The organism is Nocardiopsis quinghaiensis, assembly GCF_008638365.1.
Lineage (GTDB): Bacteria > Actinomycetota > Actinomycetes > Streptosporangiales > Streptosporangiaceae > Nocardiopsis > Nocardiopsis quinghaiensis.
Genome location: NZ_VWVU01000022.1, coordinates 1 through 57,671, shown reverse-complemented (window position 1 = coordinate 57,671; position 57,671 = coordinate 1). Strand labels below are relative to the sequence as shown.

Sequence of the window (57,671 nt, the reverse complement as noted above, 5' to 3'; positions counted from 1 at the left end):
CGCCCGAGGAATCGTGCCCCGGGTAGCCATGTGCAGGTGCGGGGCCAGGCGTCGTTGGGGTTCCACGGCCGCGAAGTACTGGACATCGAACCCAGCCACGCGGCGCAGGTTCTGCACGAACCGGTCCACCAGCTTGGAGAAGTGCAACGTGTCCCGAGCGGCCCGCCGGTAGTCGTACGTGGAGGGGTCGACCGGTGTGCCGTCCGAGCGCACCCGCCCGTAGGAGTCCAACGTCAGGGTGATGAACAGCGAGGGCCGGAACACCTTGCCCGAGTTCGGATCGGTGAAGGCCCGCCCGACCGTCTTCCTCGTCATGGGCCGCTTGGGCAGGTCGGGCACGTCCTGACGCCGCTTGGTCGAGCGGACCCGCCGCGAACCCGACGAGCCCGAGGTGTCACCGGAGCGGGTGATGGAGCCGCGTAGGCCGGAGGCGGTGATCTCCTCGTCCAGGTCAGTGATCGCCGCATCCAGCGCCGAGAGCTGTTCCGGGTCAGCGGCCCCCGTGGTGGCGAGACGGTCCCGTTCGGCGGTGACCATCGCACGCTGTTCCACCCAGGAGCGCTGTTCCTCGGACGGCGGATCGGGTTCCACCACCGGTTCCTCTGTCAGGTGCCAGCCCTCTTCGCACTGGGTTCGCCGTAGCGACCTCTTGCGCTTCGCGCAGGCCGGGCACCGTGATTCCAGGGTGGACCCGCACGGGACATCGATCACCTCACTGGCACCGGTCGCGATGTCCGTACGTCGAAGGGACACCGGGCGAATGCACACCCCGTGGTCGGCAGCGACCTGTTCGGCCATCTCACGGGCGAGTGGTTGCGCAAGTCGTTCGGCCCGGGTTGTCTTACCAGTAGGAGTGGGCATCACCCCACCTCCACAAGCACAGGCCAGGAGTCCCCCACCACATGCTCACCAAGAGGCTTCCCCCATGGATTCTGCTTTTCGTCTTCGGCCCGATAGTGCTGAAGACAAGCCAGTTGCTCTTGGGTTATGAGGACCCCTACCCCGGCAGATTTTGGATCATCTTTGCCTGCGCCGTGGTCCTCGCAATAGTCGGGACGAGCTTCTATGTGTGGGATTGGCTCTACCATCGCCGCCGTCAAGCTTCCTCCTCGTCAAAGGAGAAGCCGAGGCCGTAGCCGTTCACCATGGCCGTGATGTCCTCATCCGACACGTACGTCGCCCGCACCCGCACCGGGGAGGGGGAACCCTCCACCCTGACGTAGGCCACACCAGGAAGCGTGGGGTCGATCAGGTGCGCCTCAGCACCGCGTTCGCGTGCTCCTTCACCGAGGACCATGTCCACCTGTGATGCCTCGTCCAGGCGCAGCGCCACCTTGTCGGGGAAGAGGTTGCGCAGGTTCATGACTTCCTTGCGAGGGTCCTGCAACGCGGCCAGCACGGCGAAGCCGACCGAGCGTCCCTGTGAGGTCAGGGTGGCGATGGCGTTCTCCGCGCGGCGCCGCACGTCCCGGTCGGGGTGGTAGGCGGTCAGAAAGGCGACCTCATCGAGGAGCACGACCACGAAAGGGTCAGCCGTCGTCGGGACGTGGGAGCGCTGTTTGCCCGCGTAGCGTTCGGCCCGCTCCTGCATGTCGGTCACCGCCTTTTCGAGCAGGGCCACCGCGGATTCGCCCGTGTCGGCGTAGTGGGCGAACAGGTCCCGTCCGTAGGCCAGTTCCATGCGCTTGGGGTCGATCGCCCACACCTGTGCCGTGCCCTCGGAGATGGCGGGGAGCATGGCGCGCACGGTGGACCAGATCACCGAGCCTTTGCCAGCCCCGGTCACCCCGACCACGAGCACGTGGGTTCCGTGCAGCCGCAACAGCCACGGCGAGCCGTCCTCGCGCTGCCCGACCGGGAGCGCATCCAGATCCGGGGAGTCAGGAACCGGAAGGGCATGCAGGGGTTCGGCCAACGTGTCGCGTCGGGGAAACTCCAGAGTGATGTCACGGGGACCGTTGACGACCACCCGGCAGGAGGGGGCGGCGAAGCCGTGCGCCAGTTCGGCCACGCGGTGCTCGAAGTCCACCGGAGCAGTCCCAGCCACCAACGAGACGCGCACATAGTCGGCCCAAGCGTTGCAGGAGACCCGGCGGATACGCGGGAGGTAGCGGCGTTCCTGGTAGGACTCGGCCAGCCCGGAGATCACCAGCACCGGTTGCCAGTGACGCCGGTACACGAACACGTGCCGCCACCAGGCCAGCAAGCGGAGCGTGATGCAGATGCGGTAGGAGTCCGGCCAGATCCGCCACCACACCAGGGACACCACGGCCACAGTCCCCCACAGCCCAGCGAGGCCGGGCCAGTCCAGCCACCACCAGGCCCCGACCGAGGCGGCCAAGCAGGTGACCATGACAGGGAACCGGAACGGCAGCGTGACCAGGAACCGCACCAGACGCCAGATCCACGACGCCAGCACGACGATCCCGGGGGTTTCCACGATCGGGGTCGTCCACCGCACCCCCTGAGCCGGGGTCGGCAGGGTCGGAGAGGACTGGGCCGCTCCCACCTTGGATTGACGCATCATCACCGGCCACCCCGGTTCGCGTTCTCGATCTGGGCCAGGAGCCGGTCACGGTCGGCACGGGCACGGGCGGCGAACCGCGCAGCCGCCGGGTTCTCGTCCCGGTGGGCGAGAGTGGCGAACACCCGGGCTTTGAAGTCGAAGAACTCCGCCCGCTCGGCGTCGGTGGTGAGTGGGGGGTTGGTCGCGTCCAGCAGCAGGCGGACCAGTTCCGGGCCGCTGCGCCCGGACAGGTCACGGGGGTCATCGGACATACTTGGAGACACCTCTTCTGAGATTTCGCAGTCGCAGGAGGGATTCAGGGGCGGCCGAGGTGTTGCAGCACCAGGCCGCCCCGCTTACATGTCGGGGGTCAAGCGGCGTCCTTGGCCGCCGGAGTCCGACGACTGCCAGCGGCACCGCCGGGAGCCTTCACGCCACGGGCGCGCAGCGAGTACGCCACCCGGGGACGACGCCCGTTGTCATCCACGTAGGGCATGACCGCCATCGCCTCGAACTCGATCGGACGGAACGGCAGGCCCGGGACCTCATCCGGGAGGGTCGGGCAGACCTCGGCGGCGACCTTGACCTTGACCGACTTGGCCTTGCCCCGGGCCTCGGGGTCGGCGTCGATCACGTCCACCGCCCACAGCGGCAACCCCGTGTCCTTGTCGAGCTGGGGCCGCTTGGTCTCGAAGTCGGTGATCGCCTCCACCCCCAGCGCGAACGCACCGTGCGGGAACACCGCGGCGAACGCCACCGGCAACGCACCCTGAATAGCCATCTCTCAGCCTCCTCCTCATGACCACTCAACCACTCGATCGGTCAAGTAGAGGCTCAGAATAACCGGCCACACTTGATCAGACAAGTAGATAAGTGGCCGGTGTTCTGCCCGCGCTTACACGGCCGGGTAGGAGTCCTCCAGTTCGTGCAGGTCACCGGGGAGGACGACCTCGGCGACCGCGATCACATCTCCGGAGGCATCGAGTATCCGCGCGGTGATGCCCAGCACTGGGGTGCCCTCGTCCAGGCCCAGGGGTTCGCGTTCGGCGCTTGTGGCCAGGCGTGCGCAGAGCCGTTCGACGACCTTGGAGGGCCGGAGTTGCTTGACCATCTGCACATGTTCGCGTGCGCCGATGCTGATCGGCTGCGTCTCGCCCAGGTCGGTGCCCTCGGCTACGTCCAAGGGGAACCACAGGGTGACCAGCTCACTGGGTTCGCCCTCGCCCAGGACCAGGCGTTGACGCATGATGGCCGGGGAACCCTCAGGCACACCGATTGCCTCAGCAACGGCAGCGGACACCGGGGAGCGTCCAGCGGTCAGGATGTGACTCTTCTTGGCCTCTTCGGAGGCGTCGAAGGCACTGGCCCCGGCATGGGAGCGCTCGGAGGTCTGTTGCGGGACGCCGCGTACGAAGGAGCCTCGTCCGTGTTCGCGTTCGATCCAGCCCTGCATGCTCAGGATCTGCAAAGCGCGTACGACCGTGGAGCGTCCGGCCCCGAACTCGCGCACCATCCGTGACTCCGAGGGAAGCATCTCCCCCACCGGATAGGTACCGTCCTCAATGCGCTCTTGGATCGCCCGCACGATCTGTACGTACTTGGGCGGAGCGAACTCCAGACTCGACATGATGTCCACCTGGTGACTCTAGTACTCGTGTGGTCGAGTAGCTTACTTGGGTTGATTGTCCCTGTCAGCAGGTGGGGGCACATATGAACCCCACCGCTGGCCAGGGAGCACGGCGGAAAGACACCCGTGGGGTGTGCACGTCGCCGTGAAAGAGGGGAAGGCCCGCGTGCCCTGGGCCCCGTGGTCTCGAAGAGACGTCAGGGCACGCGGGGGTCTGAGAAGCGCCGCTAGAAGGGCCGCCAGTACTGGGCGCGCTGCACGGTGTAGACGGTGAGGTTGTCCACCGTGGCCCCGCATACCGCCCGGCGTTCGGCTTCCACCAGCGCGGCGGCGACCAGCGTCACGTCATGGCGGGCTGCCTCGTCCGCTGAGGAGAGCACCGGGGGCACGACCCGGCGGACGTGGTTGCACACCGCCCCACCCACGTCGTGCCAAAGCCCGACGATGTAGGTCAGCCGCAGGCGACGCAGCGCCATAGCCGGAGGCAGCATGCACCGGTACCGCTGCACCACCGCGGTTCCGTCCGGGCCGGGTGAGACGGCTTCGTAGGTGATGGACTCCCAGTCCTCACAGGCCACCCGCACCCGCACACCCTGTTCCCGTGCCCACTCGGTCAGCGTGTCGCGGCCAGCTATGGGCCCACATGCATCAGCGTTCATCGCCGCACCGCCCCGACCGCGATGGCCGTGCGCACCAGGTCACGCAACTCGGCCATGTCATCGAGAGCAGGAGTCGAACGCGCAATCTGCATCAGCAGGTCGATCCCCCGCCGGTCCCGTTCGGCCCGCTGGGCGCGGCGCCGGTGCTCCAGGTGGGTGTAGGGACCGCGTTGGAGGGAGTAGGCACGGGGGTCGCCTGCATCCATCACGATGGGGTCCGGTGCGGGCCACAGCTCCACCCGCGCGGGTGTGGGCAGGTAGTAGGGCCGGGGGCCGGTGCGGTGGTGCCTGCCGTGTCGTTTCGGTCGAATCAGAGTCACCCAAGCCCGGATCAGGGCGATAAGGTCGCTCACGTCAGCCTGCTTTCCTCAGGTTGGCCGCGCCCCCGGACGCCTTCCACCGCGTCGCGGGGGTCTGTCGTGTCATGGATCAGCAGGCGAGACCGCTGTCAGTGGAGGACTCCACCGTGACGGAGCGCTCTCCCGTCCCCTTGCAGAAGGGACAGACCGCCGCACGCGTTGCCTGCTTCTCGCCAGGCACAGATCGAACGACGACCAGTCGTCGCGGTCGGACGGATTTCCAGCCCCGCCCACGGCATGACCTGCACTGCATTCCGTTCCTGGCATCCATGAGGCCAACCATCCCGGGTTGGGAATCCGAAACCCATTCCTCCTCGGGATGACAGAGAGGGATACTGGCTGTACCCGTACTCGCAGCGCCGAGGAGTCAGGATGCAGGGACACCCGACGAGCCGGATCACCATCCCTTCGTGGGCATGGGAGCGAGAACACACGGCCGAGTTCCTACGCAGGCGCGATGTCCAGGCGCTCTTCCAGTTCGTGCGCCAGTACGGCGGCGCGAGCCAGATGGCAATCTCGGCGGCGACCGGTCTGTCCCAGGGCCGGGTGAGCGAGATCCTGAACGGCCGCAAGACCGTCACGGCCTTCGAGGTGTACGAGCGGGTCGCCGAGGGCATCAGCATGCCCGACCCCCCGTCCCGGATGCTGTTCGGCCTTGCCCCGAGGAATCCGGGCGCGTTCACTGGACACAATGGTGCGGCGCTCTCGGCACCCCCGAGGCTGCCCGCGCAGAAGAGCCCAGACCGAGGGGAGGTCTCGAACGTGCGCCGTCGCGAATTCGTCGGACTGGCCGGAACCGCCCTGTTCCAAGCCACGAGTGGTTCGATGCTAGACATGGACGAGATCGCCGCAGCACTCACCAGGTACGCGGGCACCAGCCGTGGCACCGTACGATCGGCGACCAGTCTGCGAGAGCTATCCCAGCGGACACACTCCGCCAAGGTCGGGTACCAAGCGTGCCACTACACGGCCTTGGCCAAGCACCTGCCCGAGCTGTTGCGAAACCTGGATGACGCCGCCACCGGAGTAGAGGGGGACGACGCCGCCCAGGTTCACGCACTCCGCGCGGAGGCCTATCACGTTGCGGCGAGCCTGCTACTGAAGTGCGAGGAGCGGGGATTGTCCTACCTCGCGGCTGATCGGAGCATGCGAGCCGCTGAGGACAGCGAGAACCCCGCGGTTGTGGGTGCCAGCGCCCGAGCGTTCACCCGAGCACTGATGCGTGAACGGCACTACAAGGCGGCGACGGAACTGGCGACGAGCACGGCCGAACGTGTGGACAGCGCCATGGACGAGCCCACGCCGGAATCCCTGTCGGTGTACGGGTCACTTCTGCTGAGCGGCGCGGTATCAGCGGCCAAGCGCGAGGACCGGGGCCAGGCGCTCAGCCTGCTTGACGAGGCTGGCGACGCAGGCGAGCGACTCGGCGGAGATTTCAACTATCAGTGGACGGCATTCGGCCCCACCAACGTACTCCTTCACCGAGTCAGCACCGCCGTCGAGCTGGGCGACGCGGGCAGCGCCATCGACTACGCCCGACAGGTGCAGTTGGACAACATCGAGGTCATGGAACGCAAGGTAACGCTGTTCATCGACGCGGCCCGCGCTTACCAGCAGTGGGGGAAAACCGAGCACGCCTACCACGCGTTGCGCAACGCCGAGGAGATGGCGAGCGAAGAACTGACCGCACGTCCGGTGGTGCATCAGTTGATCAACGACATCCGAACGCGGGCGAGCGGGCATCTGTACGGCAGCGTCAGCGAACTCGCGAAAAGGGTCGGTGCCTGACTCAGTGAGCGAACAGAAAACGCTCTACGTAGTGGTGTGCGCAGCCGGACCGGCCTCGGATGTCGGCACAATGGTGGGTTTGGCCCAGGAGCAGGGCTGGACCGTTCAAGTCATGGCCACCCCAGCAGCGGTGGACTTCATTGACGTCGAGGCGTTGGAGAAGCAGACCGGTCGACCAGTGCGGAGCCAGCACCGCACACCAGGAGAACCCCGTTCCCCCAAGGCAGACGCCATCATCATCGCCCCAGCCACGTTCAACACGATCAATAAATTGGCGAACGGCATCGCCGACAATTACGCCTTGGACGTGTTGAACGAGGCCATCGGCCTCGGAGTGCCGACCGCCATCCTCCCGTTCGTGAACTCTGCCTACGCCAGTCGTGCCCCGTTCAAGATGAGTATCGAGAAGCTACGCAGCGAACAGGTCCCCGTGCTAATTGGCCCAGATTCTTTCATGCCACATGACACTGGAGATGGATTGAATAACGCGAAATATTTTCCCTGGAAAAAAGCTCTAAAAATGGTTTAAGTCATCGATCTACACCTAAGGGATATTGCAGCCGCCTTGAGAAAACAAGCAATTTTCTCTCACGCGGCCACGTCGGGCTCCGCTGAAGTGTCTCACCTGAAGGCTATGATCGTGGCATGCCAACATTCAAGGTGGCCCGATGACAAAACTAGCAAAGTTCATCCTATTCTTTTCCTCTTACTCTCCGCTCTTTTTAATGTTGGCAATCAAATTCAAGGGAAACGATGTAGATCTAAGACTATTTTCTCTTGGCCACGTTCAGATATTCATGTTCTGCCTTTTCTTCGCTGGCGTGGCAGGACTATCCGTAATTATCATTACGGATAAAAGAAGCTCTGCCGGTCCGCATGAGATCACACAGGTACAGCCCGCAGGAACAGAGGCTGCCTCATACTTGGCAGCGTACCTCCTCCCCTTCATGACCACTTCGGAGCCAAGCGGTCCCGATCTAGTTTCCTATGCGATATTTTTCATGATGGCAGCATTAATCCATCTCCACACTTCCGTTGCCCAAATCAATCCCTTGCTGTATATTATGGGATATAGAGTTTTAAAGGTGAGGACCAAACTCGGACTAAACGCCTATCTCGTAACAAGAAGGCACATACAAGAGAATGAGGTCATTAAGGCATCAAAATTCGGAGATGACATGCTCATCGAAAGAAGAGAAGCGAAATACAGCACAGAAGAGGAAGAGTAGGTTGGAAAATACAAATATCCCCACTAGCGGTTCCGCAACCCTCATTGGAGCCTGGCGCACCGGGAAGAAAGTTCACGGTCGGTACATTAGATTCGGAGGCGACCTTCAGAGCGAGCTGCAGCGGTATGCTAAAGAGGCAGCGGAGCGGATTACCACTGGCACGGGCAAGGACTATGACCCGGACGACGAGAAAGGCGAAGCAGATTTTCTGAAGATACAGCACGAAGAGCTTCAGGATACAGCAGTCGTTGAAGTTCTAAAAAAGGCAACGACCCTTCAAAATGCCGACAGCCGCGAGCTAAAGAAAAAGAAGTTGGCATTCTATTCCCTCATTCTCGGGGACAATCCAGAAAGGAGATCGATATTCATTAAGGTCGGAAATCCGATAAAACTTGCAGAAAAATCTCTGGTTGGCATATTCGACAATTCATTGACTCAAATCAAAGATCCAGTCTTCCAATTTGAGGACAACTGGGACATCGTAATAACCGAATGGGGAGTGTGGTCCTTTAATCAAAAGGCTTTTGAGCGCCTCTTCAAAGAAACCGAGGTAGTTCTCGCGAGGACCAGGGAGTGGGTAGAGAAACTCGCCACACTTATACCAATAGCTGAAGAAGACATCGAAGGCTTCGCTGAAAGGGTGCGGTCAAACAGCCATCTTCGAGCTAAGGTGACAAGCCTCCTGAGGAAGCCTCACATTGAGAGCCTGGATACAAAAGTGCTCCGAGAAAAAATGATAAGTCGCGGCCTAGACCCTGAAGTCTACATGCCAAATGGAACAATATCACTTAAAAAGGAGAATCAAGATCACGTGATTCGACTTCTAAACGAAGACCTCTTCAGCGGCGATTTCTCTGGCGAACAGTACGCGGCAAGCAAAAAATCAGTGCGCAAGTACTGATGTGTTTGCCGAGTTGGGCTGTATGGGATCAAGGCGACGGCGCAAGCGCCGTCGCAACGACTCGCCGCCTGGCTCGGGCTGCGGGCTGGCGCCCGGTCCCGAGCCAGCAGCGGCCGGACCGGAGAGGTAGCGCCACGATCGATTTCACAGGTCCCACACCAGCTTCGGAACCAAAAATAGTGCTCTACAACCAAGGCATATGCAAAGATGCCATTTCAAGTATATATTGATGCACTAGTCTAGGCCCCTCCGCTTCAGATCAGCGATCATCCTCCAGTTCTTGTTCACATACATTTTGGATTCTCGCATCTTCTGAGTCTCGCGAAAATTTTCCGGGAAATTTATTTTTCCACGCCCCTGGAAATCCTCCACTTCCGCTCCAAGATAATTCTTCGAGAAATTAGCTAGCAGCCTATCTCGGGTTAACAGTGGAGCCCTCCAATTACTCGCCACCGATAGAATGAAGATATCGTTCAAGGAGTTCCGATAGTCCAGCTTCATCGCATAAGTTCCCACAAAAGCGTGGAACATAGGAAGTGCAGAATTCACCGCCTTCCCATTTAGGGGCTTGCAGCGAATTCCGTACTCATCAAGGTAATCCGCTCGCGATCTCATCTCGCGCAAAAATTTTAAGCCGCCGACGTCAGCACACATTGGAAAAAGCCACCCTTTTCGCTCATTGATAATCCGAGCGATTGATGTATGCCCCGTCTCAACGATGGGGGGATAGTCACGGCCAAAGTCGGCTACCAGCCTATCTAGATGACGATCACGGTATGCAGATCCCCGCGAAGCATACTCCTTTACAAGGAGTCTCCACTCTTTTCGATCCATGAGCTCGGCATGTCTCACTTTATGGAGTGTAGGAATCCAATAGGCAGGCTTTCCGGAACCTTTAACCCTCAAGAAAAAAAGCTCTTGCGCCGTGGTTGAAGTGATAAACACATCACCACCAGGCGGTGGCTTACCTTTTCTACTAAGAGACACAATCTCCTGTGTATCAAGGACCATCTCACTCATGCGACCTCCTAATTTATAAGGTAAAATCAACTTTACCACTATTAACAACAAAAAAGGATCGACTTTCCGAACTCGCATTATCTGGCCTGATCATTGTGACTGACAGTGCGCTGGTTCGCCAAGGAAATTCTTCCCTAGCGCTCCGGACGTCCTCGGGTTGAGAGACACCCGGTAGTGCAAGGAGGACTGGCGGTACCAGGGGGCTCAGCGCCCCCTGGACCCCTCCAAGCCCGCATGGAACCTGGCGCTGCATAGGACGCGTGGGGGTACAGACCGATCGCGCCAGAACCCATACGGGACCGAAACCGTGATTGCCGAATACTTGGGCTGAGGCAGCTATGGTGAGCCCACCAGGAACGTGCGGCCCACCTGGGTCGAAGGCACGTGGCAGACACACAGGGCATCGCACATTCATCGCACACGGTTCCGGGAAGGGGCCGGAAGCACTGGGAAGCCCTCGGAACGTCCGCGCAGGTCACAAGGCGGTTCGTCGGTTTGTCGACAGGTCGTTAGGGTCCCCCGGTACAACGGGACTTCGTGGGTTCAAATCCCACACCCTCCGCAGAGACCGGGGCCGGTGGGCCCGGGCCACGGCGCATCAGGCGCCAACGGGCCGGGGACACCGGCCCCCGGTACGTCCGGGCCGGCTCGGCCCCCGGGGCCGTGGCTCCTCGCGGGCGCGCACAGACGCGCGGGGGGGAGACGTGGGGAAAGGCCCGCGTGCCCTGGCCGCCGTGGTCTCGAAGAGACGTCAGGGCACACGGGGGTCTCTGAAGGGTCCGCCCGCGCTCGTCACCAGGACCTCATCGCCGAGGACAGCGCCGGGGCGCGACCCGGCGAATATGGTCGCACATGGCTCCGTCGGTCCCGTGACACAGGTCCGGAACACGGCGCGCTACGCGCGCTCTGGGCTGGACGCCCCCAGCCGCTGCTCTCCGCGGTCGTGACCGGTGAACCGCCAGGGTTCGGGAAGCAGCCCGCCCGCAGGTGGGTGTCCAGCAGCGACAGCAGCCGGTCGGCCTCGCGCAATGCCGCATAAACCTCACCGGCATGGCGTGGACATGACCGGAGCGCCTCGGACAGGGAGTCGTACGGCCCTGTCGGGATGTCCGGTTCGAGGGCACCCCAAGGGAACGACGTGCTCATGCGACCGCCCCCAAGCTCAGCAGTACGGCCTGGCCCGCTCCACGGTGCGACGTGCCATCGCCGTGCTCGTGGAGGAGGGACTGGTGTTCACCGTGCCCCAGCGCGGCACGTTCCGGAAGTAGCTTCACGAACCGCACAGGCGGAGTGAGTCCCCTCCCGGTCCGGGGTTGCACGAGGGGGTCGGCGCGGGAGATACCCGTCGCTCCGGCGACGTGTCGACATGGCACGCATCGTTTCGGCGCGGCGGGGAAGGGTGCGGGACATGATCGGACGACTTCACACCATGGTCATCGACTGCCCCGACCCCCGTGCGCTCGCGGACTTCTACTCCGAGCTGCTCGGGCTGCCCGTGGCCCAGGAGGAGGGTGAGTGGCCGGTGGTCGGGCAGGAGTGGCCGCGACTGGCGTTCCAGTACGCGCCGGACCACCAGCCGCCCGAGTGGCCGGCTCCCGAGCGCCCGCAGCAGATGCACCTCGACGTCTGGGTGGAGGACATCGACACCGCCGAGGAGATGGTGCTGGAGCTCGGGGCCAGGCAACTGGCGGTCGCCGAGGACGATCCCGGCAACCTGTTCCGGGTCTACGCCGATCCCGCGGGGCACCCGTTCTGCCTGGAGTACCCCGCACGAACGCCTGAGCCGCCCGGCTAGCTAGTCCTCGGCACGGTGGGGAAGGACCACCACGGGGATCTCGGAGTGGTGCAGGACGCCCTGGCCGACCGAGCCCATGATCAGGCCGCGCACGGTCCCCCGGCCGCGGGAGCCCACGACGATGGCGTCGGCTCCCTCCGCGGCACGGAGCAGCGCGTTGACCGGGGTGTCCTGGGTGCGCACCACGCTGACCTCCACGTCGAGGCCCTCGCGGCGCTCGTCGGCGGCGTCGGCCAGCATCCCGGCCACGAGCTCCTCGGACTTGCGGTCGAACAGCTTCTCCTGGGGCTCGTAGCCCATGGCGGTCATCGCGACCGGATCGTACGGATAGGGCACCTCCCAGCTGTTGACCACGACGAGCTCGCCTCCGCTCTCGCTCGCCAGGTCCACGGCCAGGTCCAGCGCCCGGCGCGCGTTCGTGGAGCCGTCCACGCCGACCACGACCCGGTTCAGGGAGGTCGTCGCGGGCCTGCCCTCGCGCGAGGGCACCACCGCGACGGGGCAGGGCGCCTGGGCCGCGACCCGGACACTGACCGATCCCACGAACATCGACGCGAACGCGCCCAGGCCCCGCGTGCCGACCACGAGCAGGTCGTGGGGGCGGCAGTGCCGCAGCAGCGACACCGGTGCCTCGTCCAGGGCCGTCTCGGTCTCCACGGTCACCGAGGGCTGGAGTTCGCGGACGCGCTCGGTCACCCGGTTCATCACCTCGATGGCCTGGTCCGAGATCTCCTCGGTGGGGTCGAAGCGGGTGGGCCCGGCGTTGGCCGACACGACCATCGGCATCCCCAGCGCGTACACGGCCAGGATCGGCGCACCCCTGCGGGCGGCCTCGGCGGCGGCCCAGTCCAGAGCCGCCCAGGAATGCTCGGAACCGTCGATCCCCACGATGACCCTGGGCGAACGCTCCTCATTGCTTGCCATAGTTCCCCCTCAAGGCGTGTTCGACGAACACGCCCTAGCACTGCGGTCCATCATTGCCGAGGAGACCGACCCGCCGTGGGAGCGGCACGGGTCACTCGTCCCCGGAGTGCGGCGGCAGGACGGCGACGGGTACCGAGGAGTGCCGCAGCACCCCCTGACTGACCGATCCCATCACCAGCCCACGGACTCCCCCGCGGCCACGCGAGCCCACGACGAGCAGGTCCGCCTCCTGGGCGGCCTCCACCAGGGCCTCCACCGGGTTGGCCTGCGTCCGTACGGCGCTGATCTCCAGGTGCTCGGTCCGGTCGTCGACCACGTCGGCGAGCAGCCCCGCGACCACCTCCTCGGACTGGCGGTCGAACGTCTCCTCGTGCAGAGCGCGGTCGTCGGCGGCCAGCGACTCGGCGTTCGCGGGCAGCGGCACCTGCCAGCTGTTGACCACCACGACCTCCGCCCCGCTCACCAGGGCCTCCCGCAGGGCGAAGCCCAGGGCGCGGCGGGAGGACTCGGACCCGTCCACGCCCACCACGACGCGGCCCCGGCGCGGCGGCGGCCTCTCCAGGTTGGGGACGACCACCACGGGACAGGGCGCGTGCGAGGAGGCCCGCACGCTGGCCGAGTCCAGCATGATCGCCCGGATCCCGCCCAGGCCGCGCGAGCCCATCACGATGACGTCCCCGGGCCGGGCCTCGTTGAGCAGGACGGCTGGTGCGTCCTCCGGTGCCAGGACGGTCGCCACGTTCACCTCGGGCCGGGCCCGGTGCACGTACGCGGCGCCCGCGGTGAGCAGGTCGTGCCCCGCCTGCCGCAGGTCCTCGACGGCGAAGTCGCCCGGATCACCGTAGGCGCCGATCACCACCGGTATGCCCAGGCCGTGCACGATCCGCAGCGGTGCCCCACGCCTGGCCGCGTCCTCGGTCGCCCAGACCAGGGCGGCGTGGGAGGCGGGCGTGCCGTCCACACCGACCACGACCGCTGGCGAGCGTTCCTGTGCGTTCATCCCCATTCCCCCTTGTTCCTCCCCTGTCCGAAACCGGATCCCGGAAACCAGGAAGGGGCCCACGCACACCGCGTCCGTGCCCTCACCTCTGCCAGGCGAACGCCTCCCCCACGGACGCCGCCAGCTGGAGGTAGGAGTCCCGCGTGGCGGGCGCGAGCTGTTCGAGGTCCACCTCGGCCCCCTCCTCCAGGTGCCCGTCCCACGGCACCCGCACCACGTCGCGGCACCGCCCGGAGAAGTGCTCCTGCAACCGGTTCAGGTCCACGCTGCTCTTGCTGTCGGACCGCACCATCGACAGCACCACCACCGCGCTGCGGACGAGGGCGCCGTGGCCGTGCGCCTCCAGCCAGTCCAGGGTGGCGCTGGCGCTGCGCGCCCCGTCCACGGAAGCCGAACTGACCAGGACCACCTGGTCGGCCAGTCCCAGCACCCCCCGCATCGCCGAGTGCAGCAGGCCGGTACCGCAGTCGGTGATGCAGATGGAGTAGAAGTGCTCGACGATGCGGGCCACCTCCCGGTAGTCGGAGTCGCTGAACGCCTCGGAGACCGCCGGGTCGCGGTCGGAGGCCAGGATCTCCAGACGGCTGGGTGCCTGGGAGGTGAACCCGCGGATGTCGGCGTAGCGCGACACCAGGTGGCGCTCGTTGAGCAGGTCGCGGATGGTCGCGGCGGTCTCCAGCCGCACCTTGTCCGAGAGCGTGCCCCGGTCGGGGTTGGCGTCCACGGCCAGTACCCGGTCGCCGCGCAGGGACGCCAGGGTCGCGCCGAGGGCGACCGTGGTGGTGGTCTTGCCGACACCGCCCTTGAGGCTGAGCACGGCCACCCGGTGGTGTCCGGTCGCCACGGGCGCGCAGGCACGGGCCACCAGCTCGCGCTGGCGCAGCACCTTGGCGGACTCCCCCGGGTTGACCAGGCCCAGGGTCGCGGTGTGCACGGCCCTGCGCCAGCCGCCGCTGGGGCCCTGGCGCCGGTTGCGCACGAGGGTGGCGGCGTTGAGGGACTCGGAGGTCTCCCGGTCCCGACCGTCGCGCCGACGGTCCGGCGCCGGCGGGCCCGCCGGTGAATCCGTGCCCGGCTGCGTCGTCGGCTTCGCCGGTGGTGCGAGGTCGGCACGCGGGCCCGTGAGCGTGGGCGGCGGTTCGGGACGGCCCCGCGGGGCGCCCGTCGTCGCGGGCAGGAAGGGACCGTCGGGCTCGGGAGGACCGCCACCCGGCCGTGTCCCGGGGAACGTCCCGGGCCCCGCCCCCGTTCCGGGTCCCCGCCCCGGAGCATCCGTGTCGGTCGCGGAGCCGGGGGATGATCCGGACCCCGGCCCGGTCTCCAGCGGCGGCAACTGCTCGGGCTCGGGAACGTCGGAATCGTGGCGCGGCCTGCGGGGCGCCAGCGGGTCCGGCTCCCCGCCCGGCCTCGTGGGGCGCTGGAGCCGCTGCCGCTGCGGACGTTCGGGGCGCTGCGGACGCCTGCGCGGGGAACCCGGCAGCAGCCGGACCGTGCTGCTCCGCGTCTCGTTCTCGGCGTCGTCGGCGCTGTCGGACCCCTCATCGGTCCCGGAGGCCCCCGCGGTCTTGGGTACCTCCAGCGCGTCCAACGCCTCAGGCATCTCAGGTATCTCGGAAGCCTCAGGTATCTCGGAAGCCTCAGGTATCTCGGGCGCCTCAGAGGTCTCCCGTACCTCAGATGTCCCGGCAGACGTCCCGACCGGCCCGGGCGGCTCCGAGGGCTCGGGCACCGCGGTCGGCCGGAACGGTCCCGGCTCCGGCTCCGGTGCCCACTCGCCGACGGCGTCCCCACCGGCGTCCGCGTTCCCGTCGTCGTCCACGGGCGCCGATCCCTGGTACCCCGTTCCCGGCGCCGGGAACGGGGTGTCCTCGGGCATCCGGGCATAGGGCGGCGGGGGAGGAGCAGCCCCCTCGAACCCGCCGAACCACTGCTCCCGGGGGGAGGGCGCGGGCGCGGCCGGACCGGGCGCGGCCTCGGTGCCCGCCTCCTCGGCCCCGTCCGGGTCGTCGGCCCGGCCGTCCGGCCCGATCCGCTCCTCGGCCTCCGGTACGGGGCCCGCCTCGGCGTCTCGATCCGGCCCGTTCTGTTCCTGGTGTGCCACCGGGGCTCTCCTGCTTGAAGGGGGTGTGCTGTGGAGGGAGGGATACCGCAGCGGGGAAGGGACAGGTCCGCTCCCTGGAATCACTCCTACCCTCCCGACCCCACCGGAGTACCTCCGGGGAGGGTGAACAGAGTGATCCTCTGGCTGCCGGTGAACCTCCCCAGGTACTGTCTGGCTCATGCACGCGATCCGTATCACCGAACCGGGCGGCCCCGAGGTCCTGACCTGGTCCGAGGTTTCCGACCCCGTCCCCGGCGAAGGGGAGGTCCTTGTGGACGTGGCCGCCAGCGCGGCCAACCGGGCCGACGTGGCCCAGCGCCAGGGCAACTACTCGCCTCCCCCCGGCGCCTCCGAGTACCCGGGCCTGGAGTGCTCGGGCACCGTCGCGGCGCTCGGACCCGGCACCGAGGACGCGGGCTGGTCCGTCGGCGACCCCGTGTGCGCCCTGCTGACCGGGGGCGGCTACGCGGAGAAGGTCGCCGTGCCGGTGGGCCAGCTGCTGCCGGTGCCCCGGGGCGTGGACCTGGTGGAGGCCGCCTCGCTGCCCGAGGTGGCCTGCACCGTGTGGTCCAACCTGGTGATGGTCGGAGGCCTGCGCGCCGGAGAGACCGTCCTGCTCCACGGCGGCGGCAGCGGTATCGGCACCTTCGCCATCCAGTTCGCCCGCGCCCTGGGCGCCCGGGTGGCCGTCACGGCGGGCAGCCGGGAGAAGCTGGAGCGCTGCCGCGAGCTGGGCGCCGAGATCCTGATCAACTACAAGGACGAGGACTTCACCGAGCGCATGCGCGAGGCGGGCGGCGCCGACATCATCCTCGACATCATGGGCGGCTCCTACCTGGACGCCAACCTGCGTTCCCTGGCCACGAACGGCCGTCTGGTGATCATCGCGCTGATGGGCGGCCGCCGTGCCGAGGCCGACCTGGGGCGTATGCTCGTGAAAAGGCTTTCCGTGCAGGCGACGACCCTCCGTTCCCGTCCCCGGGACGAGAAGGCGGCCATCGTCTCGGGAGTACGCGAGCAGGTGTGGCCGTTGGTAGAACAAGGAGTCGTCCGCCCCGTCGTCGACCGCTCGGTACCGATGCGGAACGCGGCGGAGGCGCACCGTGTCATGGAAACGAGCGCGCACACCGGAAAGATCCTTCTCACCCGTTGACGGCGTGCCGGTGATATCCACGTAAGGGGACTGATGAGCAGCGCAGACAACCCGAACGAGCGGCCCCAGGTACTGGTCATGGGGGCCGACCAGCAGGGCGACGGCCCGGAGGAGGACGGTGCGGAGGAGCCCCGCACCCTCGCCGACATGGTGGAGCAGCCCGCCAAGGTGATGCGGATCGGCAGCATGATCCGCCAGCTCCTGGACGAGGTGAAGGCCGCCCCGCTGGACGAGGCGAGCCGGGCCCGGCTCAAGGAGATCCACACCTCCTCCATCAAGGAGCTGGAGGACGGCCTGGCCCCCGAGCTCATCGAGGAGCTGGAGCGGCTGACCCTGCCGTTCGCTGAGGGCTCCGCGCCCAGCGACGCCGAGCTGCGTATCGCGCAGGCGCAGCTGGTGGGCTGGCTGGAGGGCCTGTTCCACGGCATCCAGACGACCCTGTTCGCCCAGCAGATGGCGGCCCGCGCCCAGCTGGAGAACATGCGCAAGGCCCTGCCGCCCGGCGTCGCAGGCCTCCAGGGCCAGGGCCCCGGCGGCCCCGGCGGTGCGGGCGGTGAGGAGCCGCCCGGCTCCGGCCCGTACCTGTAGCGGCCACGGCCCTGTAGCGGCCACGGCGAACGGAGCCCGCCCCACCGGTCGGGGGCGGGCTCCGTCGCGTGCGGGCCTACCTCTTTCCGCCGACCGGCTCCAGGACGTCGCGGCCCAGGTAGGGGCGCAGCGCCTCGGGGACCACCACGGAGCCGTCCTCGCGCTGGTGGTTCTCCAGGATGGCGACGATCCACCGGGTGGTGGCCAGCGTGCCGTTGAGGGTGGCGGCGAAGCGGGGCTTGCCGTCCTCGCCCCGGAACCTCGTGTTGAGGCGGCGGGCCTGGAACTCGGTGCAGTTGGAGGTGGAGGTCAGCTCCCGGTAGGTCTCCTGGGTGGGGACCCACGCCTCGCAGTCGTACTTGCGGGCGGCGCTGGTGCCCAGGTCGCCGGCGGCGATGTCCACCACGCGGTAGGGCAGCTCCAGCTTGTCCAGCATCTCCCGCTCCCAGGCGAGCAGCCGCTCGTGCTCCTCGTGCGCCTGGTCCGGATGGGTGTAGACGAACATCTCCACCTTGTGGAACTGGTGCACCCGGATGATGCCGCGGGTGTCCTTGCCGTAGGAGCCCGCCTCTCGGCGGAAGCACGGCGACCAGCCGATGTAGCGGTGGGGCAGTGCGTCGGCGGGCAGGATCTCCCCGGCGTGGTACCCGGCCAGCGGCACCTCGGAGGTGCCCACCAGGTAGAGGTCGTCGGCGGGCAGGTGGTAGATCTCGTCGGAGTGCTCGCCGAGGAACCCGGTGCCCTCCATGGTCTCGGGCTTGACCAGCACCGGCGGGATCATCGGCGTGAAGCCCGACTGGACGGCCTGGTTCATCGCCATGTTGAGCAGCGCAAGCTCCAGCTGGGCGCCCACACCGGTGAGGAAGTAGAACCGGGCGCCGGAGACCTTGGCGCCGCGCTCCATGTCGATGGCGCCGAGCATCTCGCCCAGTTCCAGGTGGTCGCGCGGGGTGAAGTCGAACGCGCGCGGGGTGCCGACGGTCTCCAGGACCTCGAAGTCGTCCACGCCGCCCTCGGGCGCGCCCTCCTCCACGAGGTTGGGCACGCTCGCCAGGGCGGCTCTCAGCCCGTCGGCGAGGCGGCCGGCCTCGGCGTCGGCCTCCTTGACCTCCGCGGCCAGCGCCTTGGCGCGGACCAGGAGCTCCTCGCGCTCCTCGGGAGAGGCCTTGGAGACGGACTTGCCCACGCTCTTCTGCTCGGCGCGCAGGGTCTCGAACCGGGACAGCGCCGAGCGGTGGCCGGCGTCGAGTTCGAGCAGCCGGTCGGCGACGGAGGGGTCCTCCCCGCGGGCCCGCTGCGAGGCACGGAGTCGTTCGGGGTCTTCTCGAAGAGCGCGAAGGTCGATCACGCCTTGCAGGTTACCGCCCGGACCCGATCGCCCCGACATCTTTTCCACAACCGCGTCACGGACGTTCATGGACGCGGGGGAGCGGCGTCCTCCCCGTGACAGGACCTGACGAGGGGAGACCGCGTCGAAGCCGGTGAACGAGATGACCGCAGAGGGGTTCACCGCCGCGCCGGAGGTGCTGGAGGCCGCGCGTCCGGGGGACGACCCCGCTGCGGCTGGCGCTGTGCCCGGAGGGGGCTGCCGCGGCGCGCCACCACCGTGGAGGAGGCGTTCGGGGGGCGGCCGGACACGCTTCGACAGCGATGGTCCTGCTCCCGGTGGCACTGCCGGCGATCGAGGGTGCCGCTGGGGGCAAGACCATCCGGTGAGGGTTCTAGTCGACCCGGCCGGCCCGGACGCGTGCCAGCCACCGCTCGGCCTCGACGAAGTCGGCGTCCGTGGCCGGGCGGGGCCGCAGCGGCGAGTCGGTCACGGGGCCCCGGCCGTCGCGCGGGTAGCTGCCCAGGAAGCGCACGTCCCGGCACACCCGCCGGATACCCATGAGCGCCTCGCCGACCCGGGCCTCCGACACGTGCCCCTCGGCGTCGATGCAGAAGCAGTAGCTGCCGAGCCCGTCACCTGTGGGGCGCGACTCCAACCTGGTGAGGTTGACCCCGCGCACGGCGAACTGGTTGAGCACCTCGATCAGGGCACCGGGGTGGTCGTCGGCGATGAAGGCGACGAGGGACGTCAGGTCGGACCCGGTGGGGCCGGGCAGCGCACCGGGCCGGGACAGGTAGATGAACCGGGTGGCGGCGTCGGAGCGGTCGCCGATCCCGGAGGCGAGGGCGCGCAGGCCGTACCGCTCACCGGCGATCACCGCGCAGATCGCGGCGTCGTAGGGCGCGCCGGGCTCGGACACGCCGCGCGCCGCCGCGGCCGTGGAGGAGACGGTGTGCGTGTCGACGTCGGGCAGGTGCCGGGCGAGCCAGCCCCGGCACTGGGCGAGGGCGTGGGGATGGGTGGCCACCCGCTTGACGTCCTCCAGGACCGCCCCGCCTCGCGCGAACAGCGCGAACTCGACGGGCACGGCCGTCTCGCCTGTGATGAGCAGCGGATCACCGTTGACCAGTTCGGCGATGGTGGCGGTGACGCCGCCCTCGACCGAGTTCTCCAGCGGGACGACCCCTCCGTCCACCGCGCCGGAGCGGACCGCGTCGAAGACCGCCGCGATCCCCTCGCAGGGGACGCGTGCCTCGTCGGACGCGTCCGGGCGCAGGTCGCGCAGCGCGGCTTCGGTGAAGGTGCCCTCGGGGCCGAGGTAGGCGTAGCGGTTGGGCATACAACCAGGCTATACGGACCCGCGGCCCGGGCGCGGCTGTCCGTGGCCGCCCGTGGAGCGGAACGAGGTGACCAGGGACTCCGGGTCCCCCACCTCCCGGACGGCCCCGGTGGCAGGAGCGGCCCCGGAGGGCGCGGCTCCCGGGTGCGCGGCCGGTTCCCCACCGCCCTCACCGGTCCCCGCGGTCGGGGGCGCGGGACGGTTCGGGGCGCTCCCGGCCGTCATGCTCGTGCCGATCCCCTCGCCCAGGCGGGCCGAGCGGACGACCCGGTACTCCTCGGGGCTGAGCAGGATGTCGGACTCGCCGCCCACCAGCGGCTTGGCGTAGGTGCGCGTCTCGGTGCGCCCGTTGATGGAGGTGACGACCACGCCGTCGCCCTCGCTGTTGAGCAGTGCCAGGGAGAAGGAGCGGGCGCCCGACATCTCCTCCAGAGCGTCGTAGTGGAGTACCGCCACGTCGCGGACGGCGAGCGGGTCCGCGCCCGAGGCGCCGACCTCCGCCGCCCGGTGGGCGATCATGCGGGACTCGCTGTCGGCCACCCGGGTCCTGGACAACGCGTACCCGCCGAGGGCGAGCGCGCCCAGACCCGAGAGCATTCCGGTCAAAGCCAGGATCGTAGTGAACACAGGGCGAGCGTATAACTACACGCTGCGCCCATGGAGCTACTTGGGGCGATTTCGCCAACTCATGGGCCCGACTTTGCCCGCCAGTTGCCGTCCGACCGTACGCGCGCGCTCCCGGGTCCGGTCCCACTGGCGCCACGCCGTGGGCCGGAACTCGCGTACCGCCAGCGCCCGCGCCACGTCCGCGAACTGGTGGGCGCGGTGCCACTGCGCGCGCAGGTCGGTACCGGTGGCCCGGTGCTCCAGCGGCACCTCCACCTCCAGCACCCGAAAGCCCGCGCGCAGCACGTCGATGGTCAGGCCGGTCTCCACACCGAAGCCCGTGGCCAGCGGCTTGGCCGTCTCGAAGGCGGCGCGTGTGACGCAGCGCTGGCCGTTGAGGGGCTGCTCGGGCTCCCACCCGGTCGCCTTGCGGACCCCGCCGCGTGCGAGCCGCACCACGAACCCGTGCCCGCCCAGGCGTGTGCGCGTGGCGGGGAAGAGGGCGATGGTCATGTCGGCCTTGCCGCCGGTGACCGGCTCGATGAGCGGGGCGGCCGCCGCGGCGGTGGCCTCCAGGTCGGCGTCCAGGAACAGCAGGTGCCTGGGGGGACGGGGCGCTCCGTCCCCGTGCGCCTCGATGAGCCGGACGCCCTCGGCGCCCGTCTCCATCGCCGCGCCCTTGCCCCGGTTGCGGCTGTGCCTGAGCACGCGGGCCCCGGCGTCGAGGGCGACGTCGGCCGTCCGGTCGGCGGAACCGTCGTCGACCACGACGACCAGGTCCACTCCGGGCAGGGCGCGAGCGGCCCTGACGGTGCTGCCGACCCTCGGGGCCTCGTCCTTGGCCGCGATCACCACGGCGACCCCGGCCCCCTCCGGGCCGCCGGCCTCCCCCCGGAACACGCGCGCCCGCCTACGGGGCCGTGCCGGTCCCCGCGGCCACCGGCAACGCTTCGAGGTCGGGGTGGATGACGAACACCTCGTCCAGTCCGGTCACCTCCAGGACCTTCGTGACCGCGGGCCTGGGCGCCACGATCTCCAGGTCGCCGCCCTTGTCGCGGGAACGCTTCATGGCGGAGAGCAGCACGCTGATGCCCGTCGAGTCGCAGAACTCCACCCGCGACATGTCGACGAGCAGCCGTCGTGCCCCGTCGTCCAAGGCCTCGACGAGCTCGCTGCGCAACTGGGGTGCCGTGTACAGGTCGACCTCACCGCCCACGGTGACCACCGCGACGTCTTCCTGAGATCGGCTTGATATCTTCAACTCCACAGTCGCGACTGTAGCGGCCCCATCACCCGTGGGCCACCTCGGCGACGGTGTTTCGCGACATCGGCGACGTTCCCGCGCCGTGCCGCACGGGCTTCTCCGGAGCGGAACCGAGCGGCGGATCCGCTCAGATCAGGGCGTTCCAGGTCCTCACGTCGTCCCGGTCGAGCAGCCGCAACTCGACGATGTCGGCCGTGCCCGGAGCGGAGTGTCCTCCGAAGCCCTCGGGCAGGCCCTCGGCCGTGCCCCTCTCCTCGTCCGCGCTCTCCTCGGCGGGGACCTCCAGGACCGCCCACACCGTGGTGGTGGTCGCGTCCATCTCGGTGCCCCACCGGCCCGACAGGGTCTGGACGATGCCCAGGCCACGGCCGCCCAGGCCGGAGACGGAGGGACGCGCCACGCGGGGCATGGTGCTGGATCCGCCGTCGCGCACCGCGATCTCCACCCAGCCGCCCGGCTGCGACCCGCGGTCCACCTCGGCGCGCCAGGACACGCCGACGACGCCCTCAGGACCGTCGAAGGCGGGCAGGGGACTGGCGTGGCGCAGGGCGTTGCTGACGAGTTCGCTGAGGACGAGGGCCGCGTCGTCCACGCGTTCCTCGTCGATCTCCAGGGCCCGCAGGTCGCGGCACAGCCGCTGCCTGGCGCCGGTCACGCTGACGGGGGTGTAGGGGAGCGTGACGCTCCGCTCGACCTTGTGCGGGCGATCCCCGGTGTCGAGTGGGGTGTTGTCTCCTGACACGTTGAGTCCCTGCGCGTTCGTGCTGTCTGGGGCGGTCCGGAACCCGCCCGATGTGTGCCAGCGAATTCCACCAGGGGTGGAAATGCCCCGTTCACCTCGCAAGGAAACCCGCCGCGAGATGAATCACCGGGTACGGCTCGCACGTCGGCGCGGGGATCGCTGCCGTGGCAGGGGTTCTGGGCTTGGTGATGTTTTTGATGTTTTCTGGGACTCAGGTTGCCTGTGGGACAGCTCGGACCGTGTAGGGGTCCGCTCGGCGGACCGCTCGGCGGGCTCCGGTTCGCCCTCGCGGTACAGGGGCACCGTGAACCGCATGCGCGCCCCGCGCTCCAGCCGCTGGGCGGTGACGTCGCCGCCCTGGTCACGCGCCAACTGGCGCACGATGTACAGGCCGAGACCGAGTCCGCCGAAGCCGGAGTCGTCGCCGCGCACCCCGGACTGGACGAAGCGGTCGAAGATCCGCTCCTCGTCACCCGGCCGCAGCCCCACGCCCTCGTCGTCGACCACGACCGCGACGGCGTCGCCCTCCTCGTGGGCGCTGACGTGTACGCGCCCTCCCTCGGGCGAGAACTTCAGGGCGTTGTCCAGCAGCTGGTCCATGATCATGCTCGTGGCCAGCGGGTCTCCGGCCGTGGGCGGGAGCCGGGGCAGCGCCTCCAGGGTGACGTCGTGCCGGTCGGACAGGGGCCGGAAGGCGCTGACCGCCTGCCGCAGCACCTCGGGCAGGTCGAACCGGTCGCGTCCGACCCGCATCTCGCCGCGCGAGACGTCCGAGCCCAGCTGGAGCCGGTCCACCAGCGTGGCCAGGGCGGAGGAGCGCTCGGCGATGGTGCCGACCGCCTGGTACTGCGAGTCCGGGCTGAGCCGGGACCACTTGCGCAGCAGTGTGGTGGCGTAGCCGTGGATGACGGTGATGGGGGTGCGCAGCTCGTGCCCGCTCGTGGCCAGGAAGGCCTCGCGCTCGTCCTCCATGGCCTTCTGCGCGGTGATGTCGCGAAAGTCCACCACCCACTCGCGGGTGCGCGGGATCTGCGCCATGAGGATCTCCAGCCAGCGCCCGTCCTTGAGCTGGTGCTTGACCGGCTGACCGTGGCAGGCGGGCAGCGGGAAGGGCGGGTGGCGCCCCTCCATCACCTCGGTCCCGTAGCCGGTGAGCTCCACCGCCGAGCGGTTCCACTTGAGCACCCGTCCGCCGAAGTCGAGTACGGCGATCCCGTCGGCGCTGGAGTCGGCCACCGCCTGCTCGTGGACGCGCTGGCGGTTGAGTTCCTCGTAGGCCAGCGCGTTGCCGATCGCCACCCCGGCGTGCGCCGCGAGCAGTTCGAGCAGCTCCAGCTCCACGTGCCCGACCTTGCGCTGGCTGTAGAGCGCGTACAGGGCTCCGTAGGGCCGGCCGTGCACGTTGGACACACCCAGCGCGATGGTGTGCAGCCCGGGCAGGTCGGCCCAGACCAGGTCCTGCAGGCCGCGGGTGTCCTCGTTGGCCAGCAGCACGGACTTGCCGCTGCGCAGCAGCTCGCCGAACAGGCTGTCGTCCAGCGCCGCGCTGAACCCCCGGAGCTCCTCCGACAGCTCGGAGATGCTCACCAGCTCCACGCGGTCCTCGTTGAGCAGGACGAAGCCGCCCGCGTCCGCGCCGGTGAGCTCGGTGATGCCGCAGGAGATGCGGTCGAGGACGGTCCTGCGGCTGAGGTCGGCGTTGATGTCGACGACCACGTCGGTGAGCCGCCGCACCAGCCGGGCCCGTTCCATCGCCGAGGAGCGGGCCCGCACGTCGCTGTCGGAGGGGTAGAGGCTGAGCACCCATCCGGCGATCCCGCCGTGGGCGCCGGGGACGCGGTTGGTGTTGATCCGCACGTCGATGACCACGCCGTCCCTGCGCACCCTGCGCGTGTGGATGGACAGCGGCGTCCCCGCGCGCACGTGTTCGAGCACCGCGCCGTGCTCGGCCTTCAGCTCCGCGGGGACGATCGGCAGCTCTCCCCCGAGCACCTCCTCCTCGCGCCAGCCGAACAGGCGCTCGGCCGCCGGATTCCAGAGGGTGACTCGGAGTTCGCTGTCGACACAGACCACCGCGTCCGCTGACGCGGCCAACACGGCTTCGGCGCTGAGGGGCGCGCGCTCGGAACTCACGACGTCATAGTGCCACCCGGAGGCGCCCGGGGGCAGTGCTTTGCGCAATCGGAGCCAAATAGACAGATCCGGGTCTCCGGCGCCATGACCGGAATGGCTCACCGGACCACGTCCGCGGCGGGCGGTCCCGCTCCTGGTGGCACCATCGGACACCGGAAGTGACGCCGGAAGCGGGACCGACCGGACGGAGCGCCCCCTCAGCCACACCACCAACGTTTCCGGTCGGTGCACCAGGCGGGGGGCGAAGGATCAGATGACACGGGGCTCCGCGCCGGCCTCCGACGCCAGGTCACGACCGGCGTGCTGCCAGGCCTGCATGCCGCCGGAGACGTTGACCGAGTCCCATCCGGCCTGGTTGAGCGCGGCGACGGCCTGCGCGGAGCGGCCGCCCGCACGGCAGACGACGTAGACCCTCCGGTCCTGCGGCACCTCGGCCGCGCGCTGGCCCAGCTCGCCGAGCGGGATGTGCGTGGCGTCGGGCGCGTGGCCCGCGTTCCACTCGTCGTCCTCGCGGACGTCGAGCAGGTAGGCGTCCTCGGGCACCTCTGTGGCGTTGGTCTCCGGGACCTCGTTGCCGGACATGTGACCCCCTGTGTCTGCGTGCTTCGTGAAATGTAAGAGTTCGGGGAACCCGACGGGTGTTCCCCGCGTCCGAACCGTATGGCTCAGTACACCTTCGCGACAGCCCTGCCGGCCCGCCTCGCCGCTCTCGCAGCCCTCGGCCTGCTTATCACGGCCTGCGGCAACGAGCCCGCCGAAGTGAACGCGCCGGCCCCCGCATCCGACGAGAACACCAATCCCTCCGACCCTCCCGGGACCTCCGGGGAATCCTCCGGTGAGGAGACCGGCGACGCCGAGGTCCAGCTGACGATCGAACGCTCCCTGAGCGGCGACGAGGCACTGACTCCCGCCGAAAGCTACGAGGAGGGGGTGTGGACCCTGACCTGCGCCCCCGTGGGCGGCGACCACCCCGAACCCGAGGCGGCGTGCGCCCAGATCGAGGAGGTCGGCGTGGAGCCGTTCGTCCTCGACACCTCCGACATGACGTGCACCATGCAGGTGGGCGGCCCCGAGGTCGCCCACGTGACCGGCCACATCGACGGAACCGAGATCGACACCGAGTTCAACAAGCGCGACGGTTGCGAGATCGAGCGCTTCGAGACCGTGGAGACGGTGCTCAACCCCTGACCGGGGCGCACCGGCCACCGGCCGGTGGGAAGGGGGAGTCGGGCCGCGACGGCCCGGCTCCCCCTCGCCGTGCGGGGGTCAGGCGGTACGCGCGGTGTGCGGCGTGTCCCAGAAGGCGACCTCGTGGCGCATGCCCTCCAGGAAGATGTGCTCCGCGCGGTCGGGGTCCGGGTCCGCCTCCTCCAGCATCCTCCCGTAGTGCTCGGTGAGGGTGGTGAACTCCGGGTCGGCGTAGGTGTCGACCCACCGGCGGTAGCGCGGCTCCTCGGGGCGCTTCTCCGCCAGGGCGAGCCCGAGCTGGTTGTAGCCCCACATGCAGGGGTAGACGGCGGCGAGCCCGTCGCGGTAGTCCGCGGCGGCGTCGAGAAGCCACGCGGTGTAGGCCGAGCAGGCCGGCCCCTTGTCACGTGTGGTCAGGTCCGCGCCGAACTCCCCGGACAGGGAGCGGTGCAGCTCCAGCTCCTCGGTGAGGGTGCTGTGCGCGATGCCCACCAGGTCGGCGAGGTGCTCGTCGGGCGCCTGCCAGGCCAGCCGGGAGAAGGCACGCGCGTAGTCGAGCAGGTAGAGGTGGTCCTGTTCCAGCCAGTACCGGAAGGCGCGCTCGTCGAGGTCGCCCCGGGCGATCCCGGCGACCGTCGGGTGCGCCAGCTGTTCGGCGACCAGCGGCCGCCCGATCTCATGGAGTCGTTCTGTGATTCCCACGTCCGGAGTGTCCCATCCGCCGGACCGGGTCCTCAATGTGTTCTGAGCCCTTATGTGTGCCAAGTGCCCCATGTGGCCGATCCAGCTGATCAGGGGCTTTGCCGAAACTTTCGGCAGGCAAGCGCTTCCCATGGAACGTCTTGATGAAACCTTTCATTTCCCCACCAGCGGAAACTCTCCCCGAACCCCAGCTCACAGCCCGCGTGTGACTTATATCTCTCGCAGGGGTTGACCAGGTCACCGCGAGTACGTACATTCTCCGTCAGTAAGTTTCGGTACTAGTTTCGAAAGTTTCGAGTGTTCAACTCCCGAGATCCACCAGCCGGCGAGGCCCCCTCCCCGCATCCTCACTGAGCACAGAAAGGCACACCCACATGACCGGACCCTCTGACCACGTCGTCGAGCGGGAGGACACCGCCGGGAGCTGGCGGGACCCCTCCCTCCCGGCCGCGACGCGCGTCGAGCGACTTCTGGGGTCGATGACCCTGGAGGAGAAGGTCGCCCAGTTGCACGGTGTGTGGGTGAGCGCGGACGCCTCCGGGGAGGCCGTCGCACCGCACCAGCACGACCTCACCCAAGAGCCGCCGGCGTGGGAACAGGTGATCGCCGACGGCCTCGGTCAGCTCACCCGTCCCTTCGGCACCGTCCCGGTGGACCCCGTCGCCGGACGCGCGTCGCTGGCCCGCAGCCAGCACGAGATCATGGGCGCCAACCGCTTCGGCATCCCCGCCGTGGCCCACGAGGAGTGCCTGGCCGGGTTCGCCGCCTGGAAGGCGACCATCTACCCGGTCCCCCTCGCCTGGGGCGCCAGCTTCGACCCCGACCTGGTCGAGCGGATGGCCGCCCAGATCGGCGAGAGCATGCGCCGGGTCGGCGTCCACCAGGGCCTGGCCCCCGTCCTGGACGTGACCCGCGACCCCCGCTGGGGACGCACCGAGGAGACCATCGGCGAGGACCCCCACCTGGTGGCGACCGTCGGCACCGCCTACGTACGCGGTCTGCAGTCCACCGGGATCGTGGCCACCCTCAAGCACTTCGTCGGGTACTCGGCCTCCCGCGGCGGCCGCAACCTGGCACCGGTCTCGATCGGCCCGCGCGAGTTCGCCGACGTGCTGCTCCCTCCCTTCGAGATGGCCGTGCGCGACGGCGGCGCCAAATCGGTCATGTCCGCCTACAACGACAACGACGGGCTCCCCGCCGCCGCGGACACGGACCTGCTCACCGGCCTGCTGCGGGACCAGTGGGGGTTCGAGGGCACCGTGGTCGCCGACTACTTCGGCATCGCCTTCCTCCAGACCCTGCACCGCGTCGCCGAGTCCACCGCACGGGCCGGGGCCCTGGCCCTGACCGCGGGTGTGGACGTGGAACTGCCCACCGTGCACTGCTACGGCGAGCAGCTCACCGCCCTGGTCCGCTCGGGCGAGGTGCCCGAGGAGGTGGTCGAACGGGCCACCCGGCGCGTGCTGCTCCAGAAGTGCGAGCTGGGCCTGCTCGACGCCGGCTGGACCCCCGAGCCCGAGGACCCCGGCGCCCCCGTGGACCTGGACCCGGCCGAGCACCGCGCGCTGGCCCGCGACCTCGCCGAGCGCTCCGTGGTCCTGCTGGCCAACCCCCGCGACGTGCTCCCCCTGACCGGTACCGGGGACCTGGCGCTGGTCGGCCCCCTCGCCGACACCGCCGACGCCGTGCTCGGCTGCTACTCCTTCCCCGCCCACGTCGGCAGGCGCCACCCCGGCACCGCCGTCGGCGTGGAGATCCCCACCCTGTTGGAGTCCCTGCGCGCCGACCTGCCCGGCATGAGCGTCGAACACCGGGCCGGGTGCTCGGTGGACGGCGACTCCACCGACGGGTTCGACGAGGCCGTGCGGGCCGCCTCCCGTGCCCGTGTGTGCGTGGCCGTGGTCGGCGACCGCTCGGACCTGTTCGGCCGGGGAACCTCCGGCGAGGGCTGCGACGCCGAGGAGCTGAGCCTGCCCGGAGTGCAGCAGGAGTTCCTGGAGGCCCTGGCCGCCACCGGAACCCCCGTCGTCGCGGTGGTGGTGTCCGGACGCCCCTACGCGCTGGGACCGGTCGCCGACCGGCTCGCCGCCGTCGTCCAGGCCTTCCTCCCCGGGGAGGAGGGCATGCCCGCCGTGGCCGGAGTGCTCTCCGGCCGGGTCAACCCCAGCGGACGCCTGCCGGTGTCCGTGCCGCGCTCGTCCGGCGGCCAGCCCACCACCTACCTCGGCCCCGACCTGGCCCACCGCAGCGAGGTCAGCTCGGTGGACCCCGCCCCGCTCCACCCGTTCGGACACGGCCTGTCCTACACCCGGTTCTCCTGGGAGGACCCGCGTGTGGACGGGGACCCCGTCCTCCCGGACGAGGCCCCCGTGGTCGGCACCGACGGGGAGGTCACCGTCGGCTGCACCGTCCGCAACGCCGGCGGCACCGCCGGGACCGAGGTCGTCCAGCTCTACCTGCACGACCCCGTCGCCATGGTGACCCAGCCCAGGAGGCGGCTGGTCGGCTACGCGCGGGTGCACCTGGAGGCGGGCGAGGCGCGGGCGGTGGACTTCACCGTCCACGCGGACCTGTCCTCCTACACCGGACCGGACGGGCGGCGCGTGGTCGAGCCCGGCCGACTGGAGCTGCTGCTGGCCGCGTCCAGCGAGGACGTCCGGCACACCGTCCCGGTCACGCTCCGGGGCCCGACGCGCGTGGTGGACCACACCCGCCGCCTGGCGTGCGGCGTCCAGCTCGACCCCGTCGCCCGGGAACAGGAGGTGGCGGCACGCGGATGAGCCCCCGCGGCTGAGCACTCCTCGAACTCCTCGAACTCCACCCCCCTCACCCCCCGCTGTCAGAGGAGACAACCACACATGAGTACCCCCTCCCCGGCGGCCGGTCCGCCCACGGGCCCGGTCCGCGTCGCGCTCGTGGGCACCGGGAACATCGCCCGGTTCCACGCCGAGGCGCTGCGCTCCCTGCCGGAACAGGCGGAGACCGTCGCCGCCGTCGACGTCGACACCGGGGCCCTGTCCGCGTTCCGGTCACGTTTCGCCGTCCCGGCCGGGTACACCGACCTGGCCGAGATGCTGGACCGGGAGCGGCCGGAACTGGTGCACGTGTGCACGCCGCCCGGCCTGCACCGCCCCCAGGTGGAGGCCTGCCTGGGGGCGGGCGCGTCCGTGCTGGTGGAGAAGCCTCCCGCGCTGAGTCTGGCCGAGGCGGAGAAGATGGCGGCGGCCGAGGGAGGGGAGCGGGGACCGTGGCTGGCCACGGTGTTCCAGCACCGCTTCGGCTCGGGCGCGCGCCGGGTCCGGGCGCTGGCCGAGGCCGGTGCGCTGGGGCGTCCGCTGGTGGCGGCCTGCCACACCACGTGGTTCCGCCCCCAGGAGTACTTCGACGTGCCGTGGCGCGGAAGGTGGGAGACCGAGGGCGGCGGCCCGACCATGGGGCACGGCATCCACCAGATGGACCTGCTGCTCGCCCTGCTGGGCGAGTGGACAGAGGTGTCGGCCGTCGCCCGCCGCCAGGCACGCGACATCGAGACCGAGGACGTGTCGCTGGCCCGGGTGGACTTCGCCAACGGGGCGGTGGCCAGCGTGGTCAACAGCCTGGTCTCCCCGCAGGAGGAGAGCCGGATCCGGGTCGACTTCGAGAGGGCCACCGTCGAGCTGGTCCACCTGTACGGCTACGGCGACTCCGACTGGCGGATCACCCCGGCGCCCGGCTTCGAGGAGGAGGTCACCGCCGCCTGGGAGGACGGGGAGCGGGGGACCAACAGCGGCCACCACGCCCAGATCGCCCAGGTGCTGGCCGCGCTGCGCGACGGCACCGCGCCGCCGGTGAGCTCCGCCGAGTCGCTGCGCACGATGCGCCTGGTGGCGGGGGTCTACGCCTCCGCCTTCGAGGGGCGCCCCGTCACCCCCTCCGACCTGGGGCCGGAGTCGCCGTTCCACACCCGCATGGACGGCGGGAGCGTCCGGTGGTGACGCGCCGACGGGCGGCCGCCACGGGGGAGGCACCGTGCGCCGCTACGTGATCCGCCGCATGCTGTACATGGTCCCGACCCTGTTCGCGATCTCGCTGGTCGCGTTCCTGATCATCCAGTTACCCCCGGGCAACTTCCTGAGCGCCTACATCGCCGAACTGTCCGCGCAGGGACAGGGCGTGGACAACGCCCAGGTCCGTGCCCTGGAGGAGAGGTACGGGCTCAACGACCCCTTCCTCGTCCAGTACTGGAACTGGATCTCCGGAATCGTCCTGAGCGGCGACTTCGGCCAGTCCTTCCAGTACCACCGCGATGTGGCCGACCTGATGTGGGACCGGATCGGCCTCACCCTGGTCCTGGCCGTGTCCACACTCCTGCTGAGCTGGGCGATCGCCTTCCCCATCGGGGTGTACTCGGCGGTCCGCCAGTACTCGGTGGGCGACTACGTCGTGACCGTCGTCGGATTCGTCGGCCTGGCCACCCCGAACTTCATGCTCGCCCTGATCTTCGCCTGGATCTCCTACCGCTACTTCGGCGAGAGCGTGGGCGGCATCGTCTCGCGCGAGTACGCCGACGCCGCCTGGAACATCGGCAAGGTCATGGACGTGGTGTCCAACCTGTGGATACCGGTACTGATCATCGGCACCGCGGGCACGGCGGCGCTCATCCGGGTACTGCGCGCCAACCTCCTGGACGAGTTGCGCAAGCCCTACGTCACCACCGCCCGGGCCAAGGGCCTGCCCGAGTGGCGGGTCATCCTCAAGTACCCCGTGCGCATGTCGCTCAGCCCCTTCATCAGCACCATCGGCTGGATCCTGCCCACCCTCGTGGGCGGCGAGGTGATGGTCTCCATCGTGCTGAGCCTGGAGACGACCGGACCGCTCCTTGTCGAGGCCCTGCGCAACCAGGACATGTACCTGGCCGGGAGCTTCATCCTCGTCCTCGGCACGCTGACGGTCATCGGCACCCTGCTGTCCGACCTGCTCCTGGCCTGGTGGGACCCCCGCATCCGCTACCAGCACGTCGAGAGGGTGTGACCCGTGGGACCCCTGCCCGACCGCCCCCCGCCCCCGGAGGCGCCGAGCGCGCCCGCCGCCTCCCCCGCGGCCCCCGACGCGGCCGTGGGGTCCGCGGCCAACGAGGCCCTGCCCGGAGACGCGCCCCAGCGGGTGCTCATCTGGCGGCGCTTCCGCCGCAACAAGCTGGCCGTCACCGGTGCGCTCGTGCTGTGCGCCTTCGCCCTGGTGTCGGTGTTCTCCGAGTTCGTCGCACCCAGCACACCGGACGCCTACAACGCCGCACGCACCTACGCCCCGCCGCAGCGGATCCACTTCGTGGACACCAGCGACGGCTTCGACCTGGGCATGTACGTGTACGACTACCGGGTGGAGCGCGACCCGGAGACGCTCGCCAACACCTACACCGTCGACGAGTCCACGAAGATCCCCGTCGGGCTGTTCGTGCGCGGCGAGCCCTACGAGATGTGGGGGCTGTTCACCGCCGACCGCCACCTGATCGGCTCCAGCCACCCGGAGCAGGACGTGTACCTGCTGGGCGCCGACCGCAACGGCCGCGACATGGCCTCCCGGATCGCCCACGGCACCCGGGTGTCGATGTCCATCGGCCTGGCCGGGGTGGCGCTGTCCTTCGTCCTGGGCCTCGTGCTCGGCGGGCTCTCCGGCTACCTGGGCGGACGCGTGGACAACACCATCCAGCGCGCCATCGAGTTCCTGATGTCCATCCCCACGATCCCGCTGTGGATGGGCCTGTCCGCCGCCGTGCCCCGCGACTGGAACTCGGTGCAGACCTACCTCGCCATCACCGTGATCCTCTCCCTCATCGGCTGGACCGACCTGGCACGCGTGGTGCGCGGCCGGTTCCTGTCACTGAGGCAGGAGGACTTCGTGACGGCCGCCCGCCTGGACGGATGCGGTACCGGCCGGATCATCGGCCGCCACATGCTGCCGTCCTTCACCAGCCACATCATCGCCTCGCTGACCCTGGCCGTGCCCTTCATGATCCTGGCCGAGACCTCCCTGTCCTTCCTGGGCCTCGGGCTCCAGCCACCGGTCGTGAGCTGGGGCGTGCTCCTCCAGGAGGCGCAGAACATCCACTCGATCGCCAACGCCCCCTGGCTCCTGCTGCCCGGGGTCGCGGTGACCGTGGCGGTGCTGGTGCTCAACTTCGTCGGCGACGGCGTCCGCGACGCCGCCGACCCCTACAGGTAGGGAGGCGGCCACCATGACGGCCGAGACACGCGACGACGTCGTCCTGGACATCCAGGGCCTGCGAACGTACTTCACCACCGACGACACCGTGGTGCGCGCCGTGGACGGGGTGGACCTGGCGGTCCGCCGGGGCAGCACCCTGTGCGTGGTCGGCGAGAGCGGCTGCGGCAAGAGCGCCATGGCCCGATCGGTGCTGCGACTGGTGGAACCGCCCGGCAGGGTGGTGGACGGCAGGATCCTGCTGCACCCTGCGGAGGGCGCCGGCGAGCCCGTGGACCTGGCCGCCCTGCACCCCACCGGCAGGAGGATCCGCTCGGTGCGCGGCCGCGAGGTGGCCATGGTCTTCCAGGAGCCCATGTCCTCGCTGTCCCTGGTGCACACCGTCGGCAACCAGATCGGCGAGTCCCTGCGCACGCACCACCGCGTGTCCCGCAAGGAGGCCCGCGAGCACGCCGTCGAACTCCTCGAACGCGTACGCGTCCCCGGCGCCGCGCGCGTCGTGGACTCCTACCCCTTCCAGCTCTCCGGAGGGATGTGCCAGCGGGTCATGATCGCGATGGCGCTGGCATGCGGCCCGCGCGTGCTCGTCGCCGACGAACCCACCACCGCCCTGGACGTGACCACCCAGGCCCAGATCCTCGACCTGTTCGCCGACCTGCGCCGCGACACCGGCATGGGCACGCTGTTCATCACCCACGACATGGGCGTGGTCGCCGAGATCGCCGACGAGGTCGCCGTCATGTACCTGGGCACGGTGGTCGAGCAGGGTCCGGTGGACGAGGTCTTCCACGATCCCCGCCATCCCTACACCCGCGCCCTGCTGGAGGCCGTCCCCCGGATGGGCGCCTCCCGCGCGCACCGCCTGCCCACCATCAGGGGCACCATCCCCGACCCCGGCGACCAGCCCGCCGGCTGCGTGTTCCGTACCCGCTGCCCCGAGGCCGTGGAGGGGCTGTGCGACACCACCGTCCCGCCGGTCACCGTTCCCGGTCCCGGCCGCCGGGTGCGCTGCCTCCTGGACGAGGGGCCCGCCGCGGCGGACGCCCCCGGCGGGGGAACCGCCGTTCCGACCGGCAAGGAGACCGTCGATGCCGACTGAGACACCGGCCGGCGCGTCGGTCCACACGCCAACCGACCCCTCGCCCGCCCCCTCCGGCCAGGGGCCCGCCGAGGCGGCGGACGCACCCGTCCTGAGCGTCCGCGGCCTGGAGGTGGACTACCCCGTGCGCGGGCGCTCGCGGAGCGGGCCCCGCCACGTGCGGGCCGTCGCCGGGGTGGACCTGGACGTGTACCAGGGCGAGACCCTCGGCCTGGTCGGGGAGTCCGGGTGCGGCAAGACCACCCTGGGTTCGAGCATCATGCGGGCCCGCCCGGAGGCCACCGGGAGCATCCGCTACCGTGCCGCCGACGGCCGCGTCATGGACGCCCTGGACCTGCCCGCCGCCGAGGCCCCCGCCTACCAGCGCGAGGTGCGGATGGTCTTCCAGGACCCGCACTCCTCCCTCAACCCCCGCATGACCCTGCGCGACATCGTCGGCGAACCCCTGCGCATGCTGCTGGGCCTGCGGGGGGAGGAGTTGGAGGCGCGCGTCCGCCAGGTCATGGAGCGGGTGGGGCTGCACCCCGACCACCTGCGCCGCTATCCGCACGCGTTCTCCGGGGGCCAGCGCCAGCGGGTGAGCATCGCCCGCGCCCTGGTCCCCGGTCCGCGCCTGGTCGTGGCCGACGAGGCGGTCAGCGCCCTGGACACCTCCGTGCGCTCGCAGATCCTCAACCTCCTCCAGGACCTCCAGGACGACCTGGGCCTGACCTACCTGTTCATCTCCCACGACCTCTCGGTGGTCGAGCACGTGTGCGACCGGGTCGCGGTCATGTACCTGGGCAGGATCGTGGAGGTGGCGCCCGCCGAGGACCTGTTCTCCGCGCCGCTGCACCCCTACACCGAGGCCCTGATCTCCGCCGTGCCCCTCCCCGACCCGCGGCTGCGCGGCACCCGTGCGCGCGTGCGGCTCAGCGGCGAGGTGCCCGACCCCTCACAGCCGCCGCCCGGCTGCCCCTTCCACCCCCGGTGCCGGTACGCCACCGACCTGTGCGCCACCGAGGAGCCCGCGACGCGTGAGACCGCTCCGGGCCGCACGGTCGCCTGCCACCACGCCGAGGAACTCGACCTGCTCGGGATCACCGATCCCGGCGCCACGAGCACCAACCCCCCGGCCCGCGCAACGCGGGAACCCCCCGAAAAACAGGAGAAGAACACATGAGACCACGAACGACAGGCGGTACGAGGCGGTGGACGGGCGCCACCGCGGGCGCGGCGGCGGTCGTGATGACCGCCGGGTGCTCCTTCTTCTCCTTCGGCCCCGACGTCGAGGGAGAAGGACAGGCGGGGGGCACCGGCGAGGCGCCGATGCTCGCCGAACTCGTGGAGTCGGGCGACCTGCCCCCGCTGGAGGAGCGGCTGCCCGAGGAACCGCTGGTGGTGGAGCCGCACGACCGCGTCGGCGTGTACGGCGGCGAGTGGAACACCGCCATCCTGGGCGTGGGCGACTGGCCCTGGCTCGGCCGGACCGTGGGCTACGAGAACCTGACCCGCTGGGACCCGGAGTGGGAGGGTGCGATCCCCAACCTCGCCGAGTCCTGGGAGTACAGCGAGGACGCCACCGAACTGACCTTCACCCTTCGCGCCGGCCTGCGCTGGTCCGACGGCGAGCCGTTCACCTCCGACGACATCGTGTTCGCCTTCAACGACGTCTACAACAACCACGACCTGACCCCGGTCGCGGCGACCAGCCCCGGCACCGCGGAGAAGGTCGACGAGCAGACCTTCACCATCGCCTTCGAGGACCCCCAGGCCCTCTGGGCCGGATCCGACATCCTCCAGTACCAGGTGGTGACGGCGCCCAAGCACTACCTGGAGCAGTTCCACATCGACTACAACCCCGACGCCGACGCGCTGGCCGAGGAGGAGGGCTACACCGACTGGGTCGAGATGTTCGAGGACAAGGCGGGGGTGATCGACAGCGCCCGGTACTGGCAGAACCCCGACATCCCGACCATGTACCCCTGGAGGATCGTCGAGCCGCTGGCCGACTCCGGGCGGATGGTGCTGGAGCGCAACCCCTACTACTGGAAGGTCGACACCGAGGGCAACCAGCTGCCCTACATCGACAGGGTCGTCTTCGACATCCTCCCGGACGAGGAGGTCATGCTGGTCCGGGCGCTCAACGGCGAGATCGACATGCACTCGCGGCACTTCAACACCCTGGAGAACCGGCCCACCCTGGCCGAGGGGCGCGAGTCGGGTGACTACGACTTCTTCGAGCTCCAGCCCGCCGAGATGAACACGGCGATGGTCTCCCTCAACCTCACCCACGAGGACGAGGAGCTCCGGGAGACCTTCAACGACCGCGACTTCCGGGTGGCGCTCTCCCACGCCATCAACCGCCAGGACATCATCGACGTCGTCTACCGAGGCCAGGGAGAGCCCTGGCAGGGCGCGCCCCGCGAGGAGAGCCGGTTCTTCAACGAGGAGCTGGCCACCCAGTACACCGGGTACGACGTCGACCTGGCCAACGAGATCCTCGACGACGCGGGCTACGACGAGCGCGACTCCGACGGCTTCCGGACGAGCCCGCGCGGCGAGACGGTGAAGTTCACCCTGTCGGCGCCCACGGACTTCCGCCCCGACATCGTGGACTCGATGGAGATGGTCGTCGGCTTCTGGCAGGAACTGGACATCGACGTGGAGCTCAACACCGAGGACCGCTCCCTGTGGCAGACCCGCCGGGAGAACAACGAGCACGACGCCAACGTGTGGTCGGGCGACAACGGCATGATGGACGCGATGTACGACCCGCGCTGGTACGCGCCCACCCAGAGCGGCGAGTCCAACTTCGGCATCCCGTGGGCCCAGTGGTACGCCTCCGACGGCGACGACCCCCGCTCCCAGGAACCGCCCGCCGAGGTGCGCGAGCACCTGGAGATGTACGACGCCGTCAAGGAGGAGCCCGACCCCGAGGCCCGCATCGGGCTGATGCGCGACTTCCTGGCGGTCACGCAGGAGCAGTTCTACGCCATGGGGGTCAGCCTGAGCCCTCCCGGCTACGGGATCGTCGCGAACAGCTTCCACAACGTGCCCGAAACGATGTACTCCTCCGGCAACTACAACGACCCCGGACCGACCAACCCGGAGCAGTACTTCATCGAGGAGTGAGCACCGACGCGCTCCCTCCCGCCCGGCCACAGAAGGGTTGAGGACATGCCCGCGAACACCACGACGACCACGGCCAACGGCGGCGAACCCGCCGCGAGCGGCCTGGGACTGGTCCACGAACAGGGGCGCTCGCTGCGCCTGACCCACGACGGCGGCGAGCTCTTCCGCTACGTGTACCAGCCCTGGGACGTCCAACTGGAGGCACCGCGCCCCTACCTCCATCCGCTCCGCACCCTGGGCGGGGACACCGTCAGCCTGTACCGGCCGCACGACCACGTGTGGCACAAGGGGATCGCCTGGTCCCTGCCCAACGTGGGACCGGCCAACTTCTGGGGCGGCCCCACCTACCTCCGGGACGAGGGGTACCGGCAGCTCGCCAACGACGGCTCGACACAGCACCGCTCCTTCGACCGGATCGAGGCCTCACCGGAACGGGTCTCGATCGGTGAACGACTGGCGTGGGTGACCGAGCAGGGCGAGACCTGGTTCTCCGAACGGCGGGGGCTGCGGGTGACCGCGGCCCCCGACCGGGGGGCGTGGACCCTGGTGTTCACGACATCGTTCACCAACCTGACCGACGAGGCGGTCCCCTTCGGCAGCCCCACCACGGAGGGGAGGCCCAACGCCGGGTACGGAGGGCTGTTCTGGCGCGGCCCCCGCTCCTTCAGCGGGGGCCGGGTCCACGCCGAGGGACAGGAGGGCGACGACGACCTCATGGGGACGCGCTCGCCCTGGCTGGGCTTCGTCGGCCGGCACGACGGCACGAACGACGCGTCCACGCTGGTGTTCGTGGACGCACCTGACAACCCCGGCCACCCGGTGAAGTGGTTCGTGCGCAGCGGGATCTTCGCCTGCGTGTGCCCGGCGCCGTTCTTCGACGAGGTGGTGACCGTCGAGGCGGGGGCCACCCTCGCCTACCGGTACGCGGTCGTCGTCGCCGACGGCGACCAGGGCGGGGAGGGCGCCAAGGACCTCGCCGACATGGGCCTGGGAGAACTGGGACAGGAGGCGGAAGAGAGCGCCGCGGCGGGTGCCTCCGGGAACACGGAACACGGGGAGGCACGGTGAAGGGCCCCCGTGTCCCCGGGTTCCCCGGCGGCACCGCCGTCTCCCACCTGCGGGTCTACGACTGGCCCTCGGCCGACGGGCTCGCGGGCGGCTCGCCGCACCTGCACACCGCCTCGGCGGAGGGGTACGTGGTGCTGCGGGGCGAGGGCTCCCTGGAGACCCTCAGCGGAGCCGGGTTCCAGCGGACCCGGTTGCGCCCCGGCAGCCTGCTGTGGTTCACGCCGGGAACCGTGCACCGGCTGGTCAACGACAGCGGGGACCTGGAGATCCTGGTCGTCATGCAGAACGCGGGCCTGCCGGAGTCGGGCGACGCCGTGCTCACCTATCCCGGCAAGATCCTGGTCGACCCGGACGCCTACCGCCAGGCCACCGTGCTGCCCCAGGCCGTCACCTCGGCCGAGCGGGCGGCCCGGGAACGCCGCGACCTCGCCGTGGAGGGCTATCTGGAACTGCGCACACGAGTCGAACGCGAGGGCCCGGAGGCTCTGGAAGGGCTGTACAGGGCCGCGACCGACCTGGTCGGTGAGCGGGCCGCCGGGTGGCGCCACCACGTCGAGCGCGGGCCGGTCCACCAGGCGCAGACCACCGTGCGGCACCTGGAGGCACTGGCCGAGGGTGACGGGAAACACCTCGCGGAATCCGCCGTCTACACCGCCGACACCCCTTCGGGACCGCTCCGCAGCGGTATGTGCGGGCACCTGAAGGTGTGGGACCTCGACGGTGCCAGGAGGGCCGACTGAGCGAACCGGGATGAGAGCGGGCCGGAGACCCGCGTGAGCCGGGGCCGGGGCCGGAGGCGTCCGGTGGGGGACGCTGTCCGGTACCGGCCCCTCCGGTGCCGCGGGGGCGCCTCGTGGAGACCGTCCCCGCGGCGCCCCCGCGTGCCCGGGGGTGCTTCGGCCCCTGGAACGCGGGAACCCGGTGGAGGCCGCCTGGCGGCCTCCACCGGGTATCCTGGCCCAACGGGGTCGTCCCCCGAAAAAAGAACTGCGGGCCACCGGCAAGCTGGCCGAGGGCCAGCGAGCAGCAGCCCGCGACCTTCGGGGGTACGGGGGTCGTCCCCCGAAAAAAGAACTGCGGGCCACCGGCAAGCTGGCCGAAGGCCAGCGAGCAGCAGCCCGCGACCTTCGGGGGTACGGGGGTCGTCCCCCGAAAAAAGAACTGCGGGCCACCGGCAAGCTGGCCGAAGGCCAGCGAGCAGCAGCCCGCACAGTGTGGGCGAGGAGGGATTTGAACCCTCACATCCTTTCGGACACACGGACCTGAACCGTGCGCGTCTACCGTTCCGCCACCCGCCCGAGTGACTCGTATGCAGTTGTGTTGCCAGGTGATCCGGGCTTTTCGTCCGGTTCCCCCTGGCGACATGAACAAGGCTAGCACGGTCCGAAGGTAGGTCGCACACGCATTCCGGTCCGCCGGTTGCGGGCCCCTCGCGGGGCTCTCTCAGGGGTGCGCCTGAAACCAGGGGCCCCCTGACCCGGTTACGATCGTCTACACATACGAAGTGGAGTACAAAAGGGAGGTACCTCGTGGGAGTGCTCCAACGCTTCGAGCGCAGGCTTGAGGGCATGATCGAAGGCACCTTCGCGATGGCCTTCAAGTCCGAGCTCCAACCGGTCGAGGTGGCGAGCGCCGTCCAGCGTGAGATGGACGAGCGCGCGGCAATCGTCGCCCAGGGCCGCACCCTGGTCCCGAACGACTTCATCGTCGAACTGGCCGCCAGCGACAAGGAGCGCCTGGAAGTCTACGCCGACAGCCTGGGGCAGGAACTGTCCAAACTGGCACGCGACTACGCGACGGAGCAGGGCTACTCCTTCGTGGGTCCGGTACGCGTTCACTTCAGGTCCGACGAGGGCCTCAAGACGGGCCGCTTCCGGATCCGTTCCGGTGTCGTTCGCGGCACCATGGTCGGCAAGGACGGCGAGGTCCGGCAGCCCGTCGGCGACCCCGGCCCGTCCGGCGGCCAGCACCAGACCGGCCGTCCGCGCCTGCTGATCTCCCCCGGTGGCGCCGCCACCGAGGGCAGTATCTCCAGCCACGGTATGCAGCAGTCCTTCGAGCTGACCACCCCGGTGACCCTCCTCGGTCGCGGCACCGACTGCGACCTTCGCCTGGTCGACAACGGCGTCTCCCGTCACCACGTGGAGATCCGCCTGGACGGCGACGAGGCGATCCTGGTGGACAAGGGATCGACGAACGGGACCTTCGTCAACGGACAACAGGTCAGGCAGGCCCGCCTGGTGGACGGCAGCAGGATCAGTCTGGGCCGTACCACGATGACGTTCCGCCGCGGCTGACGGCCCGGTGGAACCGACTGATCAGACCCGACAGGACCGCAACCAACAGCGTTCCGTCGGCGTCTGACAGGTCGAAAGCCCGAGGCAGGCCGAATGCGGACCCGCTGTCGGATATCCGGCCGGGAGGGTAGTCTCCGCGAAGACCTGACCGATCGGGCACAATGGTCGCGGCCGAAAGCCGCGGCCGGCGACCTCGACACTCACCGACACGAAGGTGGGGAAGAAACGGTGGCGGCGCAGACGACCGCCACCCCGGCCGAAGCACGACAGGGGCTGAAGAGCAGTTCGATGTCCAACTTGACCCTCATATTGATCAAGATCGCGTATCTCGCGGTGCTTTGGCTGTTCGTCCTCACTGCGATCGGTGTGATCCGCACGGACCTCTTCGGCTCGTCCAAGAAGAAGCCGCGGAGGAAACCCCGCCCCGCGCCGCGTTCCGCCCCGCGCCGGGAAGCACCCTCGCCGTCGTACTCGTCCCGGCCGCCACGCGCGCGCCGCAACGAGCCCACCGCCCTGGTCGTGACCCAGGGGTCGCTCAAGGGGACCACCGTCGACCTGGGTTCCCAGCCCATCCTCATCGGACGCGCTCCGGACTCCACCCTCGTCATCACCGACGACTACGCGTCCGGGCGCCACGCGCGCGTCTACTCCGACAACGGCCGCTGGTTCGTGGAGGACCTCAACTCGACGAACGGCACCTACCTCGGCCAGCAGAAGCTGAACCGCCCTCAGCCCATCACGGTGGGTCAGCCCATCCGTATCGGCAAAACCGTCCTGGAACTGCGCAAATGACAATCGCTCTCCGATACGCGGCGTACTCCGATGTTGGATGCCTCCGCGAAGGCAACGAAGACTCCGGCTACGCCGGCCAGCACCTCCTCGCGGTCGCCGACGGCATGGGCGGTTATGCGGGCGGCGAGGTGGCCAGCTCCATCGCGATCTCCTCGATCCGCCGGCTCGACTCCGAGTCTCCGAAGTCCGACGAGATGACCGAGGTGCTCCAGCACGCCGTCGAGCAGGCCAACGCCTCCCTCTCCCGCAGGATCATGGAGGAGCCCCAGCTGGAGAACATGGGCACCACCCTGACGGCCATGCTCTGGGCCGGGCCCCGGGTGGCGCTCATCCACATCGGCGACTCCCGCGCCTACCTGCTGCGCGGATCCCGCTTCGAGCAGATCACCCACGACCACACCCTGGTGCAGACCCTGGTGGACGAGGGCAAGATCACCGAGGAGGAGGTCGCCACCCACCCGCAGCGCTCCCTCATCCTGCGCGCCCTGGACGGCAAGAGCCCGGTCGACCCCGACATCTCCATCAGCGAGGCCAAGGTCGGCGACCGTTACATGCTCTGCTCCGACGGGCTCTCCGGCGTGGTGAGCAAGAAGACGATCCACGAGACCCTCGCCACCGAGGTCTCCCCGCGCGACGCGGCCAGGAAGCTCATCGAGCTGGCCATCCGCGGGGGAGGCCCGGACAACATCACCACGGTCGTCGCCGACGTCATCGATGCCGAGACCGACCGCGAGGGCCCCACGGTCTCCGCCCAGGTCGTCGGCGCCGCCGACCAGCGCCGCGAGAGCGACGGACAGAGCGACGACAGCCCGGCCCGACGGGCCCAGGAGCTGCGCGGCGGCGGTGACACCGCCGAGATGGATCCCGTGCGGGACGAGGACCTGGACGAGGCGCCCTACGCCGCGGCCTCCGGCCACCACGAGCCCTACGACGACTACGAGGCCCCGCCGGCGGCCCGGCGGAGCCGCCGGGAGCAGGAAGGCGAGTACCGCGCCAGGCGCTGGTGGCCGATGGTGCTGGTGTTCGTGATCGTGGTCGCCCTCGTCGCGGGCGCCACCTACTACTTCGGCCGCCAGTACGTGGACAGCCAGTACTACGTGGGCCCCTCACCCTCCGGTGACACCGTCAGCATCTACCAGGGCATCAACACCGACATCGCGGGCTTCAGCCTGTCGGAGGAGGTGGAGGACACCCGGATCTCCCTGGAGACGCTCTCGGAGGCCGACCGCGGCGCCGTGGAGAACACCCTCCCCGCGGAGGACCTCGACGACGCCCGCGAGCGCGTCGACATGCTCGGCGAGGCCACGGCGGCCGAGGAAGGGTCCGGGTGAGCCGGCTTGAGTAACACCTCCGCTCCCGAGGCGCCGACCGCGCTGCCGCCCGTCAAGCGGCGCAACGCCGAACTGACCCTCATCGTCCTCGCCATCGGCATCACCATGGCGGGCATCGCGATCGCGGGCATCAACATCAGCGGCGGCGTCCCGGCCGCGATGTGGACGGTGGGCCTGACCTTCGCCGCCCTGTCGGCCGCCGCGCACGTGGCGATGCGTTTCGTGGCACCCTACGCCGACCCTCTCATCCTGCCCTGCACGCTGTTCCTCAACGGGATCGGCGTGGCGATGATCTGGCGGATCAACGCGGTCGAGGTCGAGGACGTCGAGCGCGCCGGCGTCGGCATGCAGCTGGTCTGGACGGCGGTCGGCCTGGCCTTCTGCTTCCTCATCATCATCTTCCTCAAGGACCCGCGCGTCCTGCAGCGCTACACCTACGTCAGCGGCCTGGTCGCGATCATCCTGCTCGCGCTCCCGGCCGTCCCCGGCCTGGGCCAGGAGCACTACGGCGCCCGCCTGTGGATCGGCGTCGGGTCGGCCACCATGCAGCCCTCGGAGTTCGCCAAGATCGCGCTGGTGATCTTCCTGGCGTCCTACCTGATGAACAAGCGCCAGGTCCTCCAGATCGTCGGCAAGCCGATCAGGATCGGCCGCTTCACACTCATCGAGCTGCCCCGGGCGCGCGACCTGGCACCGATCCTCGTCGGCTGGGTACTGGCCATCGGCATGCTGGTGCTCCTGCGCGACCTGGGCACCTCGCTGCTGCTCTTCGGCACCTTCCTGGCCATGCTGTACGTGGCCACCCAGCGCTCCTCGTGGGTGACCATCGGCCTGGCCATGTTCGCGGCCGGCGCGTTCACCGCCTACCTGCTCTTCTGGCACGTCCAGGCCCGCGTCAACATCTGGTTCCACGCCTTCGAGGAAGACGTCTACTACGCGGTCGGCGGCAGCCAGCAGCTGGTGCAGGGGCTGGTCGGCATGGCCTACGGCGGGCTCTTCGGCACGGGCCTGGGCGCCGGTGAGATGTACGAGGTCTTCGCGGCCGACAGCGACCTCATCCTCGCCACGCTCGGCGAGGAGCTGGGCGTGACCGGGCTGCTCGCCATCCTGCTGGCCCTCGGCCTGCTGGTGGAACGCGGCATGCGCATCGCCCTGGCCGCCACCGGCGCGTTCAACAAGCTGTTGGCCAGCGGTGTCGCCTTCCTGCTCGCCTACCAGGTCTTCATCGTCCTGGGCGGCCTGACCCGGGTCATCCCGCTGACCGGTTCGACCACGCCGTTCATGGCGGCCGGCGGCTCCGCCCTGATGGCGAACTGGATCATGATGGGCATCCTGCTCCGCATCAGCGACAACGCCCGCCGACCCGCACCGCAGGCCATCCAGGACGAGGGCGCGACCCAGGTGATCCAACGATGAACACACCGATCCGCAGACTCAGCATCTTCTCCCTGTTCCTGCTCCTGGTCCTGATGCTCAACGTCACCTGGATCCAGGGCTTCCAGGCCGAGGCCATCCGCGACGACCCGCTCAACACCCGCAAGTTCAGCGAGCGGCTGAGCGAGCAGCGCGGACCCATCCAGGTCGCCGATGAGAACGTGGCCTTCTCGGACAACATCGCCGAGGAGGGCAAGCCCCCGCGGTTCCAGCGCGAGTACACCGGCGGCGGCCTGTACACGCCGATCGTCGGCTCCTTCCGCACCTACGGCGCCTCGGGTATCGAGTACACCGAGAACTCGCTGCTCGACGGCTCCGACGACCGCCTGGCCGTGCGCAACTTCCGCGACATCATCACCGGCCGCGAGCCCGAGGGCGCCCAGGTCCAGCTGACCCTGGACCCGGCGGTACAGAAGGCGGCCTACGAGGGCTTCAAGAACCTGGGCGGCAAGAACGGCGCGGCCGTCGCGCTCGACCCCCAGACGGGGGCGATCCTGGGCGCGGTCTCCTACCCGTCCTACGACGCCAACGACGTCACCAGCATCACCGACACCGAACAGGCCGTGGCCAACTACACGGAGCTGGAGAACGACCCGCGCAAGCCGCTGCTCAACCGGGCCCTCAACGAGCGCTACCCCCCGGGCTCGACGTTCAAGGTGGTGACCGCCTCGGCGGCCATGGAGTACCTGGACGCGGGGCCGGACAGCACCATGGACGCGCCCGACAGTCTGGATCTGGGCAGGGAGCTGCCCAACGCCACCCCGGGCGGCACCTGCAACGGCGGCCAGCCGGACACCCTGGCGCACTCGATCCAGATCTCCTGCAACACCTCGATGGCCAACTGGGCGATCGAGGCCGGCGGCCAGAACATGTCGGACCAGGCCGCCGCGTACGGGTTCCACCCCAGCGCGGAGGCGGCGGAGTCGGCTGAGGAGCTCACCGTCCCGCTGGAGGTGACCCCGAGCTACGTCCCGGTCGAGACCGACCCCAACATCCTCGGCCGCGCGGGTATCGGCCAGTCCAACGTGGAGGCGACCCCGCTGCAGATGGCGATGGTCGCCTCGGGTGTGGCCAACTCGGGTGAGGTCATGCGACCCTACGTGGTGGACACCGTGCGCGACTCGGATCTGTCGGTGGTCACCCAGACCACGCCGGAGAGCTACTCCCAGGCGGTCAGCGCCAGCACGGCCGAGGACCTCACCGAGATGATGGTCGGCGTCACCCAGCAGGGCGGTTCGGGCACCAACGCCGCCATCTCCGGGGTGGAGGTCGCGGGCAAGACCGGTACCGCCGAGACCGGTGAGGGCAACGACACCCACAACTGGTTCATCGGCTTCGCCCCGGCTGACGATCCGCAGATCGCGGTCGCGGTCGTGGTCGAGTTCGGCGGTGGCAGCGGCAACGAGCTGGCGGCCCCGATCGCCCGTCAGATGATGGAGGCAGCGGTTCTGTAGTGAACGCCTACGAGCCATCTTCCCAGAGCGGTTCCGGTGGACTCACCGGGACCGTTCTGAGCGACCGTTACCGCCTGGAGGAACAGGTGGGCTCCGGCGGTATGGGCACGGTCTGGAAGGCCGCCGACACCCTGCTCAACCGCCCCGTCGCGGTGAAACTGCTGCACCTCGCGCAGATGGCCGAGCCCACTGCGAGGGAGCGGTTCCGCACCGAGGGCCGGATCACCGCCGGCCTCTCCCATCCCGGGATCGCCCAGGTCTACGACTACGGCGAGGAGGGGGGCCGCGCGTTCCTGATCATGGAACTCGTGGTCGGTGAACCGCTCTCCCAGGTGCTACGGGAGAAGGGACGCCTCAGCCCGGACCAGACCCTGGACTTCGTCTGCCAGGCGGCCCAGGCCCTGGCCGCCGCGCACGCGCGCGGCGTGGTGCACCGCGACATCAAGCCGGGGAACCTGCTGGTCACCGCCGACGGCCAGCTCAAGCTCACCGACTTCGGCATCGCCAGGGGCGACATGTCGGTCACCCTCACCCAGACCGGCATGGTCATGGGCACCGCCCAGTACATCTCGCCCGAGCAGGCGTCGGGCAGGCCCGCGAGCTCCTCCTCCGACCTGTACGCGCTCGGTGTGGTGGCCTACGAGTGCCTGGCCGGGACGCCGCCGTTCACCGGCGACACCCCGGTGGCGCTGGCGCTGGCGCACACCCGCGAGGACCCGCCGGAGCTGCCCGACCACATCCCGGCGGACGTCGACCACCTGGTGTCCTCGCTGCTGCTGAAGGACCCGGGGGAGCGACCCGCGTCGGCCAGCGAGGTGGCGCACATGGCCGCGGTCATCCGCTCCAACTCCGGCACCGGGCCGCCGACACCCACCGCGGGCTTCGAGGGCATGGCCCAGACCGCGGTGGCGAGCGCGATCACCGACATCGGTTCGGGCGCCGTGTCGCGCCAGAGCGGCGGACAGACGCCCGTCCCCCCTGACCGGGGAGGGGGCTCCGCTAGTCTGTCCGGATCACGGGAGCGACGTGTCAGCGCTCCCGTGATCATGGCGGCGATCGCCGCGACGGTCCTGATCGCGGCCGCGGCGGTGGCCGGGTTCCTCTACAGCGGGGACCAGGGGGCCGACAACGTACGCGACTCCCTCGAAACTCCGCCCGTGACCTCCTCCCCGTCCCCGGAGAACACGGAGGAACCCGCGGACGACACCACCTCGGAAGTGCCCCCCGACAACACCGGCGGAGGGACCGACTGGTCCACGGACCCGCGGGAACCCGTCGAGGGCGGGAGTCCCGACCCCGAGGGGGGAGCCCAGGAACCCAGTCCTCCCGAGGGGGACGGAGACGAGGACGGGGACCAGGGCGGGAACGAGGACGGGGACCAGGACGGCGGTTCCGGTGGGGAGAGTCCCGACCCGAACGATCCCCCCGACGAGTCCCCGCCGCCGGACGACGGGGGCGGCGGCGGGAACACCACCCCCCCGGGTGGCGGCGAACCCACAACACCGACACCGTGAGCGAGAGACGTTCAGGGTAGGCGGCGGCCCGCGGGCGGCCTCCGGAAGACACGAGGATCAGTACACGACATGTCCCAGCCCCGGCTCCTTGGCGGACGCTACGAGCTCGACACCATCGTCGGGCGTGGCGGCATGGCCGAGGTCTACCGCGCACGCGACCTGCGCCTCGACCGACTCGTCGCCATCAAGACCCTCAAACACGACATGGCCCGCGACCACGTCTTCCAGGCGAGGTTCCGACGGGAGGCCCAGTCAGCGGCCTCCCTGAACCATCCCGCCATCATCGCGGTGTACGACACCGGCGAGGACATGGTCGACGGACTGTCCCTCCCGTACATCGTCATGGAGTACGTGGACGGACGAACCCTCAAGGAACTGCTGGACGACGACCGCCGCCTGCTGCCGGAGCGCTCGGCGGAACTGGTCGACGGCATCCTCAAGGCCCTGGAGTACAGCCACGACAACGGGATCGTCCACCGCGACATCAAGCCCGCCAACGTGATGCTGACCCGTAACGCCGAGGTCAAGGTGATGGACTTCGGCATCGCCCGGTCGATGTCGGACGACCAGGCGACGATGACGCAGACCTCCCAGGTCATCGGCACCGCCCAGTACCTGTCCCCGGAGCAGGCGCGCGGCGAGCGCGTGGACCCGCGCAGCGACATCTACTCCACGGGCTGTGTGCTCTACGAGCTACTCACCGGCCATCCGCCGTTCACCGGCGACTCCCCCGTCTCGATCGCCTACCAGCACGTACGCGAGGATCCGGTTCCGCCGAGCGAGGTGGACCCGCAGGTCCCCGAGTGGCTGGAGGACATCACCCTGCGGGCGATGACCAAGGACCGCGAGGAGCGGTACCAGAACGCCGCCGAGATGCGCGCGGACATCCAGCGCGGCCTGGCCGGGATGCCCACCCAGGCGGGCACCATGGCCATGGCGGCGGCCGGGGCCACGACCGCGATGCCTCCCGCGCCCAACGACCGTTACGACGACTACGACGGTTACGGGGACGACTACGACGACTACGACGACCGCCGGGGGAACAACGCCGGGAAGACCGCGCTGTGGGTGCTGCTCGGCGTCGGCGTGATCGCCTCCCTGGCGCTGGTGTTCTGGCTGATCAGCGAGGGGACCGGCCCTCCTGATCCGGAGACCGCCGAGGTGCCGAACGTGGCCGGGTCCACGGCCGCGGAGGCGCAGACCGAACTCGGCGAGGCGGGCTTCGACGACACCAGGGCCGAGCAGCGGGCGGACGGGGATGTCGAGGAGGGCCAGGTCATCGAGACCGACCCTGCCGGCGGCGAGACGGCGGAGCTGTCCGAGGAGATCGTCCTGTACGTCTCCAGCGGGCCGGACGCCGTCGAGATCCCGTCGGTGGAGGGCCAGAGCGAGTCCGAGGCCGCGAACACGCTGGGCGACGCGGGCTTCGGGAACGTCACCACCGCGCAGAGGGCCGACGACAGCGTGCCCGAGGGCAACGCGATCGGCACGGACCCGCCCGCGGGGGACGAGGTCGCACCTGACGCCGAGATCACGGTGCTGGTCTCCTCCGGTCCCGACCAGGTGGAGGTTCCCGACCTGGTCGGAATGACCCAGTCGGGTGCCCAGTCCGCCCTGGACCAGAGGGGGCTGACCGCCTCCTTCACGGAGGAGCCGAGCACGGAGGGCCCGACGGGCACGGTCATCAGGCATGACCCGCAGTCCGGGCAGACGGTGGAGCCGGGGACCACGGTGAACATCGTGCTCGCGACCGAACCGGCGCCGGAGGAGCCCCCGGACGACGACGGGTCACCTCCGGAGGACGGCGGGGAGTCCCCGCCCGGGGACGGCGAACAGTCGCCTCCGGGCAACGGCAACGGTAACGGGGACGGCTTCGAGTTCCCCTTCATCCGCGAGGACTGAGGCAGCCGGACGAGGTCGGCGGGCCGTGTCGTGCGAAGGCGCGACACGGCCCGCCGTCGTACCGGAGGTGTGCGGGTGCGGTCCGGGGGCGCACCGCTCCGTGGTGCGGGACGGCCCACCGGTGACGGGGGCCGCCCCCGGGGCGTAGACTGTGTTCTCGTTGACGAACCCGCCCCACGTACTGGAGCAGCGACCGTGCCCAAGTCCCGCAGCGATCGCAAGAAGAAGGCCGTCTACACGCCGCCTCCTTCGAAGGAGAAGCCCAAGGTCAGTCCGCGCTGGCTGGTCCCGACGATGCTGGGCTTCTTCGCCTTGGGCATTCTCTGGATCGCGGTCTACTACATCGCGGGTGCCCAGATCCCGTACATGCAGGACTGGCACAACTGGAACCTGCTGATCGGATTCAGCGGGATCATCATGGCCGTCATCCTGTCCACGCGCTGGCACTGACCTCGCGGCGGTTGGCGGGCACGCCCTCTCGAAGATCGGCGCGGGTGCCCCTCACGTAGACATGCGCACCCGCGCTGAACAGCACCGACACACGTTTTCCACAGGGTTATCCACAGGCTGTGGGTAGCTCTTTTCGCTGTGCCCGCGGACAGCCCTCCCAGCGGACCGCGGTACCGGCGGGCACAGGGGTGGTCCCCGGGCCGTGGCCGCCCGCCAGCGCATGGGAGGGGCCCCGGAGAATCCTCCCCCGGGGCCCGTTCGACTCGGTGCGCCGTCAGCCGATGATGATCAGCGGCGCCGTGGCCACCAGGGCCGCGAGCAGCGCGGCGAACGCCGACGCCAGCAAGACGTGCGTGACCGTGCGGGCCGTGCTCCCCGCGGATCTTCCCGGCAGGTAGGCGAACACGGCGCCGAGGAGGAACCCGGCGACCAGTCCGCCGATGTGCGCGGTCCAGGAGATGTTCGGGACCACGAAGGTCAACACGAGGTTGACCGCCAACAGGACACCGACCATCCTCAGATCCAGGCGGAGCCGTCTGCCGATCACGAACACCGCTCCGAAGAGGGCGAAGATCGCGCCGGAGGCCCCGACGGAGAACTGGTTGGGCGCCACCAGGAGACTGAGCACGGACCCCGCGAGCGCGCCGAGCACCCACAGGGCGAGGAAGCGGCCGTGTCCCAGCCAGCGCTCCAGCTGCGTTCCCAGGATGTACATGGCGTACCCGTTGAACAACAGGTGGAAGATGCTGCCGTGCAGGAACGCGGCCGTGATCAGTCGGTACCACTCGTCGGCGACCACCCCGAGGAGTGTTCCCTCCACCTGGCCGAGGCCGAGCATGGCGAACTCCCAGACCAGCGGTGAGGCGCCCGCCTGACCGACCGGGTCGGAGGTGCCCAGCTGGGCGATGAATCCTGCCACCATCATGCCCAGGATCGTCCACGTCACGTAGGGCCTGGTCACGGCCCTGCCCCCGAACGTTGTCCGTGCCCGGCGCATCCCACGGTTCCCCTCCGAGACGCAGCCGGGGCATTGGAAGCCCACGGACGCCTCGACCATGCAGTCCGGGCAGATGGGCCGCTCGCACCTGCTGCAACTGACTCCGGTCTCCCGGTCGGAGTGTCGGTAGCAGGTGCGCGAAGCCCGGGGTTCCGGTTCCGGTGAGGGTCCGGACGGCGGCGGGGGCGTGCTCATGGGCGGGTTCTTCCTCCTCGGAATCTGAGCACCGTCGCCGTTACCGGCTGATCTCGATGCTGTTGATCACCACGTCCTCACGCGGACGGTCCTGCGAGTCGGTGGCGACCTGGGAGATCCCGGTGACCACATCGGTGCCCTCGACGACCTCGCCGAAGATGGTGTGGCGGCCGTCGAGCCAGTACGGCTTGTCCACGGTGATGAAGAACTGCGAGCCGTTGGTCCCCGGACCCGCGTTGGCCATGGCCAGCAGGAACGGGCGGTCGAAACGCAGGTTCGGGTGGATCTCGTCCTTGAAGGTGTAGCCGGGGCCGCCGCGGCCGGTACCGAGCGGGTCACCGCCCTGGAGCATGAAGCCGTCGATGACGCGGTGGAAGATCGTGCCCTCGTACAGGCTGCTGTCGGACGGCTTGCCCGTGGTGGGGTCCATCCACTGCTTCGACCCCTCGGCCAGGCCGATGAAGTTGGCGACCGTCTCCGGCGCCTCCTCCTCGAACAGCTTCACGACGATGGTTCCCTTGGAGGTGTTCAGCCGCGCGGTGGGCTGAACCGTGGAGTCCGACACCTACGTACCTTTCGGTTGACTTCGTTTACGTGCTCACGTTACCCGTCCGCGTCCCGGGCTCGGTCTGCACCGGTCGCCGCGGTGGTGGTGTCCGATCAGTTCGACGGGGTAGGGGGGACCCGACTCCGAACAGTTCGACGGAGTGGGGACGGCCTGGCTCCGGGAGATGGGGACGAGGAGGCGGGAAACGACCCGACTCCGGGGAAACGCGAGGAGAAAACCCGCCGTGCGGTGTCGAAACGTAGATCGCACGCGGAGAGGACGTATGTTGAGATAACACCCGGGTAACGGGTAAGGACGACGAGGAATCCGCCTGTGTGGCATCGATCGCCGGCCACCCGGGTGGGGACCGTAGAACCGGTGAACGATCGAAGGAGCTGACGACGTGCCTATCACTTCCAAGCGGCGCAAGGCACGCAAGGAGGCGGAGGTCACCCTCGCCCTCGCCCGCCTGCAGGACATGGCCAAGGGGCAGGCCGACAGGATCGGCCCGTACGCCGACCAGGCGCGCGACCAGGCCGCTCTGAAGCTCCTCCAGGCCCGCGGATGGACCGCGCCACGGCTGGAGAACGCCGCGCAGCGCGTGGAGGACACCGTGGCCCCGCGTGTGGCCGAGGCGCTCAACGCCGCCGCTCACCGCGTCAGCCCGGTCCAGGGGCGTCGCGGGCTGCGACTGATGCGGCGGGGCAAACGCGGTGTCTCCCGTGGAGCCCTGATCGGTGGTGCCGCCGTGGTCGGCGGGCTGGTCGTGTACTCGCTCATCCGCCTGCGCCAGGCGTCCCAGGACGCCGAATGGCAGGAGCACCTGGACCAGGCGCGCGACCAGGTCCGCGAAACCAGGGAGGACCTGGAGGAGAGGGCGTCCAAGACGGCTGACAAGGCCAAGGAAGGCGCCGAGGACACCGCCAAGACGGCCAGGAGCAAGGGCAAGGAGGCCGTTCGTACGGCCACGGGCAACAACCGGGCCAAGGAGAACGGGCAGCCTGGCAGCTAGGAACGGGAGACGGATCGCCGTGTCGGGCGGGGCGAGGAGTCCCGCCCGCGGACCGGTCCCCTCCCCCTGATCCCTGTCCCCTCGCCGGGGCGGTCCCTCCGTCCCGGCATCGCCGTGTCCGGGGGCGACCGCGTCCACCGGTACACCGGCCCCGTGCCGGGACGTGCCGGTGCGGCGGCCCGTACCGGTGCGAGCCCTCCGCTCCGAGGCTCCCCGCTCCGGTGAGGCCCGCTCAGTCGTCCTTGACGACGCGGAAGAGCATCGGGTAGCGCCAGTTCCTGCCCATGAGGCTGGCGATGCTGGCGACGGCCGGAAGCACCGTCCAGCCCAGGACGACGGCGAGCGTCACCAGGAGGGGCGCGATGAGCCAGGACAGGAGCACGCTCACGGTCCCGGTGACGAAGCAGAAGATCTGGAAGTTCAGCGACTCCATGGCCTGACGGCGTACGTAGGGCGAGAGCCTGCTGCTGAGGAGGAAGGTCACCAGGGGCGCGATGACGGGAAAGAAGTAGTTCCCGCTGTGGCCGACCGCGGCCATGACCCGCTCGGCCTGTGTGCTCGGCAGGGGAGTCCTGGAATCGGTCCTCCCCTGACCGCTGAAGGCTCCGAACGGACCTGCGGGCGCCGACCGGGGCGCCCCCGCCTGGCTGAGGCCCAGGTCCTCCGTGAGGGGGGCGAGGTCGGCCCCGAACTTGGCCCGCATGGCCTTCTCGGTGCGCTCGCCGAACTCCTCCTCGTCGAGCTGACCGCGGCTGAACGCCTCCTGGAGGACTCCGATGACGTCGTCGCGCTCGGCGTCGGTGAGGCGGATCTGCGGCCTGGCCTGTGGCTCCCAGGCGCGCCTCGCCGGATACTGAGGATCCTGCACAGCCACTCCCACTCCCACTCCCAACGGCGACGGGAGTACGGCACCGATCAGCCGCACTCCCACCATGATGCGCCGTCAGGGCGATTATGGGTATAGGGGCCTCCCCTGATTCTCCCCTGATCCGCCCCTCCCCCCTGAGGCGGAGGATGCCACCGACTTTCGTCTGCGTCCTCCGCGGGGCGGCGCCGGGGCTCTCCCCCTACCCGGGCCTCGGCTAACTCCGCGCGGCGACCGCGACCTCCTGCCCGGTCCGCTCGCGCTCGTAACGGCGCTCGGCGCTGGTGAGCAGCTCGTACCAGTCGGTGACGTCCTTGCGTCGGCGCAACAGGGCGCGGCGCTCGCGTTCGGTCATGCCTCCCCAGACACCGAACTCGATACGGCTGTCGAGTGCCTCGGCCAGGCACTGTGTACGGACCGGGCAGCCCCGGCAGATCAGCTTGGCGCGGTTCTGGGCCGCCCCCTGCACGAACAACGCGTCAGGGTCGATCTCCCGGCATTTGGCACGGGTCGCCATCTTCTCATTCCACATGTTGCCCCACTCCCAAGATCAGCATGTGTGGTGATCGGAAAATCCGTCGACTGGCGCGACCGTCGACGGGCGAGGAGACGCGGACCGATCCGAGGACGGTGTCACATGGCCGTGCGGGGGGCCGCACGTCCGTCTTCGGGGGTTGATCGTTTCGGCGCGCTGTCTTCCTCGTTGTCACTGGTGTCGAAACTACGGTTCGTCCTAGTTCACCAACAGACCCCAAGAGGCCTATTTCTTATATGGCCCAGTAGGACCATTGCACTTAGAGGAAGTGTCATCATACACATACGCAGAGTAGTCGCATGTGGTAGAAGCGGACCCGTGCGGCCGGAAGGAAAGGTCACCCGTCATCCTTTCCCCGACAAGCCGCATGACCTGCGGGTTCATAGCTCCGTCACAGCTGGCCCACCACCGGGGAGTGTCCGGGCGAAGGGGACTCTGGGTCATCCACCCCACCCGAACGGGCTATACGGACCCCCGGGGATCACCCGCCGCACGACTCCACGCGCCACCTATTTCCCACCCGACGGAGCGAACCGGAACTACTGATTGGTAACCCCGAAACTACTGATTAGTAGCCATTACTGGTTAGTAACCATAGGGAATCGTCAGACTCTGACCGAGATATCCCTGTTTGATCCGGACAGGGGTTCCAAAGCGGGGGTTTCCTCACGGACGATTTGCGGAGTTCGCACAGTGCATTTCGGGGGAGAATCCTGGCCGGATCCGGCCTTCACCGCAGAAGGGCCGTCACCCCCGGAGGGGGAGAAGAGGTGTTCGGGGGAGGCACGACGAAGGCGGCCCCGCGGACAAGCAGTGCCTGTCCGCGGGGCCGCCTTGAGACGAGTGGAGCCAAGGGGAGTCGAACCCCTGACCTCCGGTATGCAAAACCGGCGCTCTGCCAGCTGAGCTATGGCCCCTCGGAGCCGGGCGTGAGCCCTGGCCACCATGCAGAGCATACCTTCATCGGGGCGGTCCCGCTCACCGAGCAGGGCCGTCCGGTCGGGGCCACGGCTCCGGGACCAGAAGCAGCACAAAGCCGTGGGTCGCACCTCGGGATTGTTCTGGCCCACCCACGTCTTCGTGTCACTCAGGAGCTGGCCGGGACGGCGCGAACGGCACCGGTCCCCGGTCGCCCGGTGGATACCTCACGGCCGCCGATAAGGCGTTCGGTCAGCCCTCGCTGGCCGCAGTGGCCTCGGTCCACAGGTCGAGCTCGGCGCGGTCCGCCTGGATCTTGCGGTAGACGGCGAAAGCCCCGAGGGCCACCAGCACCAGAACGATGATCTTCTTCACTGTCCGGACCCTTTCGGTGATTCAATGTGTACACACGGGCTCCCGCACGAGACGGGGGCTCCGCAGAGAACTTTATGAGGTTGTCACCAAGCAGACTAGCAAGCTGTTGGTAGCGGTCCCTGCCACAGTGGACCGTTTTCCACCAACTTCTCGGAGTGATCCGCGAAGAGGCGCCCCCACAGTCTCAGGTCAGCAGCGCCATCCGCCGCAGGATGGCCAGCGTGGCCTGCGGAGACGCCGCGATCCCGGCGAGTCCGGACCACACCCGCCTGCAGGCCTCGACCGACTCCTCCGCCTCCACGATCGAACCGCCCTGGGTGGCCTCGACGTAGGCCAGGGCGGCCTCGTCCTCGTCGAACTCCAACACGGAGAAGGGTCCGGCGACTCCGGGGTGCGGGCCGGCCGACGTGGGCAGCAGCTGCACGGTCACCCGGTCCGACTCGGTGGCCAGCTCCACAATGCGGGTGGTCTGCGCGCGCAGCAGTCCCAGGTCTCCGGACACCCGCTGGAGGGCGTCCTCCTCGACGATGGCGTGGTATCGGGCCAGACCGCCCTGGTCGAGGACCTCCTGGCGTTTCAGGTAGGCGGCGACCATCCGTTCGACGGCGTGCTCTCCGCACCCCAGCGCCCGTGCCACGGCGGCGGTGTAGTCGGGGGTCTGGAGGAGGTCGGGGACGAGGATGCCCGAGTAGGACTGCACGGAGACGGCTCCCGCCTCGTTGCCGACGTACGCGGACGGGAGCACGTCCTCGTACTCGGTCCACCACGGGCGCAGCCGAGACTCCCGGACGAGGGTCAGGATGGCTTCGCGCTGCCCGCCGGTCACCCCGTACAGGCGCAGCAGGGCCGCGATCTCCATGACGGAGGGCCACTTGCGGATACCGGTCTCGATATGGCCCAGCTTGGCCGGGGACCACTCCAGTTCCTCGGCGACATCGCTGAGGGTCATACCCGCCTGCACACGGCGGCGGCGGAGCTCGGCGGACAGTCGTCGGCGACGGACCGTGGGGCTGGTCATAACGCTGATCCCATGACGCAGAGTGGCGGAGTTGTACCACCAGCGAAACACGGCGTCTAGCATCTAGCAATGCGTTTCTAGGAAAGAGCCGCCGATTCGATGCATTACGGCAGCCGGAAACCCGACGGTCCGGACGACAAACCCGTCTTTTGGTACGAAGGTGGCAGGGGCTGTGAGGACTGCGGCCCCAGGAGGCTCAGAAGGCACAGAAGGTATAAGAGGCGCAGGAGGCACTTTCCGCTCCATCTTCCACAGTCCTCGGCCTTGCCCGGGTCCCTTGCCGTCCCACGCACCGAACGTGGACAGGAAAGGAGGAGAGTGACGCGGAGGCGGAGGGCGGAACCCGAGTGCGGAGAAGCCGTGGGGAGGCCGGAGGAGGGGACGAGAGGGCTCGGAGAAGGATCGGAGGAGGGGGCCGGGGGGATCCGGTGAAGAGCGCGGGCCGGTGCGCGGAGGCAGGAAACAGGAAGGTGTCCGTTGTCTCCCGTCTCGTATGTCTCACCCTGATGCCAGCGTGGAGAAACAGCGTACGATGCTTGAGGTGCCCGCTCCGGCGAGCGTAACCGTACACATAGAGGAAATCCATTGAGCTACCCCATTAACGACGCAGAGCAGCTGATCGCGAACGCGGAAGCGGAGATGCCGCCGAGCACCCGGTCCCGTCTCATCGCGAAACTCCGGATGGGGAAGCATATCGACGACGCCGCGGGCGAACTCGGCATCAGCTCCACGCAGGTCTTTTCGACCGCACGTATCCTCACGGCCTTCGGCAACCAGCTCGACTCCACCCTCACCGAGCAGCGGGATCCGTCCCTGCCGCACGGCACCGTCACGGGATACAACAAGCGCTGCCGGTGCCCGGAGTGCCGTAGCGCCCTCCAGCAGCGCGTCTGAAGCGAGCCGACCGTCCTCGTCGAAGGTTGGGGCCACGGCCCCCGTTGAGGGACCAGAGGACTCCTGAGTCCGTCCAGCCCCGTGTCCGCTTCGAGAGCCCTCTGGTCCCCCCACCGGTCGAGCCGGCCACCTGCGCTAACGCCTCGTTAACCGAGACTTCTCGAACCAGTGCGGCCCACACAGGCTTATCGGCCGTGGGTTGGGGGAAAACCGCTGACATGAACGAGCACGTGGACTGGTCGGCGATGAGCGAAGAGGACTTCTTTGCGCTGCTGCGGCAGCTCATCGACATCCCTGAGGTCGACGAGGACTAGACGGAAGCAGTACACACCGGCACGGGTCCCCCGCCCCGGGCCCGGAACTCCCTTCACCCCCAGGCGCACGGGTGTGTGGTCGCGCGTCAGCCTCGGCTCCACGGGTGCGTGGTCGGGCTTCACCGGAGGTCCTACCCGAACCCGTCCGAGGTGGTTCGTCGTCGTGTGCTCCACCCCCGCGCGACCGACACCCCACCCCACCCACGCACGGCCGACCGTTCCCCACCCCGGAACACCCCCACCCTTTGTTCACACGTTCACAAGCCCGGGCGGACAAACACCCCACACACCCACACCACCCACCCCCACACACAAAAAAAGGGGGGCCACCCCGCAAGGCGACCCCCCCAAAACAAACCGTGGCAGCAACCTACTCTCCCACCCCACCACA

At 69.2% G+C, this 57,671-nt stretch carries 54 protein-coding genes and 2 tRNA genes (1 of these 56 running past the window's edge); 28 read left to right on the top strand and 28 right to left on the bottom strand.

The window, feature by feature from the left end; genetic code table 11:
- The 7 genes from FYX01_RS20660 to FYX01_RS26810 form a co-directional block, all read right to left on the bottom strand.
- A protein-coding gene (locus FYX01_RS20660; RefSeq protein WP_150243898.1) for a replication initiator crosses the window boundary here: on the bottom strand, positions 1-861 show its 5' portion. Its footprint begins 831 nt before the window's first position; 861 of the gene's 1,692 nt are visible here — the first part of the coding sequence; it begins with the start codon at positions 859-861; the stop codon falls past the left edge of the window.
- 235 nt (positions 862-1,096) lie between these two features.
- Positions 1,097-2,527, bottom strand: a complete 1,431-nt coding sequence (locus tag FYX01_RS20655; RefSeq protein ID WP_150243896.1) for an FtsK/SpoIIIE domain-containing protein — start codon at positions 2,525-2,527, stop codon at positions 1,097-1,099.
- Positions 2,527-2,778 (bottom strand): hypothetical protein, encoded by a 252-nt coding sequence (locus FYX01_RS20650; RefSeq protein ID WP_150243894.1) that lies wholly within the window; start codon positions 2,776-2,778, stop codon positions 2,527-2,529. The genes FYX01_RS20655 and FYX01_RS20650 overlap by 1 nt, the downstream gene beginning before the upstream one ends.
- A 98-nt stretch (positions 2,779-2,876) precedes the next feature.
- On the bottom strand, positions 2,877-3,287 hold the full coding sequence (locus tag FYX01_RS20645; protein ID WP_150243892.1) for a plasmid replication, integration and excision activator: 411 nt from the start codon (positions 3,285-3,287) through the stop codon (positions 2,877-2,879).
- Between the two features lie 114 nt (positions 3,288-3,401).
- A complete protein-coding gene (locus tag FYX01_RS20640) occupies positions 3,402-4,142 on the bottom strand; it encodes a GntR family transcriptional regulator (RefSeq protein ID WP_150243890.1) in 741 nt (246 codons plus the stop codon).
- A 218-nt stretch (positions 4,143-4,360) separates the two neighbouring features.
- Entirely contained in the window at positions 4,361-4,792 is a 432-nt protein-coding gene (locus FYX01_RS20635) for a hypothetical protein (protein WP_150243888.1), read from the bottom strand.
- Complete coding sequence (locus FYX01_RS26810) at positions 4,789-5,145, bottom strand: hypothetical protein (protein WP_223830570.1); 357 nt, start codon at positions 5,143-5,145, stop codon at positions 4,789-4,791. Before FYX01_RS26810 ends, FYX01_RS20635 begins: the two co-directional genes overlap by 4 nt.
- Positions 5,146-5,523: 378 nt before the next feature.
- Here FYX01_RS26810 and FYX01_RS20625 point away from each other — a divergent pair, with 378 nt between their 5' ends.
- From FYX01_RS20625 to FYX01_RS20610, 4 genes are all read left to right on the top strand, one after another.
- Positions 5,524-6,939 (top strand): XRE family transcriptional regulator, encoded by a 1,416-nt coding sequence (locus FYX01_RS20625; protein ID WP_150243886.1) that lies wholly within the window; start codon positions 5,524-5,526, stop codon positions 6,937-6,939.
- Complete coding sequence (locus FYX01_RS20620) at positions 6,932-7,468, top strand: flavoprotein (RefSeq protein ID WP_150243884.1); 537 nt, start codon at positions 6,932-6,934, stop codon at positions 7,466-7,468. The genes FYX01_RS20625 and FYX01_RS20620 overlap by 8 nt, the downstream gene beginning before the upstream one ends.
- 139 nt (positions 7,469-7,607) lie before the next feature.
- Complete coding sequence (locus tag FYX01_RS20615) at positions 7,608-8,168, top strand: hypothetical protein (protein WP_150243882.1); 561 nt, start codon at positions 7,608-7,610, stop codon at positions 8,166-8,168.
- Positions 8,113-9,069, top strand: a complete 957-nt coding sequence (locus FYX01_RS20610) for a Kiwa anti-phage protein KwaB-like domain-containing protein (protein WP_190394411.1) — start codon at positions 8,113-8,115, stop codon at positions 9,067-9,069. The genes FYX01_RS20615 and FYX01_RS20610 overlap by 56 nt, the downstream gene beginning before the upstream one ends.
- A gap of 234 nt (positions 9,070-9,303) precedes the next feature.
- On the opposite strand, the gene FYX01_RS20605 is transcribed toward FYX01_RS20610, so the two are convergent.
- Complete coding sequence (locus FYX01_RS20605; RefSeq protein ID WP_150243878.1) at positions 9,304-10,089, bottom strand: PIN domain-containing protein; 786 nt, start codon at positions 10,087-10,089, stop codon at positions 9,304-9,306.
- Between the two features lie 1,028 nt (positions 10,090-11,117).
- Between FYX01_RS20605 and FYX01_RS27185 the strand changes: the two genes are divergently transcribed.
- Together FYX01_RS27185 and FYX01_RS20595 are read left to right on the top strand one after the other, a co-directional pair.
- On the top strand, positions 11,118-11,357 hold the full coding sequence (locus tag FYX01_RS27185) for a GntR family transcriptional regulator (RefSeq protein ID WP_150243876.1): 240 nt from the start codon (positions 11,118-11,120) through the stop codon (positions 11,355-11,357).
- A gap of 140 nt (positions 11,358-11,497) precedes the next feature.
- Positions 11,498-11,884, top strand: coding sequence for a VOC family protein (locus FYX01_RS20595; protein WP_150243874.1), 387 nt, complete (start codon positions 11,498-11,500; stop codon positions 11,882-11,884).
- Here FYX01_RS20595 and FYX01_RS20590 read toward each other — a convergent pair whose 3' ends face one another.
- The 3 genes from FYX01_RS20590 to FYX01_RS20580 all read right to left on the bottom strand — a co-directional run bounded on the left by FYX01_RS20590 (position 11,885) and on the right by FYX01_RS20580 (position 15,909).
- Complete coding sequence (locus FYX01_RS20590; RefSeq protein ID WP_190394410.1) at positions 11,885-12,808, bottom strand: universal stress protein; 924 nt, start codon at positions 12,806-12,808, stop codon at positions 11,885-11,887.
- A gap of 91 nt (positions 12,809-12,899) precedes the next feature.
- Positions 12,900-13,808 carry a universal stress protein gene (locus tag FYX01_RS20585; protein WP_150243872.1) on the bottom strand — a complete coding sequence of 303 codons (909 nt, stop codon included), beginning with the start codon at positions 13,806-13,808 and terminating at the stop codon, positions 12,900-12,902.
- Positions 13,809-13,890: 82 nt separating this feature from the next.
- The gene (locus FYX01_RS20580) at positions 13,891-15,909 is read right to left on the bottom strand and encodes a nucleotide-binding protein (RefSeq protein ID WP_150243870.1); all 2,019 of its coding nucleotides are present in this window, start codon (positions 15,907-15,909) and stop codon (positions 13,891-13,893) included.
- A 178-nt stretch (positions 15,910-16,087) separates the two neighbouring features.
- Here FYX01_RS20580 and FYX01_RS20575 point away from each other — a divergent pair, with 178 nt between their 5' ends.
- Together FYX01_RS20575 and FYX01_RS20570 are read left to right on the top strand one after the other, a co-directional pair.
- Positions 16,088-17,062, top strand: coding sequence for an NAD(P)H-quinone oxidoreductase (locus FYX01_RS20575; RefSeq protein WP_150243868.1), 975 nt, complete (start codon positions 16,088-16,090; stop codon positions 17,060-17,062).
- Between the two features lie 33 nt (positions 17,063-17,095).
- On the top strand, positions 17,096-17,650 hold the full coding sequence (locus FYX01_RS20570) for a bacterial proteasome activator family protein (protein ID WP_150243866.1): 555 nt from the start codon (positions 17,096-17,098) through the stop codon (positions 17,648-17,650).
- Between the two features lie 76 nt (positions 17,651-17,726).
- Here FYX01_RS20570 and serS read toward each other — a convergent pair whose 3' ends face one another.
- The 8 genes from serS to FYX01_RS20530 form a co-directional block, all read right to left on the bottom strand.
- Positions 17,727-18,998: a serine--tRNA ligase gene (gene serS / locus FYX01_RS20565; protein WP_150243864.1), complete on the bottom strand. Its 1,272-nt coding sequence runs from the start codon at positions 18,996-18,998 to the stop codon at positions 17,727-17,729.
- Positions 18,999-19,371: 373 nt separating this feature from the next.
- The gene (gene pheA / locus FYX01_RS20560) at positions 19,372-20,319 is read right to left on the bottom strand and encodes a prephenate dehydratase (protein ID WP_150243862.1); all 948 of its coding nucleotides are present in this window, start codon (positions 20,317-20,319) and stop codon (positions 19,372-19,374) included.
- Between the two features lie 9 nt (positions 20,320-20,328).
- A complete protein-coding gene (locus FYX01_RS26800; RefSeq protein ID WP_223830569.1) occupies positions 20,329-20,946 on the bottom strand; it encodes a DUF4446 family protein in 618 nt (205 codons plus the stop codon).
- A 36-nt stretch (positions 20,947-20,982) separates the two neighbouring features.
- A complete protein-coding gene (locus tag FYX01_RS20550) occupies positions 20,983-21,825 on the bottom strand; it encodes a glycosyltransferase (RefSeq protein ID WP_150243860.1) in 843 nt (280 codons plus the stop codon).
- A gap of 10 nt (positions 21,826-21,835) precedes the next feature.
- A complete protein-coding gene (locus FYX01_RS20545; protein WP_190394409.1) occupies positions 21,836-22,192 on the bottom strand; it encodes an STAS domain-containing protein in 357 nt (118 codons plus the stop codon).
- 124 nt (positions 22,193-22,316) lie between these two features.
- Positions 22,317-22,931 (bottom strand): ATP-binding protein, encoded by a 615-nt coding sequence (locus tag FYX01_RS20540; RefSeq protein ID WP_150243859.1) that lies wholly within the window; start codon positions 22,929-22,931, stop codon positions 22,317-22,319.
- A gap of 123 nt (positions 22,932-23,054) precedes the next feature.
- Entirely contained in the window at positions 23,055-25,064 is a 2,010-nt protein-coding gene (locus FYX01_RS20535; RefSeq protein ID WP_150243858.1) for a PAS domain S-box protein, read from the bottom strand.
- A gap of 249 nt (positions 25,065-25,313) precedes the next feature.
- Positions 25,314-25,646, bottom strand: coding sequence for a rhodanese-like domain-containing protein (locus tag FYX01_RS20530; protein WP_150243857.1), 333 nt, complete (start codon positions 25,644-25,646; stop codon positions 25,314-25,316).
- A gap of 78 nt (positions 25,647-25,724) precedes the next feature.
- On the opposite strand from FYX01_RS20530, the gene FYX01_RS20525 reads away from it, so the two are divergent.
- Positions 25,725-26,252 (top strand): SSI family serine proteinase inhibitor, encoded by a 528-nt coding sequence (locus FYX01_RS20525; RefSeq protein ID WP_150243856.1) that lies wholly within the window; start codon positions 25,725-25,727, stop codon positions 26,250-26,252.
- A gap of 78 nt (positions 26,253-26,330) precedes the next feature.
- Here the strand turns inward: FYX01_RS20525 and FYX01_RS20520 are convergent, their stop codons facing one another.
- Positions 26,331-26,954: a TenA family protein gene (locus tag FYX01_RS20520; RefSeq protein WP_150243855.1), complete on the bottom strand. Its 624-nt coding sequence runs from the start codon at positions 26,952-26,954 to the stop codon at positions 26,331-26,333.
- A 374-nt stretch (positions 26,955-27,328) separates the two neighbouring features.
- On the opposite strand from FYX01_RS20520, the gene FYX01_RS20515 reads away from it, so the two are divergent.
- From FYX01_RS20515 to FYX01_RS20475, 9 genes are all read left to right on the top strand, one after another.
- Positions 27,329-29,734, top strand: coding sequence for a beta-xylosidase/alpha-l-arabinosidase (locus FYX01_RS20515; RefSeq protein ID WP_150243854.1), 2,406 nt, complete (start codon positions 27,329-27,331; stop codon positions 29,732-29,734).
- Between the two features lie 78 nt (positions 29,735-29,812).
- On the top strand, positions 29,813-30,928 hold the full coding sequence (locus FYX01_RS20510) for a Gfo/Idh/MocA family protein (protein ID WP_150243853.1): 1,116 nt from the start codon (positions 29,813-29,815) through the stop codon (positions 30,926-30,928).
- A gap of 34 nt (positions 30,929-30,962) precedes the next feature.
- Positions 30,963-31,964: an ABC transporter permease gene (locus tag FYX01_RS20505; protein WP_150243852.1), complete on the top strand. Its 1,002-nt coding sequence runs from the start codon at positions 30,963-30,965 to the stop codon at positions 31,962-31,964.
- Positions 31,965-31,967: 3 nt separating this feature from the next.
- Positions 31,968-33,155: an ABC transporter permease gene (locus FYX01_RS20500; RefSeq protein ID WP_150243851.1), complete on the top strand. Its 1,188-nt coding sequence runs from the start codon at positions 31,968-31,970 to the stop codon at positions 33,153-33,155.
- 13 nt (positions 33,156-33,168) lie between these two features.
- Positions 33,169-34,254 (top strand): ABC transporter ATP-binding protein, encoded by a 1,086-nt coding sequence (locus tag FYX01_RS20495; protein WP_150243849.1) that lies wholly within the window; start codon positions 33,169-33,171, stop codon positions 34,252-34,254.
- Positions 34,244-35,416 carry an ABC transporter ATP-binding protein gene (locus FYX01_RS20490; protein WP_150243847.1) on the top strand — a complete coding sequence of 391 codons (1,173 nt, stop codon included), beginning with the start codon at positions 34,244-34,246 and terminating at the stop codon, positions 35,414-35,416. The genes FYX01_RS20495 and FYX01_RS20490 overlap by 11 nt, the downstream gene beginning before the upstream one ends.
- A 65-nt stretch (positions 35,417-35,481) precedes the next feature.
- On the top strand, positions 35,482-37,368 hold the full coding sequence (locus tag FYX01_RS20485; RefSeq protein ID WP_150243978.1) for an ABC transporter substrate-binding protein: 1,887 nt from the start codon (positions 35,482-35,484) through the stop codon (positions 37,366-37,368).
- A 45-nt stretch (positions 37,369-37,413) separates the two neighbouring features.
- Positions 37,414-38,436, top strand: a complete 1,023-nt coding sequence (locus FYX01_RS20480) for a DUF6807 domain-containing protein (RefSeq protein WP_150243845.1) — start codon at positions 37,414-37,416, stop codon at positions 38,434-38,436.
- Positions 38,433-39,176 carry a cupin domain-containing protein gene (locus FYX01_RS20475; protein WP_150243843.1) on the top strand — a complete coding sequence of 248 codons (744 nt, stop codon included), beginning with the start codon at positions 38,433-38,435 and terminating at the stop codon, positions 39,174-39,176. Before FYX01_RS20480 ends, FYX01_RS20475 begins: the two co-directional genes overlap by 4 nt.
- A 475-nt stretch (positions 39,177-39,651) precedes the next feature.
- Here FYX01_RS20475 and FYX01_RS20470 read toward each other — a convergent pair.
- A tRNA-Leu gene (locus FYX01_RS20470) sits at positions 39,652-39,734 on the bottom strand.
- A gap of 231 nt (positions 39,735-39,965) precedes the next feature.
- On the opposite strand from FYX01_RS20470, the gene FYX01_RS20465 reads away from it, so the two are divergent.
- The 8 genes from FYX01_RS20465 to FYX01_RS20430 all read left to right on the top strand — a co-directional run bounded on the left by FYX01_RS20465 (position 39,966) and on the right by FYX01_RS20430 (position 49,610).
- On the top strand, positions 39,966-40,733 hold the full coding sequence (locus tag FYX01_RS20465; RefSeq protein WP_449406791.1) for an FhaA domain-containing protein: 768 nt from the start codon (positions 39,966-39,968) through the stop codon (positions 40,731-40,733).
- Between the two features lie 288 nt (positions 40,734-41,021).
- Positions 41,022-41,525: an FHA domain-containing protein FhaB/FipA gene (locus FYX01_RS20460; RefSeq protein ID WP_150243841.1), complete on the top strand. Its 504-nt coding sequence runs from the start codon at positions 41,022-41,024 to the stop codon at positions 41,523-41,525.
- A complete protein-coding gene (locus FYX01_RS20455; protein WP_150243839.1) occupies positions 41,522-42,856 on the top strand; it encodes a Stp1/IreP family PP2C-type Ser/Thr phosphatase in 1,335 nt (444 codons plus the stop codon). Before FYX01_RS20460 ends, FYX01_RS20455 begins: the two co-directional genes overlap by 4 nt.
- A 6-nt stretch (positions 42,857-42,862) precedes the next feature.
- Positions 42,863-44,272, top strand: a complete 1,410-nt coding sequence (locus FYX01_RS20450) for an FtsW/RodA/SpoVE family cell cycle protein (protein ID WP_150243837.1) — start codon at positions 42,863-42,865, stop codon at positions 44,270-44,272.
- Entirely contained in the window at positions 44,269-45,744 is a 1,476-nt protein-coding gene (locus tag FYX01_RS20445; RefSeq protein ID WP_150243835.1) for a peptidoglycan D,D-transpeptidase FtsI family protein, read from the top strand. Before FYX01_RS20450 ends, FYX01_RS20445 begins: the two co-directional genes overlap by 4 nt.
- Entirely contained in the window at positions 45,744-47,258 is a 1,515-nt protein-coding gene (locus FYX01_RS20440) for a serine/threonine-protein kinase (RefSeq protein ID WP_150243833.1), read from the top strand. Before FYX01_RS20445 ends, FYX01_RS20440 begins: the two co-directional genes overlap by 1 nt.
- Positions 47,259-47,327: 69 nt before the next feature.
- Positions 47,328-49,160 carry a Stk1 family PASTA domain-containing Ser/Thr kinase gene (gene pknB / locus FYX01_RS20435; protein ID WP_150243831.1) on the top strand — a complete coding sequence of 611 codons (1,833 nt, stop codon included), beginning with the start codon at positions 47,328-47,330 and terminating at the stop codon, positions 49,158-49,160.
- 195 nt (positions 49,161-49,355) lie between these two features.
- Positions 49,356-49,610 carry a cell division protein CrgA gene (locus tag FYX01_RS20430; RefSeq protein WP_150243829.1) on the top strand — a complete coding sequence of 85 codons (255 nt, stop codon included), beginning with the start codon at positions 49,356-49,358 and terminating at the stop codon, positions 49,608-49,610.
- A 274-nt stretch (positions 49,611-49,884) separates the two neighbouring features.
- Here the strand turns inward: FYX01_RS20430 and FYX01_RS20425 are convergent, their stop codons facing one another.
- Together FYX01_RS20425 and FYX01_RS20420 are read right to left on the bottom strand one after the other, a co-directional pair.
- Positions 49,885-50,571, bottom strand: coding sequence for a rhomboid family intramembrane serine protease (locus tag FYX01_RS20425; RefSeq protein ID WP_317846077.1), 687 nt, complete (start codon positions 50,569-50,571; stop codon positions 49,885-49,887).
- Between the two features lie 271 nt (positions 50,572-50,842).
- A complete protein-coding gene (locus FYX01_RS20420; protein WP_150243825.1) occupies positions 50,843-51,367 on the bottom strand; it encodes a peptidylprolyl isomerase in 525 nt (174 codons plus the stop codon).
- A 385-nt stretch (positions 51,368-51,752) separates the two neighbouring features.
- Here FYX01_RS20420 and FYX01_RS20415 point away from each other — a divergent pair, with 385 nt between their 5' ends.
- Positions 51,753-52,361, top strand: coding sequence for a hypothetical protein (locus FYX01_RS20415; RefSeq protein ID WP_150243823.1), 609 nt, complete (start codon positions 51,753-51,755; stop codon positions 52,359-52,361).
- Between the two features lie 232 nt (positions 52,362-52,593).
- Here FYX01_RS20415 and FYX01_RS20410 read toward each other — a convergent pair whose 3' ends face one another.
- From FYX01_RS20410 to FYX01_RS20395, 5 genes are all read right to left on the bottom strand, one after another.
- On the bottom strand, positions 52,594-53,229 hold the full coding sequence (locus FYX01_RS20410) for a DUF1707 and DUF4870 domain-containing protein (RefSeq protein WP_150243821.1): 636 nt from the start codon (positions 53,227-53,229) through the stop codon (positions 52,594-52,596).
- 214 nt (positions 53,230-53,443) lie between these two features.
- On the bottom strand, positions 53,444-53,758 hold the full coding sequence (locus FYX01_RS20405; protein WP_150243819.1) for a WhiB family transcriptional regulator: 315 nt from the start codon (positions 53,756-53,758) through the stop codon (positions 53,444-53,446).
- Positions 53,759-54,605: 847 nt separating this feature from the next.
- Positions 54,606-54,678: transfer RNA gene (locus FYX01_RS20400), tRNA-Ala, on the bottom strand.
- 253 nt (positions 54,679-54,931) lie between these two features.
- On the bottom strand, positions 54,932-55,054 hold the full coding sequence (locus tag FYX01_RS26795; protein ID WP_216349818.1) for a DLW-39 family protein: 123 nt from the start codon (positions 55,052-55,054) through the stop codon (positions 54,932-54,934).
- Positions 55,055-55,238: 184 nt separating this feature from the next.
- Entirely contained in the window at positions 55,239-56,072 is an 834-nt protein-coding gene (locus tag FYX01_RS20395; protein ID WP_150243817.1) for a helix-turn-helix domain-containing protein, read from the bottom strand.
- Positions 56,073-56,657: 585 nt separating this feature from the next.
- Between FYX01_RS20395 and FYX01_RS20390 the strand changes: the two genes are divergently transcribed.
- Positions 56,658-56,966 carry a hypothetical protein gene (locus tag FYX01_RS20390; RefSeq protein ID WP_150243815.1) on the top strand — a complete coding sequence of 103 codons (309 nt, stop codon included), beginning with the start codon at positions 56,658-56,660 and terminating at the stop codon, positions 56,964-56,966.
- Positions 56,967-57,671: the final 705 nt, after the last annotated feature.

Bases quoted from the DNA above. Each gene is read 5' to 3' on its own strand.
- FYX01_RS20655 (WP_150243896.1), bottom strand. From the start codon at position 2,527: ATGATGCGTCAATCCAAGGTGGGAGCGGCCCAGTCCTCTCCGACCCTG.
- FYX01_RS20650 (WP_150243894.1), bottom strand. From the start codon at position 2,778: ATGTCCGATGACCCCCGTGACCTGTCCGGGCGCAGCGGCCCGGAACTG.
- FYX01_RS20645 (WP_150243892.1), bottom strand. From the start codon at position 3,287: ATGGCTATTCAGGGTGCGTTGCCGGTGGCGTTCGCCGCGGTGTTCCCG.
- FYX01_RS20635 (WP_150243888.1), bottom strand. From the start codon at position 4,792: ATGAACGCTGATGCATGTGGGCCCATAGCTGGCCGCGACACGCTGACC.
- FYX01_RS20625 (WP_150243886.1), top strand. From the start codon at position 5,524: ATGCAGGGACACCCGACGAGCCGGATCACCATCCCTTCGTGGGCATGG.
- FYX01_RS20615 (WP_150243882.1), top strand. From the start codon at position 7,608: ATGACAAAACTAGCAAAGTTCATCCTATTCTTTTCCTCTTACTCTCCG.
- FYX01_RS20610 (WP_190394411.1), top strand. From the start codon at position 8,113: ATGACATGCTCATCGAAAGAAGAGAAGCGAAATACAGCACAGAAGAGG.
- FYX01_RS20605 (WP_150243878.1), bottom strand. From the start codon at position 10,089: ATGAGTGAGATGGTCCTTGATACACAGGAGATTGTGTCTCTTAGTAGA.
- FYX01_RS27185 (WP_150243876.1), top strand. From the start codon at position 11,118: ATGCCGCATAAACCTCACCGGCATGGCGTGGACATGACCGGAGCGCCT.
- FYX01_RS20595 (WP_150243874.1), top strand. From the start codon at position 11,498: ATGATCGGACGACTTCACACCATGGTCATCGACTGCCCCGACCCCCGT.
- FYX01_RS20590 (WP_190394410.1), bottom strand. From the start codon at position 12,808: ATGGCAAGCAATGAGGAGCGTTCGCCCAGGGTCATCGTGGGGATCGAC.
- FYX01_RS20585 (WP_150243872.1), bottom strand. From the start codon at position 13,808: ATGAACGCACAGGAACGCTCGCCAGCGGTCGTGGTCGGTGTGGACGGC.
- FYX01_RS20575 (WP_150243868.1), top strand. From the start codon at position 16,088: ATGCACGCGATCCGTATCACCGAACCGGGCGGCCCCGAGGTCCTGACC.
- FYX01_RS20570 (WP_150243866.1), top strand. From the start codon at position 17,096: ATGAGCAGCGCAGACAACCCGAACGAGCGGCCCCAGGTACTGGTCATG.
- pheA (WP_150243862.1), bottom strand. From the start codon at position 20,319: ATGCCCAACCGCTACGCCTACCTCGGCCCCGAGGGCACCTTCACCGAA.
- FYX01_RS20530 (WP_150243857.1), bottom strand. From the start codon at position 25,646: ATGTCCGGCAACGAGGTCCCGGAGACCAACGCCACAGAGGTGCCCGAG.
- FYX01_RS20525 (WP_150243856.1), top strand. From the start codon at position 25,725: ATGGCTCAGTACACCTTCGCGACAGCCCTGCCGGCCCGCCTCGCCGCT.
- FYX01_RS20515 (WP_150243854.1), top strand. From the start codon at position 27,329: ATGACCGGACCCTCTGACCACGTCGTCGAGCGGGAGGACACCGCCGGG.
- FYX01_RS20510 (WP_150243853.1), top strand. From the start codon at position 29,813: ATGAGTACCCCCTCCCCGGCGGCCGGTCCGCCCACGGGCCCGGTCCGC.
- FYX01_RS20495 (WP_150243849.1), top strand. From the start codon at position 33,169: ATGACGGCCGAGACACGCGACGACGTCGTCCTGGACATCCAGGGCCTG.
- FYX01_RS20490 (WP_150243847.1), top strand. From the start codon at position 34,244: ATGCCGACTGAGACACCGGCCGGCGCGTCGGTCCACACGCCAACCGAC.
- FYX01_RS20485 (WP_150243978.1), top strand. From the start codon at position 35,482: ATGACCGCCGGGTGCTCCTTCTTCTCCTTCGGCCCCGACGTCGAGGGA.
- FYX01_RS20480 (WP_150243845.1), top strand. From the start codon at position 37,414: ATGCCCGCGAACACCACGACGACCACGGCCAACGGCGGCGAACCCGCC.
- FYX01_RS20460 (WP_150243841.1), top strand. From the start codon at position 41,022: ATGTCCAACTTGACCCTCATATTGATCAAGATCGCGTATCTCGCGGTG.
- FYX01_RS20455 (WP_150243839.1), top strand. From the start codon at position 41,522: ATGACAATCGCTCTCCGATACGCGGCGTACTCCGATGTTGGATGCCTC.
- FYX01_RS20445 (WP_150243835.1), top strand. From the start codon at position 44,269: ATGAACACACCGATCCGCAGACTCAGCATCTTCTCCCTGTTCCTGCTC.
- pknB (WP_150243831.1), top strand. From the start codon at position 47,328: ATGTCCCAGCCCCGGCTCCTTGGCGGACGCTACGAGCTCGACACCATC.
- FYX01_RS20405 (WP_150243819.1), bottom strand. From the start codon at position 53,758: ATGTGGAATGAGAAGATGGCGACCCGTGCCAAATGCCGGGAGATCGAC.
- FYX01_RS20395 (WP_150243817.1), bottom strand. From the start codon at position 56,072: ATGACCAGCCCCACGGTCCGTCGCCGACGACTGTCCGCCGAGCTCCGC.